This window comes from Amycolatopsis sp. H20-H5 (assembly GCF_035828755.1).
In the GTDB taxonomy this organism is placed as follows: domain Bacteria; phylum Actinomycetota; class Actinomycetes; order Mycobacteriales; family Pseudonocardiaceae; genus Amycolatopsis.
In genome coordinates this window covers 1-43,283 of sequence record NZ_JAYMZS010000081.1, presented here as the reverse complement: position 1 = coordinate 43,283, position 43,283 = coordinate 1, and the positions used below count along the sequence as shown (strand labels likewise).

At 66.4% G+C, this 43,283-nt stretch carries 37 protein-coding genes and 2 pseudogenes; 19 read left to right on the top strand and 20 right to left on the bottom strand.

Annotated features, from left to right (window positions below; all coding sequences use genetic code 11):
- Positions 1 to 125: 125 nt before the first annotated feature.
- Positions 126 to 1,190 (top strand): sodium:calcium antiporter, encoded by a 1,065-nt coding sequence (locus QMK34_RS33060; protein WP_326418588.1) that lies wholly within the window; start codon positions 126 to 128, stop codon positions 1,188 to 1,190.
- A gap of 330 nt (positions 1,191 to 1,520) precedes the next feature.
- Here QMK34_RS33060 and QMK34_RS48005 read toward each other — a convergent pair.
- Positions 1,521 to 1,990 (bottom strand): annotated as a pseudogene (locus QMK34_RS48005) (CorA family divalent cation transporter).
- A 204-nt stretch (positions 1,991 to 2,194) separates the two neighbouring features.
- On the bottom strand, positions 2,195 to 2,416 hold the full coding sequence (locus QMK34_RS48000) for a hypothetical protein (protein WP_442785262.1): 222 nt from the start codon (positions 2,414 to 2,416) through the stop codon (positions 2,195 to 2,197).
- Positions 2,417 to 2,742: 326 nt separating this feature from the next.
- Here QMK34_RS48000 and QMK34_RS33050 point away from each other — a divergent pair, with 326 nt between their 5' ends.
- Positions 2,743 to 2,904 carry a hypothetical protein gene (locus QMK34_RS33050; RefSeq protein WP_326418587.1) on the top strand — a complete coding sequence of 54 codons (162 nt, stop codon included), beginning with the start codon at positions 2,743 to 2,745 and terminating at the stop codon, positions 2,902 to 2,904.
- A 1,604-nt stretch (positions 2,905 to 4,508) separates the two neighbouring features.
- On the opposite strand, the gene QMK34_RS33045 is transcribed toward QMK34_RS33050, so the two are convergent.
- Positions 4,509 to 5,282: an IclR family transcriptional regulator gene (locus QMK34_RS33045; protein WP_326418586.1), complete on the bottom strand. Its 774-nt coding sequence runs from the start codon at positions 5,280 to 5,282 to the stop codon at positions 4,509 to 4,511.
- A gap of 180 nt (positions 5,283 to 5,462) precedes the next feature.
- Between QMK34_RS33045 and QMK34_RS33040 the strand changes: the two genes are divergently transcribed.
- The 5 genes from QMK34_RS33040 to QMK34_RS33020 all read left to right on the top strand — a co-directional run bounded on the left by QMK34_RS33040 (position 5,463) and on the right by QMK34_RS33020 (position 10,134).
- Positions 5,463 to 6,341, top strand: a complete 879-nt coding sequence (locus QMK34_RS33040; protein ID WP_326418585.1) for an isocitrate lyase/PEP mutase family protein — start codon at positions 5,463 to 5,465, stop codon at positions 6,339 to 6,341.
- Complete coding sequence (locus QMK34_RS33035; protein WP_326418584.1) at positions 6,334 to 7,593, top strand: 3-isopropylmalate dehydratase large subunit; 1,260 nt, start codon at positions 6,334 to 6,336, stop codon at positions 7,591 to 7,593. The genes QMK34_RS33040 and QMK34_RS33035 overlap by 8 nt, the downstream gene beginning before the upstream one ends.
- Positions 7,590 to 8,105 (top strand): LeuD/DmdB family oxidoreductase small subunit, encoded by a 516-nt coding sequence (locus QMK34_RS33030; protein WP_326418582.1) that lies wholly within the window; start codon positions 7,590 to 7,592, stop codon positions 8,103 to 8,105. Before QMK34_RS33035 ends, QMK34_RS33030 begins: the two co-directional genes overlap by 4 nt.
- Positions 8,102 to 9,271, top strand: a complete 1,170-nt coding sequence (locus QMK34_RS33025) for a 2-methylaconitate cis-trans isomerase PrpF family protein (RefSeq protein WP_326418581.1) — start codon at positions 8,102 to 8,104, stop codon at positions 9,269 to 9,271. The genes QMK34_RS33030 and QMK34_RS33025 overlap by 4 nt, the downstream gene beginning before the upstream one ends.
- A gap of 413 nt (positions 9,272 to 9,684) precedes the next feature.
- Positions 9,685 to 10,134 (top strand): MmgE/PrpD family protein, encoded by a 450-nt coding sequence (locus QMK34_RS33020; RefSeq protein ID WP_326418591.1) that lies wholly within the window; start codon positions 9,685 to 9,687, stop codon positions 10,132 to 10,134.
- A 596-nt stretch (positions 10,135 to 10,730) separates the two neighbouring features.
- Here QMK34_RS33020 and QMK34_RS33015 read toward each other — a convergent pair.
- The 7 genes from QMK34_RS33015 to QMK34_RS32985 all read right to left on the bottom strand — a co-directional run bounded on the left by QMK34_RS33015 (position 10,731) and on the right by QMK34_RS32985 (position 17,526).
- Positions 10,731 to 12,059: a PucR family transcriptional regulator gene (locus QMK34_RS33015; RefSeq protein WP_326418580.1), complete on the bottom strand. Its 1,329-nt coding sequence runs from the start codon at positions 12,057 to 12,059 to the stop codon at positions 10,731 to 10,733.
- A gap of 164 nt (positions 12,060 to 12,223) precedes the next feature.
- On the bottom strand, positions 12,224 to 13,663 hold the full coding sequence (locus QMK34_RS33010; RefSeq protein ID WP_326418579.1) for an MmgE/PrpD family protein: 1,440 nt from the start codon (positions 13,661 to 13,663) through the stop codon (positions 12,224 to 12,226).
- A 55-nt stretch (positions 13,664 to 13,718) separates the two neighbouring features.
- Positions 13,719 to 14,495, bottom strand: a complete 777-nt coding sequence (locus QMK34_RS33005; RefSeq protein ID WP_326418578.1) for an FkbM family methyltransferase — start codon at positions 14,493 to 14,495, stop codon at positions 13,719 to 13,721.
- On the bottom strand, positions 14,492 to 15,277 hold the full coding sequence (locus tag QMK34_RS33000) for a class I SAM-dependent methyltransferase (protein WP_326418577.1): 786 nt from the start codon (positions 15,275 to 15,277) through the stop codon (positions 14,492 to 14,494). The genes QMK34_RS33005 and QMK34_RS33000 overlap by 4 nt, the downstream gene beginning before the upstream one ends.
- A gap of 56 nt (positions 15,278 to 15,333) precedes the next feature.
- A complete protein-coding gene (locus tag QMK34_RS32995; protein ID WP_326418576.1) occupies positions 15,334 to 16,407 on the bottom strand; it encodes a glycosyltransferase family 4 protein in 1,074 nt (357 codons plus the stop codon).
- 196 nt (positions 16,408 to 16,603) lie between these two features.
- Entirely contained in the window at positions 16,604 to 17,266 is a 663-nt protein-coding gene (locus QMK34_RS32990; RefSeq protein ID WP_326418575.1) for a TetR/AcrR family transcriptional regulator, read from the bottom strand.
- Between the two features lie 128 nt (positions 17,267 to 17,394).
- The gene (locus QMK34_RS32985; RefSeq protein ID WP_326418573.1) at positions 17,395 to 17,526 is read right to left on the bottom strand and encodes a hypothetical protein; all 132 of its coding nucleotides are present in this window, start codon (positions 17,524 to 17,526) and stop codon (positions 17,395 to 17,397) included.
- 376 nt (positions 17,527 to 17,902) lie between these two features.
- Here QMK34_RS32985 and QMK34_RS32980 point away from each other — a divergent pair, with 376 nt between their 5' ends.
- The 6 genes from QMK34_RS32980 to QMK34_RS32955 are packed head-to-tail and all read left to right on the top strand — an operon-like array spanning position 17,903 to position 26,321.
- Complete coding sequence (locus QMK34_RS32980; RefSeq protein ID WP_326418572.1) at positions 17,903 to 18,865, top strand: DUF3068 domain-containing protein; 963 nt, start codon at positions 17,903 to 17,905, stop codon at positions 18,863 to 18,865.
- Complete coding sequence (locus QMK34_RS32975) at positions 18,862 to 19,656, top strand: class I SAM-dependent methyltransferase (RefSeq protein ID WP_326418571.1); 795 nt, start codon at positions 18,862 to 18,864, stop codon at positions 19,654 to 19,656. Before QMK34_RS32980 ends, QMK34_RS32975 begins: the two co-directional genes overlap by 4 nt.
- Entirely contained in the window at positions 19,653 to 23,858 is a 4,206-nt protein-coding gene (locus tag QMK34_RS32970) for an alpha-(1->3)-arabinofuranosyltransferase domain-containing protein (RefSeq protein WP_326418570.1), read from the top strand. Before QMK34_RS32975 ends, QMK34_RS32970 begins: the two co-directional genes overlap by 4 nt.
- Positions 23,855 to 25,144, top strand: a complete 1,290-nt coding sequence (locus QMK34_RS32965) for a hypothetical protein (RefSeq protein ID WP_326418569.1) — start codon at positions 23,855 to 23,857, stop codon at positions 25,142 to 25,144. Before QMK34_RS32970 ends, QMK34_RS32965 begins: the two co-directional genes overlap by 4 nt.
- Complete coding sequence (locus QMK34_RS32960) at positions 25,141 to 26,040, top strand: hypothetical protein (protein WP_326418568.1); 900 nt, start codon at positions 25,141 to 25,143, stop codon at positions 26,038 to 26,040. Before QMK34_RS32965 ends, QMK34_RS32960 begins: the two co-directional genes overlap by 4 nt.
- A complete protein-coding gene (locus tag QMK34_RS32955) occupies positions 26,037 to 26,321 on the top strand; it encodes a Trm112 family protein (protein WP_326418567.1) in 285 nt (94 codons plus the stop codon). Before QMK34_RS32960 ends, QMK34_RS32955 begins: the two co-directional genes overlap by 4 nt.
- 455 nt (positions 26,322 to 26,776) lie before the next feature.
- Here the strand turns inward: QMK34_RS32955 and QMK34_RS32950 are convergent, their stop codons facing one another.
- The 6 genes and pseudogenes from QMK34_RS32950 to QMK34_RS47990 form a co-directional block, all read right to left on the bottom strand.
- Complete coding sequence (locus QMK34_RS32950; protein ID WP_326418566.1) at positions 26,777 to 27,313, bottom strand: hypothetical protein; 537 nt, start codon at positions 27,311 to 27,313, stop codon at positions 26,777 to 26,779.
- A gap of 37 nt (positions 27,314 to 27,350) precedes the next feature.
- Positions 27,351 to 27,630 (bottom strand): annotated as a pseudogene (locus QMK34_RS47995) (DUF2316 family protein).
- A gap of 62 nt (positions 27,631 to 27,692) precedes the next feature.
- The gene (locus tag QMK34_RS32940) at positions 27,693 to 28,283 is read right to left on the bottom strand and encodes a TetR family transcriptional regulator (protein WP_326418564.1); all 591 of its coding nucleotides are present in this window, start codon (positions 28,281 to 28,283) and stop codon (positions 27,693 to 27,695) included.
- Positions 28,284 to 28,753: 470 nt separating this feature from the next.
- A complete protein-coding gene (locus QMK34_RS32935; RefSeq protein WP_326418590.1) occupies positions 28,754 to 30,082 on the bottom strand; it encodes a glycosyltransferase in 1,329 nt (442 codons plus the stop codon).
- Positions 30,083 to 30,132: 50 nt separating this feature from the next.
- Complete coding sequence (locus tag QMK34_RS32930; RefSeq protein ID WP_326418563.1) at positions 30,133 to 30,681, bottom strand: archaeosortase/exosortase family protein; 549 nt, start codon at positions 30,679 to 30,681, stop codon at positions 30,133 to 30,135.
- A gap of 186 nt (positions 30,682 to 30,867) precedes the next feature.
- Positions 30,868 to 31,161 carry an integrase core domain-containing protein gene (locus QMK34_RS47990; protein ID WP_442785261.1) on the bottom strand — a complete coding sequence of 98 codons (294 nt, stop codon included), beginning with the start codon at positions 31,159 to 31,161 and terminating at the stop codon, positions 30,868 to 30,870.
- Positions 31,162 to 32,509: 1,348 nt separating this feature from the next.
- Between QMK34_RS47990 and QMK34_RS32925 the strand changes: the two genes are divergently transcribed.
- From QMK34_RS32925 to wecB, 3 genes are all read left to right on the top strand, one after another.
- A complete protein-coding gene (locus QMK34_RS32925) occupies positions 32,510 to 33,283 on the top strand; it encodes a choice-of-anchor P family protein (RefSeq protein WP_326418562.1) in 774 nt (257 codons plus the stop codon).
- 31 nt (positions 33,284 to 33,314) lie between these two features.
- Positions 33,315 to 33,497: a hypothetical protein gene (locus QMK34_RS32920; protein WP_326418561.1), complete on the top strand. Its 183-nt coding sequence runs from the start codon at positions 33,315 to 33,317 to the stop codon at positions 33,495 to 33,497.
- 102 nt (positions 33,498 to 33,599) lie between these two features.
- Positions 33,600 to 34,778, top strand: coding sequence for a non-hydrolyzing UDP-N-acetylglucosamine 2-epimerase (wecB, locus tag QMK34_RS32915; protein ID WP_326418589.1), 1,179 nt, complete (start codon positions 33,600 to 33,602; stop codon positions 34,776 to 34,778).
- 513 nt (positions 34,779 to 35,291) lie between these two features.
- On the opposite strand, the gene QMK34_RS32910 is transcribed toward wecB, so the two are convergent.
- Positions 35,292 to 35,576: a hypothetical protein gene (locus tag QMK34_RS32910; protein WP_326418560.1), complete on the bottom strand. Its 285-nt coding sequence runs from the start codon at positions 35,574 to 35,576 to the stop codon at positions 35,292 to 35,294.
- An 870-nt stretch (positions 35,577 to 36,446) separates the two neighbouring features.
- Between QMK34_RS32910 and QMK34_RS32905 the strand changes: the two genes are divergently transcribed.
- Positions 36,447 to 37,667 carry a hypothetical protein gene (locus QMK34_RS32905; RefSeq protein WP_326418559.1) on the top strand — a complete coding sequence of 407 codons (1,221 nt, stop codon included), beginning with the start codon at positions 36,447 to 36,449 and terminating at the stop codon, positions 37,665 to 37,667.
- Between the two features lie 177 nt (positions 37,668 to 37,844).
- On the opposite strand, the gene QMK34_RS32900 is transcribed toward QMK34_RS32905, so the two are convergent.
- The 3 genes from QMK34_RS32900 to QMK34_RS32890 are packed head-to-tail and all read right to left on the bottom strand — an operon-like array spanning position 37,845 to position 41,157.
- Positions 37,845 to 39,128 (bottom strand): hypothetical protein, encoded by a 1,284-nt coding sequence (locus QMK34_RS32900; protein WP_326418558.1) that lies wholly within the window; start codon positions 39,126 to 39,128, stop codon positions 37,845 to 37,847.
- Complete coding sequence (locus QMK34_RS32895; protein ID WP_326418557.1) at positions 39,125 to 40,231, bottom strand: glycosyltransferase family 4 protein; 1,107 nt, start codon at positions 40,229 to 40,231, stop codon at positions 39,125 to 39,127. The genes QMK34_RS32900 and QMK34_RS32895 overlap by 4 nt, the downstream gene beginning before the upstream one ends.
- Positions 40,228 to 41,157 carry a GDSL-type esterase/lipase family protein gene (locus QMK34_RS32890; protein ID WP_326418556.1) on the bottom strand — a complete coding sequence of 310 codons (930 nt, stop codon included), beginning with the start codon at positions 41,155 to 41,157 and terminating at the stop codon, positions 40,228 to 40,230. The genes QMK34_RS32895 and QMK34_RS32890 overlap by 4 nt, the downstream gene beginning before the upstream one ends.
- 483 nt (positions 41,158 to 41,640) lie before the next feature.
- On the opposite strand from QMK34_RS32890, the gene QMK34_RS32885 reads away from it, so the two are divergent.
- Together QMK34_RS32885 and QMK34_RS32880 are read left to right on the top strand one after the other, a co-directional pair.
- The gene (locus QMK34_RS32885; protein WP_326418555.1) at positions 41,641 to 42,522 is read left to right on the top strand and encodes a glycosyltransferase family 2 protein; all 882 of its coding nucleotides are present in this window, start codon (positions 41,641 to 41,643) and stop codon (positions 42,520 to 42,522) included.
- A 53-nt stretch (positions 42,523 to 42,575) separates the two neighbouring features.
- A partial coding sequence (locus tag QMK34_RS32880) for a glycosyltransferase (RefSeq protein WP_326418554.1) occupies positions 42,576 to 43,283 on the top strand: 708 nt, incomplete at its 3' end.

Sequence of the window (43,283 nt, the reverse complement as noted above, 5' to 3'; positions counted from 1 at the left end):
ACCAGCGCCGTCAACCACGGAATCACCGCCATCGACGCCATCGAACACGCCCTCACCGGCAACCCGTGGACACCTCCCCGCGTCACGGCAACGTGATCAACTGGCGCTACCCCGTGAATGGACACGTGGGATCACTGAGTTCACTGTTGCTGGCAGCGTTGTTCGCGGGCAGCGCCGGGGTTATCTGGGTTGCTGGGATCAAACTGTCCGGCACTACCGACGTGCTCGCCGAACGGCTGCATCTCGGCAGCGCTCTGGGTGGCCTGCTCATGTTGGCGGTCGCCACGAATCTGCCGGAGATCGCGATCACCGCGAGCGCCGCGATGGCCGGGCAGCTCGACGTCGCGGTCGGCACCATCCTCGGCGGTATCGCCATTCAGACCGTGGTCCTGGTCGCGCTCGACGCCGCCGGTGTGCGGCCTCGCGCTCCGCTGACGCGGCTGGCGGCCAGTCTCGTCTTGGTGCTGGAGGGAGCCCTCGTCGTGGTGATCCTGGCGGTGGTCATCATGGGCACTCAACTGCCGCCTCTGCTGGCGTTCGGCTGGCTTGCCCCGGTGCCTCTGGTCATCGCCGCGGTGTGGATCGTCGGCTTGTTACTGCTCAACCGGGCGGGCAAAGGCCTGCCCTGGCATGAGGCGGGCAACGCACCCGAAGCACAGCCGGAACCGCGCGGGCATTCCCGCGGCAAGAAGGAAAAAGCCGCCACCAACAAGGGAGTCGGCACCGGGCGGGCTGTACTGGTGTTCGCCGTGGCTGCGGTGGCGACCCTCGTGGCGGGAGTGGTGATCGAACGTAGCGGGGAGGAACTGTTCGGTCGCATCGGTCTGTCCGGCGTCCTGTTCGGCGCCACCGTACTCGCCGCCGCGACCTCACTGCCGGAGCTCAGTACCGGCCTCACGTCCACCCGCCTGGGCGACTACCAACTCGCGATCAGCGACATCTTCGGCGGCAACGCCTTCCTACCTGTATTGTTCCTGCTCGCATCGCTGCTGTCCGGCACCGCTGTACTGCCCGACGCGCACCACAGCGACATCTATCTCACCGCGCTGGGCGTCGTCCTCACCATCGTCTATGTGAGCGGCCTCGTGTTCCGGCCACGACGGCAATTCCTGCGGATGGGCATCGACAGCATCGCGGTCCTGCTCATCTACCTGGCCGGTATCGCCGGGCTCGCCACCATCAGCACGTGAACGACGTCTGGCTTCCCCGCTGATGATCGCGGCGGCCAGTGCGGCGGCGATCAACCCCAGATTCTGCCCAGCAAGCCCAGCCTGAGGCTGCACGGCTTGGACGAGCTGGGTCCCGGCCAAGTCGTGACAGGCCACTGATTATTCATACAATTCGCATCGGTTATGACTTGTCGTCGGACCCAGCACGGCGCCGACTGCATGAACGTCATCACCGGTTGCTCGTTGGCATAGGCCGGCCCGAGCCGCTTCACTCCGCGGTCAAAGCCAATCGCGTTTCTTGAAACTGGGGTAAAGGGCATCGGAAGGAACAAGGATTATGAGCGTCGAGGTCTAGAATCCGGTGACAGTCTGGAATCTGGGATAAGGTACGTTCTGGCCGTAGAATCCCGTTACCGCGGTCGGAATGGCGATGATCACTGCCCAGCTGGTGACCTTCTTCATGATGGTGTTGAGCCGGTTTCCTTGCATGTTGAGCTGCGTATCGCGGATCGTGGTGACCAGGTCCCGCAACGATTCGGTCCATTCGGTGGCCGCAGCACATGATCGTATACGTCTTGGAAGTAGGGTTGTATCTCGTCGTCGATGAGGTGCAGATCTCGGCGCATGTTCGAGTTGACGACTTCACGCATGGGGAGCACGACCCGCCGCACCTGCACCAGGCTCTTGCGTAAGGCGAACGGCCGTCGCTGCATGACGGCGTACTGCGGGCGTTCGTCGAACACCAGGTCTTCGAGTGTCTCGGTCTGCTCATCCAGGGCATGCACGACCTCGAAGTGACCGTCGAGGATGTAGTCGAGCAACCCGTGAAGCAGGAAGCCGACACCGTTTTGGCCAGGTCCACGGCCGAGTCCCAGTGACCGATCACCGCAGCGATGTCGAAGTCGTCGTTCTTGCGGACGGTGACCAGCGCGTGAGGGGTGATGAATGCCGCGAGTTCGGATGCGACCAGGGCACCGATGTCCTTATCCAGCGTGGCCGAGTAGGCAGTCAAGAAAGCGTGCGATTTATACCGATCGAGCTTCGCGCTGGTGTTCGTGGACGGCGTCCTCGACGGCCAGCGCGTGCAAGCCGAGCCCTTCGCTGATCGCCGCGAGATCGGCCTCTGTGGGGCCGCAGAAGTAGAACCACACCGTCGCGCCGGGATCGGCGAGATAGTCCGAGACGTCAGCCACCCGGAAGCCTCCAGCTTCCAGCACACCGTTGCGGTACACCCGGGTCCGTGACATCGATCAGCCTCTGGCCGACACGGTGTAGTACGGATGGTCGACGATGACCAACGGCACCGGCAAGACTCCTGACACGTGGCGACCCGCCCAACCGCAACGGATGAACTCATCGACGATGGTGCGGGGTAGGCGCTGAGAGGACACTGAGAACAGTGCTTTTACAAGTACTGAGCATTCCGGACTCTGCCTACCAAAAAGTTAATAACACCCAAAAAAGTCGGAACGGACAGCAAGCAAACGGACGCCCGCTCGGCCGCGTATTCCGATCACCGGGTTTGATCTCGCGCCGGTGGGGGTAGACGTAGTCAACGGAAGAGGTGAGATATATGGCACTACTCATCGGACTGCTGGTGGTGTGGTTGATACTGGTAGTCGTGGGCATCACAGTGAAGGCGTTGTTCTGGCTGATTATCGTGGGAGCGATCCTGTTTGTCGCAACGGCGGTGATCGGCTTTGTCAAACGTGAAGCACTGGGACGCAAGCGCTGACTGGACGTTTCATTTCTGGCCATTCGGTCGGGCCAGAGATAGGACTGATCGAGGTCGAAGGTAGTTTGTCGGTGTGGTCCCAGCGGCAGCATTGAGGCAAAGTCGGGCGTGGAGGTCGTCCAGGCGAGGGCGTCCTCGGTGGTGACAGTGGTGTGGCCAGCCGATTCGATGTAGCCGATGAAGCTCATCAGCTTCGGGTCGAAGTGGTGAGTTTGAATCCCGGGGCGCGGCGCATGGCCAGGTACTGCTCGGCGTGTTGTCGCAGCAGGGTCAGAGCGTGCCAGCGTTCGCAGGGCGGTGTGGTCGGCCTTCGCATAAACTGTGGGGGGTAACTGATTGCGATGTCGCAGCAACTGGTCCACCTCGACCAATCCGGCGCCAGCCTTCAGCACCTCGGTGGTCAGGGAGTGTCGTAGGCAATGGGCGCCGGGGCGGGACCACTCCCACCCGTGGCAGGCTCGTACCATGACCGCTCTTATTGCCGAGCCCTGCCAATGCATGAGCCAATGCATGATCGGCGGGCGAGTCGTCACGAACAGTGTCGGGCACGAACACGCTGGCCGGCTGTCGGTGAGGTGAGCGGCCAGCGCTGGCCGACCTTGGTCGACAGCGGGAGCCGCTCGAGTGTGAACCCTTTGCCTCGCACGGTGATATCTCCAGCATGCTGGTCCACATCGGACAGATAAAGCGCTGCAGCTTCAGTGCCGCACAGCCCGAGCCGGGCCAGTACAGTCAAGATCGCGTGGTCACGCAAGCCCGCAGCTGTGGCAGTGTCCGGGCCTACCAGTAGGGTCGCGACTCGGCCGCGTTGCAGGTCACGCAGCAGCGCGGCCAAGTCGCCAGCCCGCCACCCTTGGAACCGCGCCGACCAGTGGGCCGGGATCATGCCGTCTACATGCAGGAATCGCAGCACTGACCGTAACGCGGTTACCAATGTCTTCGCTGACCACGCATTCTTGGCTGCGGTAGTTTAGACGCCGACGAATACAGTGACCACGGCGGTGTCCAATCGTGCCAGCGAGGTCTCCAGCAAATCGGGCAGCCACGCGAGGAACTCGCTCTCCTGGCAGCAATTATAATTCGCCGACTCGTCGGCCAAACCGCTCTTACAGAAGCGGTTGCACGGTGGCGCGGGCTGGAGCGTTTTGTCAGACGGCATACCCGGGGGCAAGGCAGCTGGGAGGGAAAGGCTCCCACCGCGTCGGTGTGCTCCGTCGTCGCGGCGGTTCGGTCGCGGGGCGGGAGGTGGTCATGGATCCGAGCGGCCATGTGGATTTCACTGAGAGGCGGAGAACCATCCAAAGGACTGTGTTCTCGGTCCGACACATCGGGCTGAGGTCCGGCGGGATGGGCACTGTGAGTGATGGCGTTGGATGCTGTGAGTCCGCGAAAGAGCGAGAGTGCGAAGAGACTGAACCCGAGAACGTTGTACACGCACCGTTCATGCACAACTTCTACCTCGACGACGGCACCCGACTTGTATCACGACGCTGGGGCCCGCTTGTGGCGCTGCGCCGTGCCGGCCCTGCGCGGGTATCGAGCAGTTTCGAGTGCCACTGGCAAAGCCGACGATCATGGGCGCGTCGGCAGAGAGGTCAGTCTGCTCAACGTCGGCGCTGCCCCAGCAAGGCCTCCGAGATCGCGGCGGCGCAAGCGGTCACCTCGTCGGCCAGGTCTTCGGCGGCGGCCCGGGTCAGGCGGAACGACGGCGCGCCGACCGCGATGGCGGCGACGATCGTCTCGCCGGGGCCGAAGATGGGGGCGCCGAGCGAGTTCAGGCCTGGTTCTCGCTCCTGCTCGGCGAACGCCCAACCCTGCTCGCGTACCTGATCGAGCTGCTTTTCCAGCACCTGGGGATCGGTGACGGTGTGCGAGGTGTGAGCGAGCAGTCCGTCTTCGAGTGCGGCCTGCAGGGCGTGCTCGTCATAGGCCATGAACACCTTGCCCGCGGCGCCCGCCTGCAACGGCAGGATCTGGCCGATATACCCGCGGTAGATGATCGAGTGCGTCGACTCGACGCCGAGCACGGAGACTCGGCTGGCGCCCTGCCGGACGTAGACACCGCACGATTCCCGGCAGCTGTCCCGCAGCGCTGTGACGTGCGGGCCTGCCGCGGCGATCAGATCCGATCCGGCCTTCGCGGCGGCCGACCAGACGGTGACCCGCAGGCCAATGCTGTATTCCTGCCCCTGTCGCTGCAGCAGATTCTCGCCGACGAGCGTGCGCAGGATCCGCGCCACCGTGGAGGCAGGCAGGGCGGTGGCGTGGACTATGTCCGCCGCGCGCAGGCGCGGGGTGATCGCGGAAAAGCAGTCCAGGATCCGCGCGGACTTCCGCACTACCTGCACCGAGCTGCCGTCGGCACGCCCCTCGTCCACCGCCACGCTCCCTGGTGCCCCATCGTGGTCGCCGCATCGTGGCAATGATTGCCACCCGCTGGAAGATTTACATGACGTTTCGGCCGCTGTCAAGCCTTGACAACGCTTGGATTGAGCGCCGATAGTCGTCCGCATCGTGGCAATGGCCGTCACGATGTGGCAATGCAAAGGGATGTGCTCATGTCGGAGATATCGAGTGCCGGGGCCCGGCTGCGGGAACTGCTCACCGAACGATCGGCTGTGGTTGCGCCGGGCGTTTTCGATGGGCTGTCGGCGGCGTTGACGGCGAGCGCGGGTTTCCGCGCGGCGTACCTGTCCGGCGCCGCGGTCGCGGCGGCGACCGGGCTGCCCGACGTCGGCCTTGCCACGCAGACGGAGTTCGTGCGCCAGTTGGATCTGGTTGCCGGCAGGCTCGACGTCCCGGTCATCGCCGACGCCGACACCGGATTCGGCGACGTCACGCACACCTACCGGACCGTCCAGCTGTACGAGCGCGCGGGCGCGGCCGCGATCCAGCTGGAGGACCAGGAGTTTCCCAAGCGTTGCGGGCATCTCGAGGGCAAACGGGTCGTCGACGCCGAGGAGTTCGCCCGCACGATCGAGGCCGCGGCCGAAGCGCGCCGCGATCCGGACACGGTGCTGATCGGCCGCACCGACGCCTGCGCCACCCTCGGGTTCGACGAGGCGGTGCGGCGGGTCAACCTCTACGCCGAAGCGGGCGCCGACCTGGTGTTCCTCGAAGCGCCCCGGACGATCGACGAGGTGCGGCAGGTGCCGTCGCGAGTCACAGCCCCAGCGCTGTTCAACCTCGTACCACGCGGAAAGACGCCGGTGCTGGAGCTGGCGGAGCTCGCGGAACTCGGTTATGCCGTGGTGATCATGCCAGGATTGTGCGTGGGCAGTGCCGCGTCCGCGATGCGGTCCGCGCTCGAACGCGCCGCACGAGGAGATGTCGGCACCCAAGGCCAGGATTCACCCCGGAGCATGTTCGACGCGCTCGGCCTGCCGTTCTGGGAAAACCTGCGGGAGCGCTACGCGGGGGAGCCCGCCCGTGCCTGACGCACTGATCCAGAAGGTGCTCGGCCGCGCGTCCGGCGGACCTGCTGCGGTCGGCGAGATCGTCGTGTGCGACGTCGACCTGACGGCACTCATCGACATCCAATTCGCCCACGACAGGCTCGGTGACGTGGTCAGCGTCGCCGACCCGGACCGGATCGCGATCGTGTTCGACCACGCCGTGCCCGCCCCGTCGGTGCGCGATGCCGAGTCGGGCCGCAAGGCGCGTGCCTTTGCTGCCGCGCACGGCATCGAAAAGGTATTCGACGTCGGCAGGCACGGCATCGTGCACCAGGTGCTCGCCGAACAGGGCCTCGCCCGGCCGGGCACGGTCATCGCCTGCACCGATTCCCACACCTGCGCGGCGGGCGCGGTCGGGGCCGCGGCGCGCGGGCTCGGGCCGGCGGAGATACTGCAGATCGTGTGCACGGGCCGCACCTGGTATCAGGTCCCGCCGACGCTGCGCTACGAGCTGTCTGGCCGGAAACACTCGTGGGTCAACGGAAAAGACATCTTCCTGCACATCGCCGGGCGCTACGGTGAAGCGACCGGGCACGCCGTCGAATTCGGCGGTCCCGGCCTCGCCGAGTTGCCGATGACCGACCGGCGGACCATCGCGACCCAAGGCGCTGAAATCGGTGCGGACTTCACCATCTTCCCCTCCGACCAGCGTTGCCTCGACTACGTCTCGGCGGCGGCGCCCGGTACCGAATTGACGCCGGTGTGGCCGGACGACGACGCGGCCTACGCGGCGGTGCGGCAGGTCGACCTATCGGCCGTGCCGCCCATGGTCGGCAGGCCTGGCACCGTCATCGACAACACCGGACCCGTCGACGACCTTGTCGGCACCCGGATCGACCAGGCATTCATCGGGTCCTGCGCCAACGGGCAACTCGCCGATCTCGAAGTCGCCGCCCGGATCGTCAAAGGACATCAGGTCGCACCGGCGACCCGCTTGATCGTCACACCCGCGAGCCAGCGGATCTACCTGGCGGCCTCGCGGCTTGGTTACCTGGCCGATCTGGTGGAGGCTGGTGCAACGGTCACCAATCCGACGTGCGGCGCCTGCTTCGGCTACCACATGGGAACGCTGGCCGCGGGCGAGGTGTGCATCACCGCGAGCACGCGGAACTTTAAGGGGCGCATGGGAAGCGCGGACGCCGACGTGTATATGGCCTCGCCCGCTACTGTCGCCGCGTCGGCCATCCGCGGGTCCATCAGCGACGTCCGGGAATTCACCGGGGAGGCGACGTGAGTGACGAACTTCTCGTCAGCGGCCGGGCCTGGGTGTTCGGCGATGGCATCAACACCGACGACATGTACCCGGGCTTCGCCATGCGGCTGCCGATCGACGAGGCCGCACGGCACATGTTCCACGCCAGCAGGCCCGGCTGGGCAGATCTCGTCCAACCGGGGGACATCGTGGTCGCCGGCCGCAACTTCGGGCTGGGGTCGAGCAGGCCGGTTCCGTTGCTGTTCCAGGAATTAGGTGTGGCGGCGCTGGTCGCCGAACAGTTCAACAGTCTGTTCTTCCGCAATTGCATTAACTACGGCCTGCCGGCGGCGGCAGTGCCGGACGCCACGAAGCTGATCACCGAGGGAGACACCGTGCGGCTCGACTTCACCGACGGCAGCCTGTGCGCCAGCGGTACGGTGCATCCGATCGCGCCGCTGCCGGAGTTGCTGCGTTCCGTACTCGCCGCGGGAGGCCTGTTCCCGCAGCTCGAAGCGGCGGGCAAACTCCGCCCGGCGGGGAGTGGCGCATGAGTACTGGCGAGCAGGACACAGTCCGATGTGTGCTCATGCGTGGTGGCACGAGCAAAGGACTCTACTTCCACGAGTCCGATCTGCCTGAGCCAGGACCAGTGCGGGACCGGCTGCTCAAGCGCTTGATGGGCACCCCCGACGTATTGCAGATCGATGGTCTCGGCGGGTCACGGCCGATCACGTCGAAGGTCGCGATCGTGGCGCCGTCCACACGCGACGATGCTGACGTCGACTACACATTCGCCCAGATAGCGATCAACCACGACGACATCGGCTACACCGGGAACTGCGGCAACATCTCCTCCGGCGTAGGACCGTTCGCGATCGACGAAGGCCTCGTGCCCGCGGTTGACGGCAGTACGGAAGTCCGCATCCACAACACCAACACCGGCAAGATTCTCCATGCGAGGGTGCCGGTCACCGGTGGCCGAGCCAAGGTCGACGGTGAATTCGTGCTGCCCGGCGTGCCGGGGACCGGGGCGGAGATCTTGATGGACTGGAGCAAGACCGTCGGAGCGAAGACGGGAAAGCTGCTGCCGACCGGCAGGGTGGTCGACATCATCGAGATGGCCGACGGCAGGCACATCGACGCCACCATCTGCGACGCGGGTAACCCGGCGGTCTGGGTGCGCGCGAGCGACTTCGGGCTGACCGGCAGCGAACTCAGCCAAGAGATCAACGACAACGCGACGCTCATCGAGCAGGTGCGGGAACTCCGTGGCAAGGCCGCGGTGCTAGCCGGGCTCTGCACGGAATGGAATGCCGTCGACCGGGACTCTCCAGGGATTCCACTGGCGGGCTTCGTCGCGCCACCGGCGGATCACCTTACGCTGAACGACAGTGCGGTGGCGGGGCAGGACATGGATCTTCGCTGTCGCTTGCTGTTCCTGAACCGACTGCACGAAAGCATCGCGGGCACCGGATCGATCTGCCTCGCCGCGGCCTCGCGGGTGCCGGGTTCGGTCGTCGCATCAGTGGCAGAAACCCGCGAAGAGGGCACGCTGCTCATCGGGCACCCGTCCGGCATCACCCCCGTATGGGTCGAAACCGCACCGGCCGGCACGACGCCGTCCGTCCATTTCGAGCTATTGGGCTTCAGTCGAACCGCGCGGAGGCTGATGGACGCCACCGCCTACTACCCACGCTCCATCCTCATCGAACGCTGATCCGACAAGACCAACGGGAGTGAACATGGCAACGTCGCCAATGCCAGGTGATTCCCAGAGAATAGCCGCCGAGGTGACGACCAGGCTGGACCAGTTGCCGACCGGGCCATGCGCGCCACCGCGGCAGGGCGGACGTATTCGTCGTCTCGCCTGGTTTCCGCGGTGCTCCCGTTTGTCCCACTGCCGACGCTGTACTCGCTCGGACCAGCGTGTTGTTCAGCGCCTGCGCTGTGCTGATCCTCGCCATGAGCGTCGAGGTGGCGCTGTTCGGCCCACGCACCAACTCCCGGCAACTCGACACTATCTGAGGGACAAGACATGAAGGAGACAGCGAAGCTGGCCGGGTTCGTCACCACGGCTTCGGATATTCCGGCACTGGTTTTCTCCCGGCTGCGCGACCTTTTCTCGACTACATAGGGAATTCCGCGTTCGCCGCCGTCGAAGCCGAGAACGCCCCGGCGGTCCGCGCGGCCGTCGCCGAGCTCGACCCGGGCGACGGCCCCGGCACTGTGATCGGCGAAGCGAAGGGTTATCGCTGGCCGTATGCCGCGTTGCTCAACGGGTGCTACGCGCATTCCCTGGACTTCGACGACACCAACCGGCGGCAGACTGGGCACCCCGGCGCGCCGGTCATTTCGGCCGCGCTGGCCGAGGCCGAACGGACAGGCGCGAACGGACGCGCGTTCCTGGAAGCACTGGCAATCGGATACGAGGTGAGTTGCCGTGTCGGGGCCGCTGTCGGACCGACCAGCTATGACCGCGGCTTCCACCTGACCTCGACCTCCGGCGCTTCGGTGGGGACCTGCTGCTCGACAACCAGGGCGATGGGCAGCTGGTGTTCCTGCCCCACCCCGGAGCGCTAGGAGCAGCAGGCCACAGTGTTCTCGCTCAACACCCAGGTGGATGACACCGTATTCATCTCCAGCACTCGGGGCACGTTGTATGTCGTTGACAGCAGGGACAATCGGGTGATCGCCATCGACAACCCGTTCCAGCGCGGCTTAAGCCTGCGTTGTCATGCGTCTCGGTGCCCACCAGATCCCGACACCCGTCATACTCGGTAGTCTCGACTTGACGACGGGAATCATCAGTACCTTCGGAACAGGCTTCGGCAACACCACAGTAATAGTCAAGGCGACAAGAGGTCGGTGACGGGAAACTCTCACGCCGGGAACTGTGGGAGCCCACGGGTGAAGCCCCCTGCGCCACCCGACCTGCACCAGCAAGTGTTTATATCCGCTGCGCGGCAGCCGAAGTAACACCTGATCAGGTCAGCCTGAGTGCTCGCGGCGGAGTCGAGGATGGTGATGGTGTGCCACCGTTTCGGGGCGTGTCCCGCCCGGCTCGCCTCGCGGAAGAGCCGGGTTATGCGCGGGGGTATGGCGTTGTCCACGGGCGGCGTGCCGGGATCGGCCGCAGCTTCTCAGCCCTTGTTGTGGCCGTGTAGCCGATCAGGCGGTCATGGCGCTGCTGTCGCGAGCAGATGCTCGGCGCGAAGGGCGATCTCCATGTCCAGCCGGGCGTCGGCATTGTCGAGCCGCTCTCCGAACAGGTCGGTCAGTTGATGCAGCCGGTATCGGACGGTTTGCGGGTGGACCTTGAGTTTGGCGGCAATCTCGGGCGCACTCCCACGGGACTGCAGCCAAGTCAGCAAGGTCTCGCACAGACGGGCTCGTCGCTTGGGCGTCAAACCGGCCAACGGCGCCAACGCCCGGGCACACAGTTCCTCGAGCAGGACCTCGTCGGCGAGCAGGCACAATGTCGAGAGGTGGTCGGCGCACCAGACGACGGCCGCGTCGGCGATGACACCACGCTTGAGCAGCCGCATGGTCTGTCGCGCCCGTGCCAGCGAGCTCGCGGCATTGGCGAGCGGGACGGTTGGCCCCACCGCCACTCGCCACTGTCCCAACTTGCCTGCCAAATCCCGCATGTCCCTGGCAGGATTGGCGGTAATCAGCCACGGTTGACCACCGTCCCAATCGGCCAGTATCTCGCCGGGCAGGTCGGGAATCCCGATACCAGGGTGCGTGGTGCGGGGCTCGAGCACGACGACGGCAACGTCGAGTGGCAGGTGCCATTGCGCGGATGTCGCGTGAGCCGCCACGATCCGTCCGGTGGCCGGCGTGTCTGCCACCAGCAGTTCCAGCAACCGCCGACGGTGCAGCGAGAGGGCAGCGGCCGAATGATGTTGCGCGACGGCGTAGCCCTCGATCGACAAGGCGGAGATCTCCTCGACATACGCGAAGATGGCGTCGGCGCACCGACAGAGAACATCGGTGGTCAGCCCGAGCGCCCGACCGCCCGCGGAGATGTGTCGCCAGGCCGCCCGGCCACCTATCCCGTAGGCAGTGTGCAGGAAATCGAGACTGCGGCCCTCCTCGAATTCGATCCTCCCGAACGTGCGGAAGAGCACGTTCCAGTTTTCATCCGGTTTTGCCGCAGCAAGGGCTCTCTCGACGCAGTGACCGACGGCTCGCCTGATGCCGTGGTTGGTGGTCGTGTCGAGCCGGAATTGTGGGACTGAATTCTGGATCTCCTCAAGTATCGCCGCGGCCAGCGCGTCACCGTGCTCCCCGAGCCAGTGGGCCATCCGGGCAGGCAACAGCGAGCCCAGATCCCGCCGCTCGACCGGACCTGCGCGACGACCGGGCGACTCCGGCGTAAAACCCGAAGACAAGGAATCCGGGAGACTGCTGTTCGCCGTGCTCGTGCGTAACTCGGAGTCCTTGTTCGCGGCCGATTTAAGGAGATCAGGTAATAGCGCGCTTGCGGCAGTCACGTCAGTCATCCATCAGCCTTTGGATAGCACTACACATGCGCTTCGTTGCGGTGCGGTGGGGTGGGGTGTTGCCTACCTTGTTTCAGCTGCGACAGTCATGTTCTTTTTGGGGCTGAAGGAGTACCACTGGTGATGGGGCCCGCTCCCGTCCAGACCTGTAGCCGGCGTGGCCGTCAGGAATCGAGGGTCGCTGCGGCCATCAGGTCGGCGGTGGTGTGCTGCTCCAACTCCAGTAGGAGTTCTCCCAGGCGTCGCGCCTCGTGGCCGGCCATGGTGCGTCCTGCTGTCTGATCGAATTTTGCGAGGATTTCCTCGCGTGCCAAGGGGTGTTCTTTGGTGCCCCGGCTGTCAGCGACGTGAGACCGCGGCGTCCGGCCGTCCTGGAGCGTCACGGAGACAGTTCCGGGGAAGTGCCAAGGGAAAGCGGTGTCGGGGTCGGGAGTGCAGGAGACCTTGGCGGCGAGCGCCAGGGTGTCGGGGTCGTCGAGAGGCTGGTCATAGAACATGGCCAGATCCATCGAACGACCCAGAAGCCGGGCAGCGGTGACATAGGGGACGCTGAAAAGGGCGTCGTAGATCGCGGGTGGCGCGATCTTGCGGTCGCGCGGTTCACACACCATCGGGATGACCATGGCGGGCACGGTGCAGGTGATCTCGGCAACGTCGTCCGCGGTCAGCCGATCGACCTTGAGGTCACCGAGGATGTTGGCCGCCGCGTCGACGAAGGCGTGGGTGAAGTGGCAGCACGGGTAGGGTTTCAGCGCGATGTCCGGTGTCCACCACACGTCACCGATGTCGGCGATGGCCAGGTCCGCGGCCGTCGGTTTCTCGCCGATGTGGGCTTGGTAAAGGCCGCCTTCGCCTTCGAAGACCGTTGCGGGACCACGGAATCCTGCCTGCGCCATGGTTACGGCCGAGATCGCGGCGTGAGCTGCCCAGCCCGGGTGCATGCGCTTGAGCCAGGAGTCGTGGAGTTCGAGAATGCCGGCGGCCTGGCTTCCGCAGAGCCCAAGGGCGTTGTGCAGTGTTGGAGCGTCGGTGTGGCGAAGCTTTGCCGCGACGCACGCGGCGGCGAAGGTGCCGATGACCCCGGTGGGGTGGAATCCGCGCAGATGGAAGCGTCCGGCGCCGGCTTTCGCGAGCCTGCAGCCGACTTCGAGGCCGACGATGTAGGCCAGCAGGAGGTCTGTTCCGGTGGCGCCGACCTCCTCGCCCACCGCGAGCGCGGCCGCGGCGGCGGGCGCGGTCGCGTGGTAGATCGCACCAATGTGGGTGTCGTCGAAGTCCAGTCCGTGCATCAGGGTGCCGTTGACCAGCGCCGCGTAGGCCGGGGTGAGGCCGCTGCCGAAGCCGAGCACGGTCGCCACACCGGAACCCTTGGCACCGTCGAGGCGCACTCCGGCCTCGTGGATCGCCGAGCCGAAGTCCAGGGTCGTCGCGGCCAGTGCCAGGCCGACAGCGTCGAGCAGGTGCTCTTTGGCGGTCTCGCGCACCTTCAGTGGTACGTCGGTCCACTGCAGCGCTACGACAGCGTCGGCCAGTTGTGTGGCCAGCGGCTTGACCGAAGCCTCAATCGGCGACGGGTCCGCGAAGCGGGATGCGGTCGAGGTCACGGTGTGTCTCCTGACGGTTGGGCCTGGCGCGGGCGGTGATCGCCGTTCACTGCGTTCAGGGTCTCGCGCACTCGCCCGGCCAAGTCCGGCCAGGAACGAATAGCACCAGATTGACGTACCGTGGATAGGGCCACACCGCCCTGGCCAGCAGACCGCGTTGCGCCGCCCTGCCGCTGCTGTGCTGGTGGCCGGCCAGATCGAAGTGGGCCAGCGGCACCCATTCCCGGCCGGGCAGCACCCATGGTCGGTAGTCCCAGCAGGCCAACAGGTCGACCAGATCCGGTATGGACTGGATGCGGGTTTCCGCTTCCACCAACAACACCGGGTGATCCCGCTGGATGGTCGCCCGCGCACCGCGCAGCACCGGAAGTTCGTGACCCTCCACATCGATCTTGACGAACGCCACGTCGGTCAAGCCCAGGCTGTCGATGGTGACCAGTGGCACCGGCACGCTCGTGGTGTGCACGTCCTGCCGGCGGCCCAGTGCGGAGATGCCGCGTACTCCTCGACCATCCGATGAGGTCCAGATCGACGCGGTCCCCAGGTGGTCGGAGGCGGCTGCGGGCACCACCCGCACGTTGTCGGGCACCGCACTGGCCAGCAGGCGGGCCAGCGCGGGCATAGGTTCGACCGCGACCACGGATGCGGCGAGGGCGGCAAGGCGGCTGGTCCACGGCCCGTACCAGGCGCCGATGTCCACCGCGGTGCGCTCGGTCAGACACAGCCGGTCCAGCCAGTGCAGCTCCCGCTCAAATCGCGGGTACAGCAGGCGAGCCGCGGCGGCGACCAGACTGTCGGGCACGAACGGCTCCAGCCGGGTGGCCACGCTCATGCGACACCACCCTCATCCCCGCACGATAGGGGCGGCACACTCGGCGGCGTCGTGGCCCGGAATGCGGCGGCCAGCAGGATCGACGCCGCACCGGGCCAGTGGCACAGCAACCGGTCGATCGGCGCGAGCATGGCGGGGACGTCGTGATAGCGCGCGCCCGTGACGTCGATCCGCTCGAAACCGTTGGCGCGCAACAGCCCGACGAGTGCTCGCCGGGTGAGTAGGCGCAGATGCCCGACGACCTGGGCACCGGGACGACCGTGGATACCGCGCAGGCCGACCTCGGTGAAGATCGGTTGCACGCCGACGGCGAGTAGGACGCGGTTATACCAGGCGGCCAGGTTCGGGGTGGACAGCAGCAGCGCGCCACCCGGTCGCAGGACCCGCAGGGCTTCGGTGAGGGCTGCGTCGGTGTCCACTAGATGCTCGATCAACTCGCTCATGATGACTACGTCCATCGACTCGCTCGCGATCGGCAGGCCGGGACCGTCAACGCCGCCGCTGATCATGTCGAAGCCGTAGTCGCGGGCGGTGCGTACCGCACGGGTGGACCAGTCAAGACCGATGACATGGTTGGCCGGCTCGAAACGGGCCACCAGGCTGGTAGCGGCACCATCGCCACAGCCGACGTCCAGGATGCGCTGCCGACCGGGCCTGGTGCGCAACACGTCGGCGAGCATCCGCAGTTGCCTGTTCGCCCGATCTGAACCGGAGCTGATCGGCACCTCGGGCGCTTCGTAGAAATCCCGCAGCGAGCCGGCGGGCGATTCGGTCGCGGTCATGCTGATGTCCTTCTCGTCGGTCCAGGTCGCATCCATCACGTCGCGCAGTGGCACTGTCAGGCCGATGCCGGGGTGGCACACTCGACGGACGTGCTGGCTTCATCGATCACCGCGGAAAACCGGTCCACCGCAGTCGACCAGCGCAACTGGTCCGCGAACAGGTGCGCCTGATGGCCGAGGGCAGCACGGTGCGTGTGGTTGAGGGCAAGGCTGGCCCACGCCCCGGCGAACCTGCCCTCGGTGGTGGCCAGCAATCCGGTCCGTCCGTTCACCACCGAGTCACGCAGTCCCGGTACGTCGAACCCGACGGTCGGGGTACCACGGGCCGCGGCCTCGGCTACGACGATGCCCCAGCCCTCCATGACCGCGGGATGCAGCAGCAGCCACGCGGAGCAGAGCAGTTCGTGCTTGTCCGCCTCGGATATTCGGCCGGTGAACGTGACGTCGTTGCCGGCAAGGCGTTCCAGCCGCTCGCGATCGGGGCCATCCCCGGCGATCACCAGTTGCCCACCGGTCACTGGCCTGACCCGCTCCCACAGCGCGAGCAGCAAATCCAGACGCTTGTAGTCGGCCAATCTGCCCAGGGCAACGAACAGTGGGGTGGGGGAGCGGGGGGTATACGGCGGTGGTGGCTCGACGCCGTTGTAGAGCAACCTGATCCGATCCGGTCGCACGCCGATGCCGGCCAGTTCGAGGGCGCTGGACGGGGAAACGGTGATAAACAGACTGTCGGCGTGCACCTTGGGCATCACGACCCGTTCAGCGAACCGGCCGATGGTGGAGACTGGCGGTGGGTAGCGCATCGACCACAACGCGGTGTGCACGTGGTTGACAAGGCACACCACCGGACGGTCGCACCACAGCGGGGTCAGGTAGGGCAGCCCGTTGCACACCTCGACGACGACATCGCAGTGCGGGATTCGGCGCCGGAAAGCCAAGGGCGCCAGCAAAAACTGCGAGTAGTCACCGCCGCTACGCACCACCCGGTAGGGCCGCTCGCCGATGTCGCCACCGCAGAGCAGGGTGACGTCGTTACCCCGCGCGACCATCCCGGCGGCCAACTGATCCACCAACAGCTCCGAGCCGCCGGCGCGCGGATTAGCCAGGTCCCGCCAGGCCACGATGACCACGTGCCGCTTCGGCCCGGCACTGCGGCCAGCGGTCTGGTCCGGCCAGACGGCCGACTGCGCCCGAACCTGCTTATTTGACACAAACTGCACCATAACCGACCTCATCCCGACAGTGCGACATATCGGACAATGCGCTGAGACGCCATCAATCGCACACCGGAACATCCGGAAGAAGGCGGATGACTATTAGCGCTTACTATTTTTGGTTAACAGTCTTGTCGGTCAACAGCTGGAAAGCGTTGGCCGTTGCAGCGTCAAGTGCGGCGCCTGTTTGCAGTCCCGCGAGGAGTAGCTGGCACAATAGTGTTTCGACCTGGTCGAGAGAGGGTTCCTTCATGATCGACCATTCGCCGACGATGGCCTCCACCTGGTCTATCCAACCCAAGGTCACCAATCGCAGGATCGGTGACCCGCCGCGGGGGGCGATCCTCCTGTGTAGCTCCTGTAACATGCCGTCTCGAACCTCGTTGCGTACCGACTCAAAAGGGGGTCCTGGCAGGCGTGCGTAGCGGACCCGTGCGGTGTGCCAGTCGCTTCGGTTGACGACATTGTCCAGGTAGGCGTGGATGCCGGCGGTCACGGCCAGCCAGTTCGATCCGGCGGACGCGGCGGCGGCCTGCACGCCGGCCACCATCCGCTCTCCTGCCCAATGCAGTGCAGCCGCTGTGACCTGCTCTTTTCCGCCGAAGTAGTGGTAGAGCAGCGGTCGCGACATGCCAGCCGCAGCGGCAATGTCCGCGACCAGGATGTCGTCGTAGGGCACGGTACTGAGCAGATGCAGCACCGCTTCCATGGCCGCTTTGCGGCGTTCGTCCGGTATGTGCCGTTCTTGTGGCTGACCGGAGACATTCTTGCTCACGGTGTCTTTCTACCCCAGCCCGATGTGGTTGTCGGGGTACGCCCTCCGTTTGCGCGCCGCCTTCAGCCACCGCGGCCTCCTCATCTCGGATGGTCGGCACGTGACTGTCAGCCGGAGCCAGCCGCGATTCAACTGCCATAGGTGAACACCGGAACATTGGCTTGATTCGGCACGGCTTGAGCCGCGTTGACCATCAGCAGCGCCACCATGAACGCCAGAATGACCGAAACCAGAACCGTCAGCACGACTTTGATCGTCATTTTCTCCACGTCAAGCCCTCCAATCGGCCCCATTGCCGAAAGCGTGTCCTTTTTGTCCGGCTGAAATCCACGGCTCGCGCATACATCACGTTGCGCGGATCGCATGAATAGTCGGCCGGAGGCAGTCTGACTATTCGCCAGGAGGCGTTCATATCCATCCCGACGTGAACCTAGAGAACACCACACTTGACACGGTGTCAAGCGTGGTTCTAGATTTCCGAGCCAAGACAGCTGCCACCGCTAAACGCCTCTCGGACGGACCGAACGAGACCGCGGCACATGTCGTCAGGCCGGGACGGGAACATGCTCTGGCCGGTGCCTACTCGGAGTCAGCCATCACACCGCCAACGATGACGGGAGACCAACCGTGCGTTTCATGCGCAGGTTGCTGGGGCACCCGAGGACCGGATTCGTCGTACTCGGTCTCGGCGTGCTGTGGCTGGCCTTCGTGCCCCTGCTGCGGTGGTACGTGGTGCCTCGGGTCGAACTGACCCCGATCGCCGTGAACACCACGACGGTCAGTTCGGGCCCTGGCACCTATTTCGACTCAACCACCCTCACCACCAAGGGCCCGGTCACGATGACCGCGACCAGCCACGTGATCAGTGACTCGGCCGAGGGTGAGGAGACCGGCTACGCCGTCTGGAACATCTCCACCACGGTGGACACCCCAGAGACCCTGCGACGGCACGACCCGAGGGCATCGCTGGGCTGGACACTGCAGCGCTGGGTGGGCGACCGACGCACCGATCTGCCGGTGCACTGCTGCGGGGAGAGCCCTGTCTTCACCGGCAACGTCTACCTGAAGTTCCCGTTCGGGGTGACCAAGGGCAGCTACGACTACTGGAACTCCGCAGCCGGCAAGGCTTTCCCGATCCACTTCACTGGCATCGAGACGATCGAGGGACACCAGTTCTACCGATTCGACGGCACCGTACCGCCGACAAGGATTGGTACCAGGCAGATCCCCGGCAGGCTGCTCGGCGAGCCGAACGTGCCCGGCCTGGTCACCGCGCAGCAGTACTACTCCGATGCCGACACGGAGATCTTGGTCGACCCGATGTCCGGGATTCCGGTGGGCGGAACCCAACATCCGCTCACCACGTTCCGGCTGCCCGGATCGACCACGGACCGGCTCACCGTGCTGTCGGCCACCTTCACCACCCAACCCGCCAGCGAACGGGCCTTGCTCGCGCAGATCGACAGCACCGACAGGCAGCTCCGGCTAATCCAGGACGTGCTGCCTGTCAACGCGCTCCGCCTAGGTGGCACGCAGTTGCTGCTGGGCGTCGCGCTGCTGGTGCGCACCGCCCGCAGGGCAAGGAAGGACCCCTCGTGATCGAATCCCGGGAACAGACGACGACCGAGCCCACTGCCCACCCGGTTGCTGAAGTAGGTGAGTGGCGGAAGAGTCGCGGGCTACGCAGATCGGTCCGGCTGTTTCGGGCGTTCCGGGTCGAGCAGACCGATCCGGCGTACTTCTACTCGCTGCTCGCCGAGGACACCGTCGGGCAACTGCTGGACTACTGCTTGCTCGCCGACGCGAGTGTGGTCGATGTCGGTGGTGGGGCCGGGTATTTCGGCGCGGCCGTTCGAGCACGGGGCGCGCAGTACTACCTGATCGAACCGGACCGGGGTGAGTTGACCAGTGGGGGCGAGATCCCGCGGGGCACCATCATCGGGGACGGCTACTGGCTGCCGCTGCGGGACGGCGCGGTGGACGTGTGCTTCTCCTCCAACGTGCTGGAACACGTGCCAGATCCGGGCGGCCTCATCGATGAGATGATCAGGGTGACCCGGCCAGGCGGCATCATCTACGTCTCCTTCACCAATTGGCTCTCACCCTGGGGCGGGCACGAGACCGCGCCCTGGCACTACCTCGGCGGCGAGTTCGCGGTGCGCCGATACCAGCGGCGGCACGGTCAGCTGCCCAAGAACCGTTTCCGGCACAGCCTGTTTCCGGTGCATGTTGGTCAGGCACTGCGGCTGGCCCGCTCCCGCCACGACGCCGAGATCATCGACGCGCTGCCCCGGTACTACCCTCGGGTGGCGCGCGTTCTGCTGCACGTGCCGGTGTTACGCGAATTCGCCACCTGGAACCTGCTGATGGTGTTGCGGCGGAACGGATGAGCCATCACACCACTACCACGCCACTCGCACCGACCGGTCCCCAGTCAACGACGCCGGCTGGCACACGGTCGGTCTCAACAGGCGCGCAGCCGCGCGCGGCGAGCCGGTGGTGGCTGCTGGCGGCCTGGCTGACGGTATTCGTGATGCTGGCAGGTCACAATGTCGGCCAAATGACCTTCGACACCAAACTCGGCGTCAACATCGATCCGGTCGGCTTCTACGCCCGGCTGGCGACCTTGTGGAATCCGCTGGAATGGTTCGGCGGCCTACAAAACCAGTACATCGGGTATGCGTTCCCGATGGGAGCGTTCGCTCTGCTCGGCCATGCGCTCGAGACGCCCGTCTGGCTGGTGGAGCGGTTGTGGATGTCGTTGTTGGCCGCGGCCGGGTTCTGGGGCACGCTTCGGCTGGCCGAGGCGTTGCGGATCGGCAGCCCACGGACCCGGTTGATGGCCGGCGCGGTGTTCGCGCTGTGGCCCACCTACACCATCCTGATCGGCTCTACCTCGGCCGCGGTGGTGCCTGGCCTGTTGGCGCCGTGGGCGGTGCTGCCGTTGGTGACCGGTTCGCGGACCGGTTCGGTCCGGCTGGCCGCTGCCCGGTCGGGGCTAGTGGTGCTGGCCATGGGCGGGGTCAACGCGGCGTCAACCATCGCCGCGCTGGTACTACCCGCACTGTTCCTGCTGACCAGGCCAGCAGGCCCGCGCCGCAGGGCACTGCTGGTGTGGTGGCCACCGGCGCTGCTGCTGGCGACCGCGTGGTGGCTGGTGCCGCTGCTGTTCCAGGGCAGGTACGGGTTCAACTTCCTGCCCTATATCGAGCAAGCCGCGAACACCACGCAGACGATGTCCGCGTCAGCGGTATTGCGTGGCAGCGGGAACTGGGTGGCCTATCTGCATTTCGGCTCGGCCTGGTTGAGTGCCGGCTGGGCGGTGGTGTCCGGCCCGCTGGTGATCGTCGCGGTGTCCGTGGTGGCCGCCACCGGGCTGTTCGGGTTGGCCCGGCGTGACTTGGCGGAGGGTCGCTGGCTGCGACTGGCCACAGGCTTCGTCGTCCTGGTCATGCTCGCCGGCTATGCCGGTCCGCTCGGCGGCCTGTTCCACGGCACCGTGCAGAACCTGCTGGACGGTGCGCTCGCCCCGTTTCGCAATGTCTACAAGTTCGAGCCGGTACTGGCCTTGACGCTAGTACTGGGTCTGGCGCACGGCCTCACCCGACTGCGTCCCCACGCCGACAGCAGCGCACCGGTTCGCCGTCCTGCCCTGCCGACCCGCCTCGGCAGAGCACTGCTGGCCTGCAGCGTCCTCATCGGATTCTCGCTGCCGTATCTCAGCGGCGAGGTCCTGCAACCGGGTGCGTTCGTCGCGGTGCCGGACTACTGGACCCAGGCGGCGACCTACCTCGCCGCGCACTCGCCGACCGAACCGGCGATGGTGGTACCCGCCGACTCGCACGGTGTCTACACCTGGGGCACACCGGTGGACGAGCCGCTGGAACCACTGGCGAGTTCACCCTGGGTACAGCGGGGGCAGGTGCCTTTCTCCGGCGGCGGCGCGGCGAGCATGCTCAACGCGGCTGAGCGGGCCATCGAGTCCGGCTCGGCAGTGCCGGGACTGCCCGCCTACCTGGCCCGTGCCGGAATCCGCTACCTCGTGGTGCGCAACGATCTTGATCCGACCCAGCTCGGCTACACCCCGCCGAAACTGGTGCACGACACGCTCGGGCAGTCCGGTTTCCACCGGGTGGCGGCGTTCGGACCCCAGACCACCGCCGGTTTCATCTATCCCGGCACCCCGCTGGCCGTCCAGGCGTTGATGACCGCCTATCCCGCGGTGGAGGTTTTCCAGGCGGACACCGCGCCACCGGTACCCTTCGGCCCGGTAGCCACGCAGTCCACAGCGGACACCGTTCGAGTGGCGGGTGATCCAGGGTCGCTGCTTCAACTGATCGGCCAGGGCAGCCTGACCGATCAACCGGTGGTGGCCGTCGGTGACAACACCGGCATCCCGAACGCACCGACCTCGGCAGTGGTGACAGACGGGTACCGGCGCCAGGACACCGCATTCGGCCTGATCCAGCAGAACACCTCCTACACCTACACCGCGACCGGCACGAACCCGCCGGACGACCCGCACGGAGGCGACGGCGGCCCACCGCGAGAGCTGCTTTCCGTCTCCCCACACGGTAACCAGACCGTGTCCGAGTTGACAGGTGCGGCCGAGGTGACCGCGTCCTCCTACGGTTCCTGGCTGGCCGAGCTGCCCGGCTACGAACCGGTGAACGCCTTCGACGGCGATCCGGCAACAGCGTGGACCGAAGGGCAGCCGGGCGGTGCGGCCGGGCAATCGTTGGCCATCACCTTCGACCACCAGGTGAACCTGCCGGCAACGGCCGGCATCCACCTGCTCGACGACACCGCGCTCCGGCCGCTGATCACCACGGTCACCACGACCACTGCGGCCGGCAGCGCCACCACGAACCTCGCTGGCAGCGCGCGATTGCAGGACCTGCGCGTGCCGGCCGGCCCGACCAGTTGGCTGCGAATCACCATCCAAGCCACCACCGGAAAAACGCCCGGTGGTCTCGGCGCCGGCATCACCGACGTCGACCTGCCCGGCGTGCACGTCACCCGCTACCTCGCCGTGCCGCCGATGCCGGTCGGAGCGAAGGCGGGGACGTTCTCCTTCCATCGCGACACCAACCCGCCGCTGAGCCTGGCCACCGGTCAGCCGGAAAGCCAACTGGCCCGTACGTTCACTACCTCGACGCCACTGGAACCGCGGGTGTCCGCGACCACGGTCGCGGTCCCCGGTGCTGCGCTCAACAGTCTGGTGGACAGCTACCGGCCGGCCGGTTCGTCGCTGCGGGTCACGGCAAGCTCCACCTGGGGTGCACTGCCGCAGTTCCGGGCCAGCAATCTCATCGACGGCGACTACCGGACCAGTTGGGTCGCCGGCGGTCCGAACGCGGTGCTGCAGCTGAGCTGGTCAGGAAAGCGGACCGTCAATCAGCTGTTCCTGCTGGCCACCACCGGGCTGGCCAGCGCACCGACCGAGGTCCGGATCAGCAGCCCGGCCGGCACTCGTCAGGCGAGCGTCGGCGTGGGCGGCGAGGTGAACTTCCCCGCACTGAACACCGACCAACTGGACATCAGCTTCCCGACACTAGCCGTCGCCACCACCTTCGACCCGGTGGTGGGCAGGGCACAGCAACTTCCGGTCGGTCTGACCGAGCTGTACCTACCGGCGCTGAGCGACCTGCGGGTGCCCCCACCCAATCCGGCGACTTCGCTGAACCTGGCGTGTGGGCAGGGCCCGCCCCTGACCCTGGACGGCCGGACGTATCTGACCTCGGTCAGTGGCACGGTCGGCGACCTCACCGGGTTCAACCCGCTCACCGTGACGCTGTGCACCCCGAGCGGCACGCTGAAACTGGCACCTGGCAAGCACTGGCTGTCCTCCCCGGGTAGCGCCGGTCCGCTCGCGATCACCGACCTGTCGCTGTCCACCGCGTCCCCACCACCGCCGACCGTGAATCGGGCGGTCACCGTGCTCAACTGGGCTGCCCAGCATCGCGAGGTCCGGATCGCCGCGGGCGGCTCGACCTATCTCGCAGTCCACCAAGTCTACGACGCGGGCTGGACCGCCAGTCTGAACGGCACCGCACTGACTCCGGTACAGCTCGACGGCTGGCAGCAGGGCTTCGTCGTACCAGCCGGAACCGGCGGCGTGATTACCCTGTCCTTCCCCGCCGGTACCGCGTACGCCATCGCGTTGGCCGGCAGCGGGGTCGGCGTACTGGCGCTGGCGGTCTGCGCGGTGCTGCCAACCCGGCCTGTCCGGCGGCGGACAGGCAAGGCCGGTGCAGGGGCCCGCGCGGCTCGCACCAGTCGGTCCACGGACAGGCAGCGGTTGGCCGGCGCGCTGGTCGCGGTGACCGTGCTGTTCCTGCTCGTCGGCGGGATCGCCGCGTTGGTCGTGCCCGTACTGGCCGTCCTTGGCTACCTGCGGCCGAACTGGCTGCCCTGGGTGGCCGCCGGCGCGATGCTCAGTGCCGGGATCTGCACCGTCGCCGGGCTCGGCTCGCACGTCGCGACACCGGGCTTCGGGGCGTTCGGCGCGCCGGCCCAGGTCTTCGCGCTAGTGGCGCTCGCCACCGCGCTGTGCCCGGTCATTCACCCGGCAACGGAGCGAACCGGATGATCGAGACGCTGCTGCCGTTCACCAAAGTCGATGAGTTGGGCTGCCATTTCGACACCCCGGACGAGCCGAACAGCATCCACCTTGAGGTTCGGGTAGCTGGTCGCCTCGACGCCGACCGGTTGCGCGTCGCGGTGCGAGCCGCATTGGCGGCGCACCCACTCGCCAGGGCCCGACGCGGGCCATGGCATCGCCTGGATCGCCGATTCCATTGGGAAATCACGGATGTCGCGGATGTCCAGCCGATCGAGCCGGTGTGCTGGCGCGACGACACGCAACTCGCCGCCCACCGGTCAACCCTGCTGAACGCGACCTCGCCGCTGGAACTGTCTCCCCCATTGCGGATCCGGCACGCGACGGGACCGACGGAGGACGTCCTGATCGTCAACACCCATCACGCGGCCATGGACGGCCTATCCAGCCTGCGACTGCTGGGTTCGATCGCGCGCAGATACGCGGGCCGTCCAGATCCACTCGGTGCTGATCCACTCGCCGTGCGCACACCGATCGTGCACAGGTCGGAAGCCGGTGAACGTGATCTACGCTCACTTCGGCCATCGGCCCGAATCGCCGCCGACCGAGCCGACCCCGGCCCCGGCTGCGGTTTCCAGCTCATGACGATCCCGGTCAGCACGGTCCACGCCAGACACACAACAACCGCGACGGTGAACGACCTGCTGATCGCCGCGATGATCCGTGCCGTCGTCGCGTGGAACGCCGCACACGGCAGCCACACCGGCCCGATCCGGATCACCATGCCGATCAACGCGCGGGAGCCGAACCGGACCGAATCGGGTGCGCCGCTGGGCAACCTGTCCCGCCTCGCGGTGATCACGAACACGCCGGACCGCCGTGACCGCACAGACCGACTGCTTAGAGACATCACCGAACAGACGACGGCGGCGAAACACCGTGGCGGGGCACAGATCGACATGATCAGCAACCTGTTGGCCACCGCGATGCTGCCGGTGACGATGAAGGCCCGGCTGGTCGAGGTGTCCCGACGACTGGCCGCCGCAGCCGGCTCCACAGCGCTGGTGTCCAATCTCGGGATCGTCACCGATCCCCCCGACTTCGGCGCTGACCATCCAGCGACCGGACTGTGGTTCTCCCCGCCGACCCGGATGCCGGGCGGCCTCGCGGTCGGTGCCCTCACGGTGCGCGGTCAACTGCACCTGTGCTTGCGCTACCGACGAGCCCTGCTCGACCGCCCGGCAGCCGATCGATTCGGCACATTGCTCCGCGTGGCGCTGGGCTCACTCGGCGACCCCCGCCTGGTATCGCCGTGAACTACCTCGGCATCGCGCTGGCGCTGGTGGCGACGACCGCGTACAACGCCGGCTTCGTCGTGGAGAAACTGGCACTGGCCGGCCTGCCGCCGATCAACCTCGGCCGGCCGGTCCAACTGCTCCATACCCTGTTCACCGCGCCGGGCTGGGTGCTCGGCTTCTTGTGCATGGCACTCGGTCTGGCCTGTCAGACCCTGGTGCTGGCACTGTTGCCGATCAGCGTGGCCCAACCGTTGCAGGCCCCCGGCATCGGCGTGCTGCTCCTGCTCGCCTGGTTGCTGCTCGGCGAAAAAGCCGACCGGCGGGACTGGTTGCGGCTGGCAACGGTAATGATCTCGGTGCTGCTGCTCGGCCTGTCCGTCGGCGGCGACACCCGCCCGGACACCGGGACGGCCGACCCAACGGCCATGCTCGCCGTGCTCGGCTCGTCGGCACTGCTGACCGTCCCGCTGTACGCGAAGGCACACGGGCACCGGTCGGCCAGTGGAGTGTCCGCGGGACTGGCGACCGGGCTGCTGTACGGGATGGCCGGGCTGGGGCTCAAGGCCCTGTCCAGCCAACTCACCCACCGCCCCGCCGTCGACGTCCTCGCGGCACTGCCCCGTTCGCCCTACCTGTACCTGGTCGCCGGTGCGTCCCTGGTTGGCATGGCGCTGTTTCAGACCACGCTGCAACGCTTTCGGGCGTCGGTGGTCGTCCCCACCTCGAACGTGGCCGGCAGTTGCTATGTATTGCTGCTGGGTAGCTGGCTGTTCCACGAACGCTTACCCACCGATCCGGTCATCCTCGCCCTGCGCGTAGCGGGCCTCCTGACGGCCCTACTGGCCCTGGCCATACAACCGGCGGCCCGCACCGCTGCCACTGCGGCAACCCGACAAGGAGAGTCCACACCATGACACTCGACGAACGGCTCCTCGACATTCTCGCCTGCCCGGTGGACAAAGGTCCGCTGCTCTACCTCCCCGAGGACTCCCTGCTGTACAACCCACGCATCCGCCGACTGCACCGGATCGAGTCCGGTGTCCCGCAAATGCGTGCCGACCAGTCGAGCACGGTCGAGGACGACCAGCACCAGAAGCTGCTAGGCAAGGCTGAGGCCGGCAAGGCGTCCGGCACCCAGGGCGCGACCATCCAGCAATTGTTGAAGACGGAGCAAAATGCACTGGGCAACGGCTGAGCCCGTTATCCACTACCGCCTTCGGCTGGCTCTTCGGTGTCATGCCTGGTGTGGCGAAAGAGCTTGCGGGCCAGGCACTTGACGCTGCTGGGACGTTGCTGTCAGGCTCGAGCGGCCTGGACGCGCCGGGGGAGGGACACTGATGTCCGAGGCGGTGTCCCACTTCATGCGATGTTCACCGCATCAATCATCTAGGCGGACTCGACGACGTTCGATGACGACGGAGAGCCACCGCATGAACACACGACAGCGGGTACCTATCCAGCGGGGTTGGTTCGATCAGCAGCGCAGGCGACGCCCACTTCCTGGGATTCGCTTCGCCGGAGGCCCTCCGGCCGGACTTCGTCATTGCCGAGGTTGAGGCTGCCAAGCTCGTCGTCAGGTCCCCAGCGGTCCCAGTTGCCGGGTACTTGGGTCACGTCGGCCATGGCAGAGGATCCTGTCGTCGGACCGGCTCAGGCGATCGACTGGGCCGGTCGGGTTCGCGCGCCGGGCAGCTGCTCGCCCGGGTGGTATTTCCACGCCAGCAGCCCGAACCAGACCAGCAGGAGAATCGAAGCCGGGGCGAGGAACAGCGTCGGCAGAACCGGTGACACGAAGGTGTAGAGGCTCAGCCACGCACCGGCGATGGCGCCGACGATCCTGATGACCTTCGACACTGCCAGCAGCGACACCGTGGCCATCCAGATCCCGCACATCACGTGGCCGCCGAGTCGAAGCGGGAACGCGATGTCGTGCGGCACGTGGTTGATCAGCAACGCGCCGGTCGCGATGTCGAGCGCGAGCCACCCGAATCCGGCAGCCTTGGCCCAGAGGGGGCCGTCCATGCGCGACACCAGGAAGAGAATCGAAACGTGGAACAGGATGCCGGTGTACTCAAACCCGATCGCGCCTGGCGCGACGGCGTAGGAAACAAAGGTGGGAGCAAACAGGATGATTGGCAGGATCGCGAGTGGACGAAAGCCGACATATTCACGGTCGAGAGTGAGCATGGTTCTCCTTCTGTTGCCTATCCAGAATGGCGGTTGGTCAATTTTCGGCGGAGTCGCTGTTTACTGCTGGACCCTGCGGAGGGGGGAACCATGTAGCGGCGTCCCGAGCCTGCTCGGTAAGGACACTGCAGGGAACAGGCTTCTTTCTCGCCGTCTGTAGCAGGTTCTTCAAGTGGTCTCGCAGTAGCCGCACGTCCTGTGGCCGCGCGTGCGAGGTCACGTTGATCGTCGAGTCGCGTCACCGTGAAGCCGAGATCGTCGGCAACCTGTTCTGCGGTGGCGCCGGCAAGCTCGAAATTCGAGTGCAACTCGTCCACAGTTTTTCTTTTTCAGATTCAATCGAGTGACACGTCATATACTCCGATCAGTCGAATACAGGTCAGTGTGACCGTATGCTGTTCAACACTAGTATTCGGACGTTTTCGAAGGCTGTCCTGGTTTCGGCTCGCCCCCACTGGTCCGCGTGCGCAGGGTGGTGGAACGCGGTTGTGGCGTCGAAAACCGCGCGTGCCTCGATCTCGGGGTCCGCGGATGCGAAGTCCCCGCTGCGCACACCGTCACCGATGATCCGGGTGAGTTGGCCGAGCAACTCGGTGATGTGCTCGGTGGCCACGACGCTGTGCTCGGAGACCAGTAGACCGTAGGTGGCGAACAGTGCGGGATCGTCGAGGTACTTCTCCCGCTTGGCCGCGAACAGCGCGGTCAGCCAGGAGGCCAGTCGTTGAGACGGATCGACCGCTGTGTCCGCCGCCACATCCGCAAGCTCCTGATGCGATCGGCTCAGCCAGCGACGCGTCACCGCTTCGTGGAGTGCCACCTTGGACGGGAAGTGACGGTAGACGCTGGCGTGGCTCACGCCGAGCGTCTTGGCCACTTCGACGACCGTGCTCTTTGGCAGGCCGTAGCGGCGCAACACGTCTTCGGTGGCCGTCAGGATAGCTTCGGCATCCAGTGCTGGCCCACGAGGCACTGTCTACCGTTCCCTGTCGAGCTGGGCAGCGTCGTAGCGGGCTCCGGCGATTGCTCGTGGTGCCCTGTCCCGCAGAAGTCGGCCGCGTCGATCAGCGCGACTCCGGCTCCGATCACAGCGCGAATGGTCGCCACGCAGTCCCGTGTCTTCGGCCGGCCCGTAGGTATCCGACATCGCACTGCGCCTCAATCTGATGATCGCCACTGTCGGGCCTGCCATGACCAACTGCTTCGTCTGCATGCCATCAGCATACGACAACAACTGACAAGTTTCAAGTATTGTCAGTTGTTAGTGTGATGAGCGTCTTCGCTGGTCACAGAGCGAACACATTTGCTCAGGTAGCCTGTAGACAGCTACTGATCGGCGGACGCACTAGCGGGTGGCTGACAACGAAGCCGGAGCACTTCTGGTCACGGAAGACGCGCCGTGACTGCTGGGCCTACGTCGACTTGTTCGAGGAGCCGGAATGGTCAGTGGTCGGGTGCGATGGCGCCGATGATGGCTGTCTCGTTGTTGCGGCGTGTTTTGGCCCAGCCGTTGCGGTGGCGGAGAAGCCTGATGACGGCACGCCAGGAGGTGATGTAGAACATGTAGATGTAGACGGCGTATGCGCAGCCGAGCCACAGGGAGCGCAGTAGGCCAATTCGGGGTTCGCAGCGGGCGCGGTAGATCGGACCCCAGATGACGAACGGTAGCAGTCCGAAAGCGCAGTAGACGACGAACAGAATCCACGCTCCGCTGGTGAACCAGGTGAACACCTGATGTGGATCGTGTGTGGCGCGCCAGACGGTGAGCATGATCGGGACGGGATAGATCATGGTGCCGATGAGTTGCATCCACGGTTGCGCCAGGTAGTACATCACCTCGATGGCGCCGAGTGTGGTCAGGTGTGGGGAGGCCCAGACCTGTCGTAGGTAGCGGGCGCATTGCATGGTCCCTTGGCCCCAGCGGGTTCGCTGGGCGAGGAATCTGCGCACGCTGTAGAGGCCCTCCTGCTCGACGTGGGTGTCGGCGGTGTAGCCGGTTCGCCAGCCGTTGGTCAGCAGATGGACGCCGAGTTCGAAGTCCTCCAGTAGGGAGCCGCGCCAGGGCGTTGAGCTCTGGCCTGCGATGGAGTTGAGGGCGGAGAGCCTGGTGAACTGGCCGTTGCCGCCCATGGCGATGGTGCCCGTGTAGCCGCGGGAGAGTTGGATGGCGGAGATCGCGGTACGAAACTCTAGGTCCTGCATCCGTACCAGGGTGGTGCCCAGCCAGCGCCGCGGGCCGCGTCGGCCGCCTGGCTGCTGGTCTCGGTTGATCATGCGCACGTCGATCTGCACGGCACCAATCCGGGGGTTGCCGAAGAGGTGACGGCCGGCGCAGACGTCCAGGCAGTTCGATGCCGGGCGGCCGTCCGCGTCGACGACCACCACTATGGTGCGGTCCGGATCGGCGTGCGGGTCCAGCCATTCCCGCAGTTGCCGGTATCCGGCGTTGAGCGCGTGGCCTTTGCCGGTCCTTGCCTCGGGGCGGCAGCGCTGGACCAGGTGGATGTACGGGTCGCGAGTACCACCGTTGCGTCGCGCGCTGCGCACGATCCCGGTCGTCCGGTCGTCCGAGTCGTCATCGATCACCCAGAGATGGGCGTGCGGGAAGGTGCCGCGCAGGTAGCGGATCGTGCCGCCGATCACGGCTTCTTCGTCCCGGCACGGCACGAAGAAGTGCCAGTCGAATTCGGCGACGTTGCCCGGCGGCGCAGGTGCGCGGCGGACGAACGGCACGACGATGACAAGCACGTAGACCAGGAACGTCACGCTCATGGTCAGAGCGATCGCCTGGGCAAGTCCGAAGGCGACGTCCAGTGACACGGTCACCCCACCCTGTCATCGGTGCCGGCGTCATCGGCGCTGCCGGGGTTGGTGGGCACGCGGCGCGGGTGTCCCTCCCGCGCGGCTCCCCAGACGAACAGCACTATCGCGCAGGCGCCACCCGTCACGCTGACCAGCGAACCGAGCATGGTGTGCCCCCAGCTATACCCGGTGTCGGTGCCCAGCCATTGCACCAGCGCGACCAGTAGCAGCAGCCGGAGTTGATTCACGATGATGAGAACAGCGGACGCGATGAGCAGCGACACCACGACCCGCCGGGCGATTCTGGGGCGCAACGCGACCATCGCCGATGCGACGACCACCAGGGGCACGATCAGCAGCGCCGAGGTGCATTCTGGGGTGAGTACCAGCCCGAGCGGGTGTGGGCCGCCGAGTCCGAAATAGAACGTCTGGTGCGCGGTGTCCGACGTGGTGCCGTGCGGCATCACCAGTCCGGTGAGGACACTGGCCAGGCCGGTCTCGGCCGAGCGGTAGGCGGACAGGAACGCGACCAGGCCCACGGCGACGACGAGGAAGACAGGTACCAGCAATCGGCCGCCCGCGTCACCAGACGCTGACTGGGAAGTGTGCGCAGTCGACACGGAAACCGTCCCTTCGCGACAGCCTCACCGAACAGGCCTACCGATAATATCGCGCACACCCTCTCGGTGTTACACCGTTCGGGCTAGGGACCGTCATCGGGCGGCTGATGGGCCCCGAGGCTTCCGGACAGTGATTCAGCAGTAAATCTTTGCTGATTGCGTTCCGTTCGCGTACCCAATATGAATCTCACGTGGAGTCTTGTATCCGATGCTGGAATGGAGAAGTCGGGCATTGCAGCGGAATTCTATGTAGCTCGCAATGTCTCGACGTGGGTGCTCCAAGGTTGGGTACTCGGTGCGATGAACTCGCTCGTTCTTCCAGGCCGCGAAGAACGACTCCATCATCGCATTTCCGTAACAAATCCCAGTCCTGCCGATCGACTGCCTGATCTTGAGTGACCGCAAGGTCTCGGCAAATTCGGCCGACATGTAATCGCTACTGCTCTCGGAGTGGAATATCGCATCACCGGAGATCGCCTACGTTCGTGTCGCCATTCCGATCGCGCAGAAATAAGAGATGTTTTATAGACGTCGCCCATTACCCAGCTGACCACAGCCTTGGTGTGCAATCGATGACCGGCACCCCATAGAGCCACCCCTTGCAGGCAGGGATGCAGGTGATGTCGCCGACCATCTTGACCCCGGACACCTCCGTCGCAGAGCCGCGGTCGAGCAGGTCGGACACAGGGCCTCTGGCGCCGGACTCGGTGAGGCTGAAGCGCCACAGTCTCGGCCGGCGAGCCACCAGGCGCAGTTCGCGTATCGCCGACCGCGCGAGCTCCCGCCCGGCGTTGACGCCTCAGCGCCTGAGCTGGGAGTGGGCGCGCCGGTAGTCGCAGGTCTCATCCGAATCGTCGAGTGCTTTCCGGCCGAGAAGCTTCATCTGCTTGCACAGCTCGGTCGTGTCCGACTCAGGTCGGGACCTCCACTCGTAGAAAACACATTGTGAAACACCGATATGAGACCACATGAACGTGACGGAGTAGGCGCACTTCTTCTCTTCAATCTCGAGCGACTCGATGAACTCGTATTTATCGGTCACTGTTGATTCTGAGCAACGTACGCCGCACATCTATTAGGAAAACGTTCTCCATCCTCAGTTCCCGGGTCTGGCGTTTCGACTCTTCGAGTTGCGCTCGTTCATCGAGGTCGAGAACTGGCTCATCATCAGCATGATCCTGTCGATACTTCGTGACCCAGTTCCCCAGTACCCGCTCACCGATACCGGAACGTGCGAGCGACCTGAGCGATCGGACGCGACGTCTTGATCGCCATCTTCGCCACTTGCTCCCGGTGCTCAGGAGAGAACCATCTACATTTCGACGGCACCTGCATCCTCGCTTCCTGAAGTGGATCTTAATTGATCCACTTCAGGAAGTTTCGAGGCGGCTCAATCGGTCACTGGACGTCACCAGCACGGGCCGTTTAGCCCCGCAGTATCACCCGCACGGGTGACAATAGAGATGAGGTGAGCTGCGGTTTTGTGTCGGATTCGCCCCGTCGCGCGGTCCCGCGGGGTCCGGATTTTCCTGGCCCAGCGGTCCGGTCGGGGCATTCAACGCCGCCACGGCGTGTCGCGGCGATAGGTCCGTACGGCGTAACACCATCGAGGGTAGCCGCGACGACAGCCGTATGTGGAGTGACGGGACATGCGGCTTTCTCGATGCCACGGGGAGAGCCAATGCTAGCCCGTTTCTCATTCTGACGAGGCGACACGAGGGTGATCGCAGACAACGCGGCAAACAAACCGATATGTGAGTAGTTTCGGAGGACACTGATGCGTCCCATCTTGCTGCGTAGCGGAGGACTGGTCGTCACGGCGACCGTTGCCGCGCTGATCGCCACCGCTGTTCCCGCCTCTGCCGCCACCGGCGGCGCATCGGCCTACGGGGTGCAAGTCACCGTCACCCTGCTTGGCCAGCCGGCAGTGACGCAGACTCCGATCCCGGTGGCCAATGCCACCGGACCGACGTCGGCCAGCCTGGCCAGCCTGACGGTGCCCGGTGTGCTCAGCGCCAGCGCCCTACAGGTCAATGCCACCCAAAATCCGACAACCGGGGAGGACAAGTCCTCAGCCACGGTCGGCCGCGCCACACTGGGGCTGCTGACCGCGGCGGCAGGTGGAACCGCGCCGAGCGCCTCCGCCATCACCGCCACCTGCGATGCCACCCAGGCCGGCGAACAGGGCAGCACCACGATCGGCACCCTGAACCTGGGCACCCTGGGCAACGGCAGCGTCGGGGCGAACATCGCACCAAACACGACCATCGCCCTGCATGTCGGCACCATCACTATCGCTACACTCGTGCTGAACGAGCAGATCCACAACCCGGACGGCAGCCTGACGGTCAACGGCTTGCACCTGACGCTGCTGACCGGTGGGCTGGGCGCTATTGGCAGCGGGGACGTCATCCTGTCCTCCGCGACGTGCGGCCCCGCAGCACTGCCGACACCGATTGCGTCGGGTATCGGCCTGTGGACCGGACTGAGCCTGCTCGCGGCGGTCGGCGTGGCGGTCGGCCTACTGCGCCGCCGGCGTGCCAACGCATGATCGGACCGTCCATCGTCGGAAGGTGACCATCATGTACAAGGCTCCCGGAGGCGCGGGCACGGCTATCGCCGGTAGCGCTGGAACCCTGGCCTTCACCGGTGTCGACCTCGTCGGCTGGATCGTGTTCGCCACGGTGCTGCTGGTGGTCGGCTGCCTCCTGCTGCTGGCCGCGAAACGACGCAACGCCCGACTGGCGCGCGTTCCCCGTCGGTGATTAACACTCGGGTGGCCGGCGGGGGGGGGGACCCCCGGCCACCCCCCCCCCCCCCCCTGGACCCCGCGTAAGGTGAGGGCCGTGCCCAGCGACGTCCTGCTGATGGTCGGCACCAGACCCGAGGCGGTCAAGATCGCCCCGGTGGCGCTTGCTATGGCCGACCACCCGACACTGCGCCCCGTCATCGTCCACAGTGGCCAGCACGACGACGTGGTCGAGCAGGCACTGGAGCCCTTCGACCTGCGCTACGACAAGCGCCTGATCGTGCTGCGCACCGCGGGCAGCCAGGCCGAGCTGTTCTCCGTCCTGCTCCCCGAACTGGACGGTCTGCTGGCCCGGTCCGCGCCGGCCGCGCTCCTCGTCCAGGGCGACACGGCAACCACGCTGGCCAGCGCGCTGGCGGCGTTCTGGCGCCAGATACCGGTCGTGCACCTGGAAGCCGGCCTGAGAACCCACGACCTGACCGCGCCCTTTCCCGAGGAAGGTTACCGGCAGATGGTCACCCGCATCGCCGCGCTGCACCTTGCGCCCACCCACCCGGCCGCGGCCGCGCTGCGCGCCGAGGGTATCCCCGACGACCGCATCATCATCACCGGCAACACGGTCGTCGACGCCGTCCAGTACATCGACAGGCGAAACCTGCCACCGCGGTGCGACACGCTGCGCGCCATCGAAAACCAACTCGACCGCACTGCCGGCCGGTTGCTGCTGGTCACTCTGCACCGCCGCGAATCCTGGGGCGCGCCGCTGGACCGCGTGCTGCTCGCGGTGCGCCACCTCATCCAGCAACACCCCGACCTGCACGTCCTGCTGCCCGTGCACCCCAATCCACTCGTCGCGCATCAGGTGCACCATCACCTCGACAGCACACCGAGAGTCCACCTTACCGCACCGCTGGACTACCCCGACCTCATCCGCGCACTGCGCCGAGCGAGCCTGGTCCTGACCGATTCCGGTGGCATACAAGAGGAAGCGCCGACCTTCGGCGTACCGGTCCTGGTCGCACGGGACACCACAGAACGCGCCGAAGGGCTGCACACCGGCCACGCCACCCTCGTCGGAACAACGACCGACCGAATCATCGCCGCCGCACAACGCCGGCTCACCAACGCCCGCGACCACCCCCTCCCGGCGAACCCGTACGGCGACGGCAACGCCGCACCACGCGCAGTCCACGCCATCGAACACCTGCTCGCGACCACGGACCAGCACAACACCGGCGTCGATCACGCTGTGGGCCACCGCGCGAATACACCCGTCACAACCGGCCCTCCGGGCTGAATGCGAGGCTGAGGGCACCGCCGAGCGAACAGAAACGCGCGGACGCGGCCAGCCACCGACAGTCCACTCGGGTATGTCAGTGTGACCCGGTACGTAACCGGTCATCCGGGCACCACCCGGCCGACCAGCCACCCCGCGCATGACTCGCCCGTGACCCGGCCTCGTCGGGTTCGAATGCCTCATACAGTGAGGCGATTCCGTGGGGGCTCACACCCGTAGTGGTCACCTGAATCAACTCTTCACGATCCCGCGTGGTCAGCGTGACCGGCCGCTTCTTCTGTGAGGGCACAACAACCGTCTTCGTCCGGCAGGGGAAGGCTTGCAGGACAACAGCATCCCAGCAACACCTGCCACAACTAGGAAGCGACACGCTACTAGGCGGGTGCCGGGAACCGGGCCCCCGACGTACTAGTGCGGCAGCCGGCGGGGCTGGAGTCTCAGGTCGGCCCGGCCACCTCCTTACGGTCGTATCCAGTGACCCAGGTCACGTAACGACACGTTCCAGAGGGGGTCTCAGCGGGAGGTGTGCGGACGGTGGGGATCGAGTTCCTCGCCGAGGATGGCCTCCACCCGGTCGGTGGCGTGCCGCAACGCCCGCCGTGCCATCACGATCCCGGTCAGGATGCTGCCCAGCGACACGGCTGCCAGTACCGCGGCCGCTATGCCGTTAGCGGCGAACCCCACGCCGGCGGCGCCGAGTACGGCCAGCAGCTGCGGCCACAGCCACAGAACGGGGCGCGCGTGCCGAGCGCGGTAGCGCCATGCTGAACCAGTGGGGTTACGTGTGTGCGTGCTCATCCCGACCTCCCTGCCGCTCTTTGTCGCCCGCACACTCATCGGCGCGGCGCCATACAATAAGTAGTCGCAACGTCGTCTGTTTGGGTTACGGCCGTTCCCCATTGAGACCAGTCACGCGCAGACGATTCTTGTGTGCAAGTATTTCGGACACAGGCCGTAGCCGGGCGGCAGCCGCAGGGGTCAGGGTCAGGGTCAGGGTTCCAGCATGGCGGACCAGACGGGCCGGGGGCACCGAGGAGACGATGCCGCAGGGTAGCGATTGTCGCCTTTCGCCACGAACACCATGCCGTACAATCAGCCGGACGAGTAACATGAGCCGGGCACATCAGCTGGCGGCCGCAGCGGTAAAGTCACCGGGTCTCAGCGCTGTAGCCGGTGGTCACGCGACCACATTAACGTCCACTGTGGATGCCGTTCGCACGGTGTCGTGAATTCGCATCTGCTGCAATTGGCGGCAGAAGAAACATCGAAACGAAAGTAGCAGTAAGCACTGATCCCGTCGCGGACCTGCTGGACATGACCGAGTAGCTGCGGCGCCCGTTCATCAGGCACGGGGAAACCGGCGCTGGGCGCTGATTCCCACGTCACACCAGGGAGTTCCGAGGGTGGCGCACGCGCGGGCGGTGTCTTTCGCGCGGCTCGCCGGGCATGGCTGGTCGCTGCGGCGGGAGTGGGGCAAGCTGGCGGCTCCGCCAGACCGAATCAAGGACCTGCTGGCCACCATCGCGGCGCGGTGATCAACTCAGGAACCCGTCGACTGTTGCGTAGCTTTATCCGACGATCCGACGATCCGACGATCCGACGATCCGACGATCGGGCGTCGGCGTAACCGGTTGACTACGCAGGGAAGCCATTCGGCATCATGACCGGATGGGACTGCTGAGGTGGATCGTCGAACTCGCCCATGACGCGAACGAACTCGTACGGCGGCGGCAACGCCGGATGACGGTCGCCGCGGGTGTGGGCAGCGTGGTGATGCGATGTCACGCCAACACCTGGAACGTCATCGCCGACGAGATGTGGAACAGGTCGGCGACAGTGCCCCAGGAGCGGATCGCGCAGCTGCCTGACGGCATGGTCGAGGTGACCTTGTCCGGACCGACCCTGATGACGCTGGTGGAGGTCACCTCCCCTGAGTGGCGCTTTCTCACCTACCCACACCAAGCGCTTGCGACTCGGGTCTACCGCGAAGTCGGCACGGTGCTCGATGCCGTTGATCCTGGTGCCTCGCCGAGTAGGCCCATCCCGCCGATCGTGCTCGACGACCAGCTTGGCCAGCTGCCGAACCCCTCGAGCGTTGACGGCGAAACTCCTGACGATCTCGTCCCTGCTCTGGTGTCGATGGTGAGATTTTCCAGTGCTGCGGCCGTTTCCGCTTCGAGCCAGCTCTGGCGGCGTCAGAGATCCCCACTGTCCGAATGCCTCTCTTCGGTGCGGGTTTCGTCGGCTGACTTCGGCGACGTAGGCGGCCCAGTCGCCGCTGAACAGCGCGGTGGATCGGGACTGCCCGCAGTGGATGCCGAGCTTGTTGAGGCGTTCGGCCATGCGGAAGGCGCTGACGGCCCGTCCCGGCCAGCCGCCGGGGAACAGCCACGGCGACGCGCCTGGATCGCCGACTGTGGCATGACCCTTGCACGTCGCGGCGACCTGGCGGACGAGCCCGGCCAGCGGTTCGGGGAGCAGGGTCGGTTCACGTCCCAGCCGGAGGTGCACATCGCTCTGGCTGACGTGGACGTCATCGAGTGTCAGGCAGACGATGCGGCTGACGGGCTGGGCATGGAGGAGCACGAGCAGCCCGGCGACGCGGTCCTCGGTTTGAGGGTGTCGTCGTGCAGCAGTCGGCGGGCCTGCTCCCCAGCGGGTCATCATCACACCTCGACCACCCGAGCACACAACCCAGTGGGTGAACTGGCGACGCCGACACCAAGCACGCTCACGCTGGTTCCACAAACGCACCAGACTCACCCGCAACCTCGAGAACACCCAGGTCAACTAGCGAATGGCTGCTGCCGTACTAGGGCTGCGTCCATCAGTTGCACCATTGCCTGTCTCCGCGCCATGGCGAGAACCACAACGCTGACCGGGCGATAGATCACGCGACCACCCCATCAGGGTGTGTCACCTGCGCTGAGGGAACTGTGTCACATCGCGTGAGACTGGACACCGCGTCTGACGATGTCGAGGAGGCCTTCACCTCCGCGCGATGTTCTGGCGGCACGCCGCGATGCTGATTCCCGGTAGTCGACCACTCGGCGAGCCAGGCGGTGGTCAGCGGGGATCCGAGGCCTGTTGGGGCTTCGTAGCGGGGGGCGCGGGTGTCGTGGCGAGCCCGGTCAATAGCACGGCCGGATCGGACATGGCTTCCAGGGCCTCCCGGACGGTGTCGGCGGACACGGCCGTCTCGTCGAAGCTCGCCGTTAGCTCCATGTGTTCACGCAGGCGTATCGCGAAAACCGTGATACCGCCCGATCCCACAGCGGGACCGAACCCGTAGTACCGGCGCTGCCCTGTTTCGTTCCAGGGCAGTTCGGAAAGGCCGGGCAGGGTGGGGATCGAGTTGAAGGTCAGGACCATCGGCGTGGTCGTGGGCGACGTCGCGTCAGGCGGGCGGGGACGCGACACCGCACCGGTGGCCGCGGCCACGACGGTGGCGGGGAGGGCTCGCCGCGTTTTCCTGGCCGCCTTCAGCGCGACCTCGACCGCGCGCGGGTCGGTGAGGTCGGCGGTGAGGTAGAGGCTCTTCGACAGGTTGCCCCAGCGCGGTCCGGTGCTGGCGGGCAGGAGCGGGCGGAGGTCGAGCAGTGTGTAGAAACCCTGGTCGTGGACCGGCATGTCGCGACGCAGAAAAGCTTGGTGCGCAAGGGAAGTGAGCACGCTGGTCAGCGAGACGCCGCGGGCGTTCGCGTTCCGCCAGCGGGTGATGTCGCGCAGCGCGGTGTTGCTCAGGACGGACCCGGCGAAGGAGGGGCGAAGCGTGACAGCGGGTCCGGTGGCACTGGGCGTCGGCGGTGCGGTCCGGTGGCGGACGTACTGAGCCCAGTCGCGGTGGTGCGGTCGCAGGCCGCGGAGCAGCGCCCACACCGGCTCGGCGGTGCGGGCGCGTTGTTCGACGGCGTCGAGCTGGGCCTGGTCCGCGCGGGACAGGGCGACCACCAGCTGGGTCAGGGTGATCGCGTCGCCCACGGCGTGATTGGTCTGGGCCAGCATCGACGTCGGGCTCACCACTACGACCAGCGGGAGGTCCGCGGGCACGACGACATGGGCGGAGATGTGCCCGTCGAGGTCGCCAGGGTCGGGATCGGCGGCCGTGACCACCATCCGGTCCAGGTGGGCTTCCCATTCGCCGAGGGGCACCGGCAGCCATCGGCACGACGCCGGGTCGAGCCGGCTCGTGATCGGCGACCCGGGATGGCGTCGCGCGTGTTCGGTGAGCACGGCCCGGATTTCGTCGACCGGCTTCACCGCCAGCGGGGTGGCGAGCACCAGCGACTTCTGCACGGTCCATGGCCGATCGATCGACGCGATACGCCGCGGACGGCGGGTGCCGGTCACGATGAGGTGTCCTTTCGGTCGGTCCGGTGCACCGCGCGGTACACCGCAAGTGTCTCTTCCGCGATCCGCGCCCAGTCTGGCACGTTGGCTTCGGTCCGTTCGGCGTCGTCGAGCCGGGCGGTGACCGCGGCGGCGACGGCCCGCGGCTCAGGGTCGATCAGGTCGGCTAGTGCGCCGAGATGGTCGGCGGCGATCTCGCGGTGGGCGGGGATGTCGCTGAGCACGACCCCGGCCCCGGCGGCAGCGGCTTCGACAGGCGCCATGCCGAACGCCTCGTGTTCAGACAGCGACACCAGGACCCGCGCCGTGCGCAGCCAGCGGTGAACCTCGGCGGTGCTGATCGGTCCGGTGAACCGGACCCGGTCGGCGATTCCGAGCTCTCTCGTCAGCTTCCGCAGCTCGTCGAGCTGCGATCCGTCGCCGACGACGACGAGCTGCGCGTCCGACGGCAGGTCGGGCAGCGCGTGCAGCAAAACCGCGACGCGCTTGTATGGCTCCAGCCTGCCCAGGCTCAGGATCGTCCGCGGCTGCCCGGGAAACGGCTCCGCCGCCCGGATCGCCGCGAGGTTGACGCCGTTCGGCACCACCCAGGTGCGCGTGGCCGCGGCCGGGAAGTCCCTCAGGACGAGGTCGCGTTCGGCGCGGGACACGCAGATGACCGCACGCGCCGCGCGGAACAGCAGCCGGCCGACGAACCGGTAGCCACGGTGGAGCAACACGGCCCCCGTGCTGTGCCCGCCCCCGTGGTAGTGCGGCGTCAGCACCACCGGCGCGAAGAAGCCGCCGAGCGCCGCGAAGCCGCACGCGGCGTGGTAGCTGTGCACGTGGACCAGGTCGGCGTCGCGCGAGGCCCGCAGCCCGGCGAGGAGCAGCCGAGGCGAGACCGACATGACCGTGGTCCGCCAGGCCGGGAACGTGGTGATCCGCACGCCCTCGCGCGTCTCGGTGACGGGACGGCGCAGGCCGCGGCGGGCGGTGAGAACCCGCATCTCGACACCGAGCGCGGTGAGTTGGCGGACGAGGTGGCCGGCGTGCGCCTCCACCCCGCCCCGCTCGGGCGGGAATCCGGGGGCCACCAGCGTCACCCGCAGTGGCCCGCTCATGAGGCGTGGGCCAGTGCGAGGACCTGGTCGGCGATGACGAGGTGGCCGCCGACGGTGGGGTGCACGTCCCCGAACTGGCAGTAGTATGTCAACGCGCACACTCGGGCCACCGGTTTCGGTATTGTCCCGTATTGCGGGTCCGTGACCACGTCGCTGAGCGGACCGTAGCCGCCGGTGGCCGCGGTGATGTCGGCGAACGACATCCCGGCGTCGCCGTACTCGGTTTTCAGCATCGGGTTGAGCAGATCTCGGAACAGCTTGACGGACGCGGTCGCGAGATCGCGGGCGCCGGGCGTGGTGGCGACCCAGGCCCCGAGATACATGTCCGGATAGGTAAGCCCGACGATCGGCACGGCCGACCCGGCCGCGGCCCGGATCCCGCTGAGGACGGCGGTCAGGTTGGTCTTCAGCACCTCGCCGGCCGCGGTGAGGCAGGACATCGCGTCGGGGCGCGGGGAGCCGTCCGACTCCTGGACGCAGGGTTTGATGTCGTTGCCCCCGATGATCACGGTGATCAGCGCCAGCTGGCTCCGGTGCGCGGCGACGAACGCTGTCGCCGCGTCGGCCTGGGACCGCCCTGGGTAGTCCGGGGCATCGGGACCGAGTGCGGCGGCGGCGCAGCCGGATTCCTCGCGCAGCTGGGTGGAGGTGACCCCGGAACAACCGAAGTTGACCAGTTTCAGCGACTTTCCCGCGATCCGGCCGCGGGCGGCGATCTGGTAGGCGAAACCGTCGGTCGTCGTCGATCCCGGACCGCTGGCCATCGGGCGGTAGCCCGCCGCGTAGGAGTCGCCGATGGAGACGTACAATCGGTCGGCCGGGGTGATCGACACGGCCGAACCCGCGTGCATGGATTTCCCTGCACAGTTGGTCAGGGCCAGTGCGGCCACCAGCACCGTCAAGGCCCAGCGACCTGGTTTCGCCACGCTGAAGTCCTCCGATTTTCTTGCGGTCACGTGTCAAGCTTATGAAATCCTCATTAACAGTAGCTACATCATTGTTTCAGGTGCGCTAAAAGCGTGGGGACAGACACCGTACCGTGAAATTCCGAGACGTGCACCACTTCCGGGGGCTCCGGGTTTGATCCCCGGCCCCCGGCTGCCGGAATGCCCGTTTCCGCCCGATCGCTGTGAGCAGGGACACGGGAAACTGCTGTTGAGCGCTGGTTATTACGTAATTCTTACGAGTTGCACGAGTTGCGATACAAACCCGGATGGTTGTCGAAGTATGGGCACATGCTCACTCCGGGTGAGAAAGTCACCCCCGTGGGCATATCAACTGTGTTACAGCGGGTGAATTGTGCTATCTTTTCGGTGATTTGTCACAGCCGAGCGTGATCAGTCGACGTTGCACTTACCAGGCGTCCACCGCGATTCCAAGTCCACCGCGATTCCAATCCGGGAGAACAGATGGTCAAGCTCTCCATAGTCATGCCCGCCTATAACGAGAGTGCGACTATTGTCTTGGCGATTGAGCGGGTGCTCCAGGTCGACTACCCGTGCCCCGTGGAATTGATCGTCGTGGACGACGGGAGTTCCGACGACACCGCCGCGCTGCTCGAACGCTTCACCGCTCGTGGACTCCGCCTGGTGCGCCATCCGCGCAACCTCGGCAAGGGCGCCGCGGTGCGTACCGGTGTCGAGCACTCCACCGGCACCCACATGATCATCTTCGACGCCGATCTCGAGTACTCCCCGTCCGACATCCCGGCCATGCTCCGTCCGGTGCTCGACGGCCGTGCCGACCACGTGTTCGGCGCCCGCATCTTCGGGTTCAACACCCGGTACACGTCATTCCGCTTCGCCGCCGGCGGTCGGGCACTGACCTTGGTCGCCAACCTCCTCTACGACAGCTGCCTCACCGACATGCACACCTGCCTGAAGTTGCTGCCGGTCGAGGACTTCCAGACGCTGCGCCTCTCCGAGGACGGTTTCGGTCTCGACACCGAGCTCACCGCGCGGCTCATCAGGGGCGGCGTGCGCCCTTACGAGGTGCCGATCAGCTACAACGGCCGCTCCTTCGAGGAGGGCAAGAAGATCGGCTGGCGCGACGGCGTCCACTGCCTGTCGATCCTGACGAAGGTCCGTGCCGAGCGGTTCCCGCAGGCGCTACCTGCGCCGTCGGCCCGCGCCGCCGTCGCGGAGTCCTTCCCCGGTAAGTATGTTCTCCCGATGACCGGCACGACCGGCGACCGCGCCGAAGGCGGCTGGCGGGTGACCGGCCCTCACCCCGAGGTTCAGGTCCTGCCGACCGGGGAAGCGGATACTGACGACGCGGCCGTGGCCATCTGAAGTCCTCTCGGACTTCAAGGGCACGATCGGGTAGGCGAGAAGGAGACAGGATCTTGGACGGCGCCGCAGTGGGCGACACGGTGATGGACGACGGCGCGGACGACGGTCGGCGACCCCGCAGGCGAGTGTGGATAGTGGGTCCAGGCTTCCGGTTCCTCAGTGGGCTGTCGGTGTACACCTGCCGCCTGGCCAACGCCCTTGTCGCCGAGCACGACGTGTCGGTGCTGCTGCTACGGGGGTTGATCCCCGCCCGGCTCTACCCCGGTGGCAAGCGCACCGGACAGAACTTGACCAGCCTGCGCTACGCCGACGACGTGCGCCTCGCCGGCGAGATCGACTGGTACTGGGGCGATCAGATCCGCCGGGCCGCCCGCGCGCTGGCCCGCGAACGGCCCGACGTCCTGGTCCTGCAGTGGTGGACCGCCGCGACACTGCACACCTACCTCGTCCTCGCGATCGCCGCCCGCCGGGCCGGAGTGCCCGTGGTGCTCGAATTCCACGAGGTGCAGGACACCGGTGAGGCGTCGGTGCCGTTCGTGGCGGGCTACTGCCGCCGCGTGATGCCCGCGTTGCTGGCGCGCGCGTCCGGCGCCCTCGTGCACAACAAGCACGACCTAAACCTGCTCCACGAGACCTACGGCGCGGCGAAGCTGGAACACCTCGCCGTGCAGATCGCCCCGCACGGCCCGTACGACCACCTGTCCGCCGCCCCCGCACCGGACACAGCGGACGCCTGCTCCGACGGGGTGACCAGGTTGCTG

Coding starts and splice junctions, on each gene's coding strand:
- QMK34_RS32950 (WP_326418566.1), bottom strand. CDS start 27,313: ATGCTCACTCTCGACCGTGAATATGTCGGCTTTCGTCCACTCGCGATC.
- QMK34_RS47990 (WP_442785261.1), bottom strand. CDS start 31,161: ATGTCGGCCGAATTTGCCGAGACCTTGCGGTCACTCAAGATCAGGCAG.
- QMK34_RS32980 (WP_326418572.1), top strand. CDS start 17,903: ATGCGCAGGTTGCTGGGGCACCCGAGGACCGGATTCGTCGTACTCGGT.
- QMK34_RS32985 (WP_326418573.1), bottom strand. CDS start 17,526: ATGACGATCAAAGTCGTGCTGACGGTTCTGGTTTCGGTCATTCTGGCG.
- QMK34_RS33005 (WP_326418578.1), bottom strand. CDS start 14,495: ATGAGCGTGGCCACCCGGCTGGAGCCGTTCGTGCCCGACAGTCTGGTC.
- QMK34_RS32965 (WP_326418569.1), top strand. CDS start 23,855: ATGATCGAGACGCTGCTGCCGTTCACCAAAGTCGATGAGTTGGGCTGC.
- QMK34_RS33050 (WP_326418587.1), top strand. CDS start 2,743: ATGGCACTACTCATCGGACTGCTGGTGGTGTGGTTGATACTGGTAGTC.
- QMK34_RS48000 (WP_442785262.1), bottom strand. CDS start 2,416: ATGTCACGGACCCGGGTGTACCGCAACGGTGTGCTGGAAGCTGGAGGC.
- QMK34_RS32905 (WP_326418559.1), top strand. CDS start 36,447: ATGGGACTGCTGAGGTGGATCGTCGAACTCGCCCATGACGCGAACGAA.
- QMK34_RS33000 (WP_326418577.1), bottom strand. CDS start 15,277: ATGACCGCGACCGAATCGCCCGCCGGCTCGCTGCGGGATTTCTACGAA.
- QMK34_RS32970 (WP_326418570.1), top strand. CDS start 19,653: ATGAGCCATCACACCACTACCACGCCACTCGCACCGACCGGTCCCCAG.
- wecB (WP_326418589.1), top strand. CDS start 33,600: ATGGTCGGCACCAGACCCGAGGCGGTCAAGATCGCCCCGGTGGCGCTT.
- QMK34_RS33025 (WP_326418581.1), top strand. CDS start 8,102: ATGAGTACTGGCGAGCAGGACACAGTCCGATGTGTGCTCATGCGTGGT.
- QMK34_RS32925 (WP_326418562.1), top strand. CDS start 32,510: ATGCGTCCCATCTTGCTGCGTAGCGGAGGACTGGTCGTCACGGCGACC.
- QMK34_RS32895 (WP_326418557.1), bottom strand. CDS start 40,231: ATGAGCGGGCCACTGCGGGTGACGCTGGTGGCCCCCGGATTCCCGCCC.
- QMK34_RS32910 (WP_326418560.1), bottom strand. CDS start 35,576: ATGAGCACGCACACACGTAACCCCACTGGTTCAGCATGGCGCTACCGC.
- QMK34_RS32955 (WP_326418567.1), top strand. CDS start 26,037: ATGACACTCGACGAACGGCTCCTCGACATTCTCGCCTGCCCGGTGGAC.
- QMK34_RS33015 (WP_326418580.1), bottom strand. CDS start 12,059: ATGACTGACGTGACTGCCGCAAGCGCGCTATTACCTGATCTCCTTAAA.
- QMK34_RS32935 (WP_326418590.1), bottom strand. CDS start 30,082: ATGAGCGTGACGTTCCTGGTCTACGTGCTTGTCATCGTCGTGCCGTTC.
- QMK34_RS33040 (WP_326418585.1), top strand. CDS start 5,463: ATGTCGGAGATATCGAGTGCCGGGGCCCGGCTGCGGGAACTGCTCACC.
- QMK34_RS32920 (WP_326418561.1), top strand. CDS start 33,315: ATGTACAAGGCTCCCGGAGGCGCGGGCACGGCTATCGCCGGTAGCGCT.
- QMK34_RS32885 (WP_326418555.1), top strand. CDS start 41,641: ATGGTCAAGCTCTCCATAGTCATGCCCGCCTATAACGAGAGTGCGACT.